Source organism: Luedemannella helvata, from assembly GCF_039528415.1.
Classification (GTDB): Bacteria; Actinomycetota; Actinomycetes; order Mycobacteriales; family Micromonosporaceae; genus Luedemannella; species Luedemannella helvata.
Genome location: NZ_BAAALS010000007.1, coordinates 1 through 56,736, shown reverse-complemented (window position 1 = coordinate 56,736; position 56,736 = coordinate 1). Strand labels below are relative to the sequence as shown.

Genomic DNA, 56,736 nt, shown 5'->3' with positions numbered 1-56,736 from the left:
GCAGTTCAAGCTGTTCGAGAAGGCGCACAAGGACGGCGCGACGCCGGCGGCGAAGAAGAAGATCGTTGACGAGTGCATCCGGCTGCTCACGACGCACGCGCACATCGAGGAGACGATCTTCTATCCCAAGGCGCGCGAAGCGGTGCCGCAGACGGAGGAGCACGTCCTGGAGAGCGTCGAGGAGCACCACGTGGTCGCGTGGATGCTGTCCGAGCTGCAGCACACCGAGCCGGACGACGAGCGTTACGACGCCAAGATGACCGTCCTCATGGAGAACGTGCGCCACCACGTCAAGGAGGAAGAGGAGGAGTGGTTCCCCGAGGTGCGTAAGGCCATGGGCCGCACCGCACTCCAGGCACTCGGCGAGGACATGGCGGCCGCCAAGCCGAACGCGCCCGCGGACCCCCTCTCCCTGTCCAGCGCCGAAGCGTAGGTTTGCCGCCCCGCTCGCGGGGAAGAGCGGGCCGTATGACGACCACGACGTGCGACGCGGTGGTGATCGGCGCGGGGCACAACGGCCTGGTAGCCGCGAACCTGCTCGCTGACGCGGGTTGGGACGTCATCGTGCTGGAGGCGACCGCCGCGCCGGGCGGGGCGGTCGCCTCCGCCGAGATCACCGTGCCGGGTTACCTGAGCGATCTGTGCAGCGCGTTCTATCCGTTCGCGACGCTCCCCGGGCCGCTGGAGGATCTCAACCTCTTCGAGTACGGGCTGGCCTGGCGCCATGCCCCGGACGTGTTGGCGCATCTGCACCCCGACGGGCGCGCCGCCGTGCTGAACCTGGATCCGCAGCGTACGGCCGCCTCGGTGGCGGACTTCGCGGGCGCCGACGCCGACGCCTGGCTGGCCCTCTACCAGGACTGGCTCGCGATCGGCGACCGGTTGATCGAGGCCATCATGCGCCCGTTCCCGCCGGTGCGCGGGGGCTTTGGCCTGCTGCGGCGGGCGCGCGTCGCGGGCGGGCTGCGGCTGGCCCGCCTGGGCGTGCTGCCGGTACGGCGGCTCGGCCAGGAACGCTTCGCCGGCGAAGGCGCGACGCTGCTGCTGGCCGGCAGCGCCATGCACACCGACCTGTCCCCCGACGAGGCCGGCAGCGGCCTGTACGGGTGGCTGCTCGGCATGGTGGGGCAGCAGTACGGCTTTCCGGTGCCGGCCGGGGGCGCGGGCGCCCTGACGGCCGCACTGGTGGACCGGCTGGCCGCGCGGGGTGGGCGGGTGGAGTACCGCGCGCCGGCGGCCCGGGTGGCCGTGGCCGGCGGGCGCGCCCGGGGCGTGGCGACGGCCGGCGGCCAGCGGGTGCTGGCCCGGCGCGCGGTGCTCGCCGACGTGCCCGCGCCCGCGTTGTTCCACGACCTGGTCGACCGGCGGGCGCTGCCGGCCCGGCTCGTCGAGGATGTCGCCAGGTTCCGCTGGGACGGGGCCACCGTGAAGATCGACTGGGCGCTGTCGGGCCCGGTGCCGTGGAAGAACCCGGCGCTCGCCGGCGCGGGCGCGGTGCACCTGGGCGCCGACCTGAACGGGCTGTCCCGGTACGCCGCGACGCTGGCCTGCGGAGACGTGCCCGCCGAGCCGTTCGTCATAGCGGGGCAGATGACGACCGCCGACCCGGCCCGGTCGCCGGCCGGTACGGAGACGTTGTGGGCGTACACGCACCTGCCGCGCCGGTCCCACTGGGCCGAGGAGGAGATCGCCGAGCAGGCCGAGCGCGTCGAGGCGGTGTTCGAGGATGCCGCGCCCGGCTTCAGGCGACTGGTGCGCGCCCGCCACGTCTTCGGCCCCGCCGACCTGGAGGCCAAGAACCCGAGCCTCGTCGGCGGCGCGCTGGGCGGGGGCACGTCCGCGCCGTACCAGCAGCTGTTCTTCCGGCCCGTGCCCGGCCTCGGCCGGGCCGACACCCCCGTGGACCGGCTCTTTCTGGCCAGCGCCTCCGCCCATCCCGGCGGCGGCGTGCATGGCGCGCCGGGGGCGAACGCCGCCCGCGCCGCGCTGGCCCGCGACGGCGCGGCCGCGGGCCGGGTCTACCGGGCGGCCGTGAACGCCGCCCACCGCGCCATCTATCGCCGAGCACAGTAGGGGAGCGGGTCATGGCGGTCACACAACGAGTCATCTCCGCGCCGCCCGAGAAGGTCTTCGGGATCCTCGCGGACGGCTGGACGTACGCCGACTGGGTGGTGGGCACGACGCACATCCGCGACGTGGACCCCGACTTCCCGGGGGTGGGCGCCCGCATCCATCACAAGGTGGGGCCGTGGCCGGTGTCGCTGCACGACGAGACGGTCGTGCTGCGCAGCGAGCCGCCGCGCCGGCTGGTGCTGCGGCCCAAGCTGCGGCCGTTCGGCGAGATGACGGCGACGTTCACGCTCACGCCGGACGGCGCCGGCAGGACCCGGGTGACGCTGCGCGAGGACACGAGTCGCGGGCCGCTGCTCTGGGTGCGCACCAAGATCAATGACCTGTTGTTGCACGGCCGCAACCGCGAGACGTTGCGGCGTCTCGCGGACATCGCGGAAAAGCGAGGGGAGCGACATGAAAGCCCTGGTCTGGCACGCCAAGCGTGACGTCCGCGTCGACACCGTCGACGATCCGAAGATCGAGCAGCCGAACGACGCCATCATCAAGGTGACGTCGAGCGGCATCTGCGGCTCGGACCTGCACCTCTACGAGGTGATGGCGCCCTTCCTCGACAAGGGCGACATCCTCGGCCACGAGCCGATGGGCACCGTGGTCGAGGTCGGCCCGCAGGCGGGCAAGCTGAAGGTCGGCGACCGGGTCGTCGTGCCGTTCAACATCTCCTGCGGTACGTGCTGGATGTGCGGGCAGGGCCTGCAGAGCCAGTGCGAGACCACCCAGGTCCGCGACCAGGGCTACGGCGCCGCGCTGTTCGGCTACACCAAGCTGTACGGGCAGGTGCCCGGCGGTCAGGCCGAGTACCTGCGGGTGCCGCAGGCCCAGTACGGCCCGATCGTGGTGCCCGAGGGCCCGCCCGACGACCGGTACGTGTACCTCTCGGACGTGCTGCCCACGGCGTGGCAGGCGGTCCGGTACGCCGACATCCCGCCCGGGGGCAGCGTGGTGGTGCTGGGCCTCGGCCCGATCGGGGACATGTCGGCCCGGGTGGCGCGCCACCAGGGCGCCGGCACGGTCATCGGCGTCGACCTGGTGCCGGAGCGCCTCGCCCGGGCCAAGGCCCGGGGCATCGACACGATCGACCTGAACGCGGCCGGCGACGACCTGGCCGACGCGGTACGCGAACTCACGGGCGGTCGCGGGCCCGACGCGGTGATCGACGCGGTCGGCATGGAGGCGCACGGGTCGCCCGCCGCGAAGTTCGCCCAGACGATGGCGGGAGTCATGCCCGACGCGGTGTCCCGCTGGCTGATGGAGCGCGCGGGCGTGGACCGGCTGGCCGCCCTGCACACCGCGATCGACCTGGTCCGCCGGGGCGGCACCGTCTCGATCATCGGCGTCTACGGCGGCATGGCCGACCCGATGCCGATGATGACCCTGTTCGACAAGCAGGTCCAGGTGCGCATGGGCCAGGCGAACGTGCGCCGGTGGGTCGACGAGATCCTGCCGCTGCTCACGGACGACGACCCGCTCGGCGTGGACGACTTCGCCACCCACCGGGTGCCCCTCGACAAGGCGCCACAGGCGTACGAGAGCTTCCAGGAGAAGCGGGACGGCGTGGTGAAGGTGCTGCTGAAGCCCTAAGTGTCGCCGGGGTGGTTCGCGGCGTGACGGGCGCGGGCGTAGGCCAGCTGAAGGAAGTCGGACGCGGCGGTGGCGGTAGCCGCCGCCGCGACCCAACGGGTCAGCCGCGGCGCGAACACCAGGCCGGCGGTCAGTCCGGTCACCGTCCACACCGACGCGCAGAACGGGCAGGCGAACAGCTCGCCCGCGGCGTGCTGGGCGCCGTGCCCGCGCGGTTGCTCGTTCACCTCGCCCTCGCCGGCCGATTCCTGGAACCGGGTGAACGGCGCGCGTAGCGGGCTGGTGATCGTGTCCTTCGTGATCAGCCGCGAGATGCGGAACGTCGCAGCGGACAGCAGCGCCACGTCGCCGGCCGACACGCGGTCCGGCAGGCGTCGGCCGGTCAGCCGGGCGACGCCCGCCGCCGCGCCGACGGCCGCGGTGTAGCCGGCCATGACCGCCAGATAACCACCGAGCGGGCGGCGGGCCGTGCCGGCGTAGCGAGCCTTGATATCCCGCGCGACCTGGCGGGGTACGTCGAGGGTCATGCCACCGTGATACCCGCCCCGGCGCGTTTCATACGGCCGGCGGCCGTTTGTCCGCCACCGCGCTGGGTAGCCGGCGGCATGGAGCCGAGCGTCACCTTTATCGGCACGGCGACGAACGGGCTGCGGTTGGGCGGCGAGACCGTACGCCTCATGCCCGTACCCCGGTGATCAGGTGCGCGCCTGCACCGCGCGCAGCTCGTCCGCCATGCCGAGCAACTGGTCGGCGGGCAGCGTGGCGCGGAGCACGGGGAACTCCTCATCCTCTTCGTGCTGCGCGTGTTCGATGACGGACTCGCGGAAGACCGTGAACCGGGCGGGGAAGTCCGGGTCGTCCGTGCCCAGCTCGCGCAGCTCGGCCAGCACCTCGTCGGCCTCCTCCTCCTCGGCAACCCGCTCCTCCGCGATCTCTGCGCCGCCGGGCGTCTCGCGGGTCGTCGGGTGGACCACCCGCTGCTCGCTCCTCTCGTGGGTCTCCAGCAGCGCGATGACGCGGCCGAACGCCTCTGCCCGCGCGAGGCCGGTGGAGGTCTCCACCTCGGTCATGGTCTGCTTGAGTTCCTCGTGCTGGTGCCGCAGCACGTCGACGATGTCGCCCTCGGCCGGAATGCTCATCACTTACCCCTTAGTACGGGTCCAGGGCCGCTAGTGCTACCCCGGCGTCCTCCCGCGAAACGCACCGGGCTGGGCGTTGAGCGGCTCGTGCTCCGGTGCGTTAGATCGTGACCCGATGGGGTATAGCCAGGTGCGGAGGTGTACGGAGGGCACATGAGGCGAATAGTCTTGTGCATTGGCTGTGCCCCCGAAGGGACGTGGTTGCGGTGTCTGGGCAGCTGACCTGCGAGGTTGACGGCAGCAGTGGGGACATCGTCGCGATCCGTCCGGAGGGCCTGCTCGATCTGACCGGTACGGCGACGCTGCGCACCCTGCTTTACAAGGCGCTGGCGGAGGTCCCGCACGGCATCGTCATCGACCTGGCCCGGGTGCGACTCGTGGACGACATGTGTCTCACGCTGTTTCCCGCGGTCGCCAAGCGCGCGGCCACCGAGCCGGGTGTCTCGCTCGTGCTGTGCGGCGCGGACCCGATGATGCGTGGCCGGATGGCAGCTCTCGGGGTGGACCGCGGTGTGACCATCTCCGCCGACTTCAGCGACGCGGTGCGGATCGTGCGCAGCCGGCAGGCGTTCGGCGCGCGGTTCGCCGAGTCGTTCGCCGCCCGGGGCGAGTCGGTGCCCCGTGCGCGACAGTTCGCCGGGTGGGCGTGTGGACGGTGGCAGGTCCCCGAGGCCGTCACCCAGCGGATCGAGGTCATCGTGACCGAGCTGGCCAGCAACGCCGTCCGGCACGCGGGAACCCCCTACCAGCTTGTCCTGCGCCGTTTTGAGAGCTTCATCCACGTGGCGGTCCTCGACGAGGATGATCAACTGGCGAAGCTCGTCGGGCCGGCCACCCCGTTCAGCCCCGGCGGCCGGGGCCTCATGATCGTGGAGGGATTCTCGTCCTCCTGGGGTTCGTACGCCACCACGCGCGGCAAGAGCACCTGGGCCATCGTGCGCTACCGCCCGGTGGCCGCCGCCTAGTCGGTCGCCATGATCGCGGCGCGCAGCGTCGCGAGGGTCTGGTTCAGGATCCGGGACACGTGCATTTGCGACAGGCCGACCTCCGCCGCGATCTGCGCCTGGGAAAGGTCCCGGGTGAAGCGCAGGGCGAGGATCCGCTGCGTCCGTTCCGGCAGCGCCGCGATCACATCGGTGATCGAGTTCCAGTTGTCGACCTGCTCGAAGCCCGGGTCGGGCGCGCCCACCAGGTCGCCAAGCTCGGCGGAACCGTCGCCGACGGGCACGGACAGCGACCGGGGCCGGTAGCTCTGCGCGGCCTCCAGCGCCGCCTCCACCGACTCGGTGGGCAGCCCCAGGGTGTTGGCGAGGTCGGAGGGTTCCGGTGAACGGCCGAGTTCCTGGGTGAGCTGGTCGTTGACCCGCCGCGTCTCCAGCAGGACCTCCTTGAGCCGGCGGGGGACCCGCATGGCCCACCCCCGGTCGCGGAAGTGCCGGCGCAGCTCGCCCAGCACGGTCGGGATGGCGTAGTCGCTGAAGCCGTGTCCCCGCGCCGGGTCCCAACCGTCGATGGCCTTGAGCAGGCCGAGCGCGGCCACCTGCCGCAGGTCGTCCTCGTTCTCGCCCCGGTTGCGGTAGCGGCTCGCCATCTGGTGGGCCGCCGGCAGCGCCAGCTCGATGGCCTGCTCCCGCAGCGGCCCGCGCCGGGCGTCGCCCTCCGGCAGGCTCGCGGCCTCGACCAGCAGCTGACCGATCGTCTCGTTCGACACGGCCAGGGAGTCCAGGCCCGCCTCGATCACGTCGTGCATGACCTCGCGCGGCGAGCGCGCGTGCAGGGTGCAGCAGGCGCGCGACGGGCGCGGTGGTGCCTCGTCGCGCGGCGCGTACGCCTTGAGCCGCTTGGCCAGGCCCACAATCTCGAGCACGTCCAGGACGGTGCCGGTCGCGCCCACCACGCGCACGCTCGTGCCCTGTTCCTCGGCGTTGCCGAGGGCGGCCGCGAGGATGCCGAGCACCGCCGCGTCGATCAGGGTGACGTCGGTCAGGTCGAGAACCACCCCGCAGGGAGCCGAGTGCAGGCTCTCGCGCAGCGCCGTCCGGACCGTCGACGAGGCGGCCAGGTCGAGATCCCCCTCGGCGACCACGAGCATGACGCCGTCGATGAGGTGGGTATGCAGCGCCGGTCTATTCATCCGTCTGCCTCCTCCGCACCCGCACAGCCTCCCCCCGGGGCTGATGCGCTAAACGCCTCTGGCGCGATTACCAGCGGATTCCCGGCCGTCGCCGGTCACTCCGGTGCGTAGGGAGAGATCGGTGATGGGCCGGCCAGGGCCCGCGTGGCGCTCGATCCGCCAGGCCTTCATTTTAGGCCCTCACCGGCATGTTGGGGCTGGTCACGCGAGGTCCCGTCGCCAAACCCGAACCCTCCTCACAACCCCGCGGTCGCCGGCGGCAGACACGGCGAGGTTATGGATTCATTGGCCGGTATAGCGACTCGTTGAATCCATAACCTCGAGCCGTTATGGGGGTCAGGCTTCTTGGGAGCGGGGGACGTTCTCCGCGCCGAGGACGTGGCTTTCCGGGTCCGGGCCCGCGCCGTGGCGGAACGCCTCCTCGCGGTCGCGCTGCTCGCGGGTGCCCACCTGGCCGTAGAGGCCGGCGAGGCCGAGCAGCAGGCCGATCACGAACGACATGATGCAGGTCGACATCGTGAAGCCGAGGAAGTTCAGGTCCGTACGCAGCAGGGTCATCATCGCCATGCCGGCGACCAGGAAGACGACCGCGCCGGCGAGGTGGACGTAGTGCGCCACGTTCCGTCCGATGACCGCCGCGCCGACGAGGACGATGCCGGCCACGATGGACAGCAGCGCGAAGGCGCGGTTGGCCTTCAGGCCGAGGACCCAGGGCAGGCCGTCCTGCGCGAACGTGTCGAGACCGGCCGTCTGCGTGAACGCGATGATCCCGAAGAGCAGCACGTAGAGCCCGCAGAGCGCGGCGAGTAGCCGGTACAGCGGGCGCAGGGGGTGGTTCACCGGTAGGTGTGACATGAGGTGCCTCTACCCAGCTGGCGTGCCGGCCAACCCCGCCGACCGTCCACTGGGGACCCTGGCGACCGGCAGCCCGCGCCGGCGGGCCAGCCCGGCGAGTGCCACGGCGTCGGCGATCGCGGCCGCCTCGTGGTCATTGTTGAAATACACAAAAACATCAGAAACACCCACATCGTACGCTCTGACCAGGCGATCCAGCCACGAGGCGAGCGCCGTCCGGCCGTACCGGGGCGCGGGTGACGCCCGTCCGGCGTGCATCCGCAGGTACCCGAACCCGGCCGTGCGCCACAGCGGCGTGACCGGGCGGCTGCCCCGGTCGGCCCAGCACAGCGCCGCCCCGTGCCCCCGCAGCACCTCCTCGGCCGCCGGACACCACCACGAGACATGCCGGGGTTCGACCGCGACCCGCACGTCACGCGGGCACAGCGCGAGCACCGTCGAGAGATCCTCCAGGGCCGCGACCCGCAGGTTCGGCGGCAGTTGCAGCAGCACCGGCCCCAGTTTCGGCCCGAGCGCGCAGGCCCGGGAGAAGAACCGCTCGACCGGCTCGGCCGGCTCCCGCAGCCGCTTGATGTGGGTCAGGTACCGGCTCATCTTCACCGCCACGACCAGGTCGGCGGGCGTGTGCTCGCGCCACGCCTCGAACACCCGCCGGTCGGGCAGCCGGTAGAACGCGTTGTTGACCTCCACGGTGGAAAACCGCGCCGCGTAGTGGTCCAACCACAGCCGTACGGGCAGGTCGCCCGGGTAGAACCGGCCGCGCCACGACCGGTACTGCCAGCCCGACGTACCGATGTAGATCATCGAGCGGCCGGCGCGCGGGCCGCGAAGGCCGGGGCGGCGACCGGCGGACGCGCGAGCGCGCGCAACTGGGCCTCGACAAGGGGCGCCGGCGGCAGCCGGCGGATCAGCGCGCCCGGCAACCGGCGCGCGAGCGACAACGCGGCCCGCCGGTGCGGCCCGCTGCGCACCGCCAACGCCACAAAGCTCGACGTCTCCGCGAGCGCCACGGCCCACGGCCGCCGCATCCACGACGTCAGCACCTTGTTGCGGGCGGCCAGCGCCGCCCGCGCCGGGTCCGGCGGCCGGCCCGGGTCGTGCAGCGCCACCACCTCGGCGCAGTACGCGAGGCCCCAGCCGCGCCGGGCCAGGTCGTAGGCGACCCGCTCCTCCTCGCCCATGAAGAACACGACCGGATCGAAGCCGCCGGCCTGGAGGAACGCGTCCCGACGGACGACCGTGGCACAGGCGAGAAATCCGAGGACGGACGGCCCCGGCAGGTCCGGGGCGCGGCCCAGCGGCGAGCCCGCCATGACCTGGGACACGTCGTCGAGCCGCCGCTGCGGGCCGACGAGCGTCCGGGCCGCGATGAGCCCCAGGCGGGGGTGCGCCGCCATCAGCGCCGCCGCGCGGGACAACGCGCCCGGCTCCCACGCCGAGTCGTCGTCCGCGAACGCCACGACCGGCGTACGCGCCCGCAGCACGCCGATGTTGCGCGCCACCGCGCCCCGGTTGGCGGGCAGCGCCACCAGTTCCACGGACGGGAAGCGCAGCCGCACCATCGCGGCCGTGTTGTCGGTCGAACCGTTGTCCACCACGACGACCGCCGGCCGCTCCGGCAGCGCGAGCAGCCGGGCCAGGCACTGCCGCAGCCGCGCGCACCGGTCGCGGGTGACCACCACCACGGTGATCTGTTCAGCGTCCACGGCCCACCCCCACGTGCACCGCCTTCGTCGCCGTCATCTCGTCGAGCAGCTCAGGCCCGTACCCGTAGCCCTGGCCGCTGCCGCGGCGCGGGTGCGCGGCACCGCCCGGCGCACCCCCGAACACCGCGTTGATCTTCACGGTCCCGACGGGGAGTTCGCGCCACGCCCGGCGGGCCCGGTCCATGTCCATGGTGAGCACGGTGGCGGCCAGGCCGTACGGCGAACGCGCCGCCCGCGTCAGCGCCTCGTCGAACGAACCGACCGTGACCACGGGCGCGACCGGTCCGAACGTCTCCTCGCGCACGACCGCCATGTCGTCCGTGCAGCCCGCGAGCACGGTCGCCGGGTAGAACGCGCCCGGCCCGTCCGGCACCCGCGCGCCGCACAGCGCCCGCGCGCCGTCGGCCACGGCCGCCGACACCTGCCGGTGCACCTCGTCGCGCAGCCGCCGGTCCACGAGCGCCCCGAGCTGTGTCGACGGGTCGCTCCCCGGCCCCATGCGCAGCGCTTGCGCCCGCTCGACCAGCGCCGACAGGAAGTCGTAGGCCACCTCGCGCACCACGTACACGCGCTCGACCGCCACGCAGATCTGCCCCGCGTTCGCGAACGCGCCCAGCGCCGCCTGCTCCGCCGCCCACGCCGGGTCCACGGTCTCGTCGACCACGAGCGGATCGCTGCCGCCGTTCTCCAGCAGCACCTTCGCGCCCGTGCCGGCGGCGGCGCGCGCGATCGCCCGGCCGGTGGCCGTCGAACCGACATGCGCGATCAGGTCGAGTGGTTGCGCCACGAGCGCGGCGCCGGCGTCCGCGCCGCCGCACACCGTGGTGAGTACGCCCGGCGGCAGCGCGCCCGCGAGGATCTCGCCGAGCAGCGCGCCCGTACCCGGGGTGCGCTCGGACGGCTTGTGCACCACGGTGTTGCCGGTGACCAGCGCGGCGCCGATCAGTCCACACGCGACGGCCACGGGATCGTTCCACGGCGTGATGGCCGCGACGACGCCGCGCGGCTCGTACACCATGAGGTCGGTCGCGTCCGGCCCGCCGGCCAGCGACCGGCCCCGGTGCACCGGCCCCAGCTCCGCGTACTGGCGCAGCGTCCCCACGGCCGCCTCGACACCGCCGCGCGCGTCGCCGAGCGGCTTGCCCATCTCGCGGGTCACGAGCCGGGCCAGGTCCTCGGCCCGCGCGGCGACCAGGTCGGCGGCCTCGCGCACGCGGGCGCCCCGCTCGGCGGCGGCGGTGCCCGCCCACGCGGGGGCGGCGCCACGCGCGGTCGCGACCGCTGACGCGATCTCCGCGTCCGTCGCCGCGGGCCGGTCGGTGACGACCGTCCCGTCGGCCGGGTCGAGCACCACGATGCGGGGTGCCAGCGTCTGCGGGGGTGCCTCGATCGTTGTCATCGCCGTCCTCGCCTCACGTGGTCAGCAGGTCCGCGGCCGCGTGCAGCACGTCCTCGGGGTCGAGGCGCAGCAGGGCGGGATGCGGAGCGTCGGCGGGGGCGTTGTCGTCACCCGGCAGCGGGCACCACAGCACCCGGTGCAGGTCGCCGGGCGGTGGCCCCCAGTGCGCCGGCGACACCGGCCCGAACAGCACCACGGACGGCGTCCGGTACGCCGTGGCCAGGTGCGCGAAGCCCGTGTCGCCGCAGATGACGAGCCGGCTCGCCCGCACGATGTCGGCCAGCTCGCCCAGGTCCAGCCCGCTCAGCACGGCGTCCGGCGGCAGGCCCGCCTGCGCGGCCACGTCGCCGGCCAGGTCCTCCTCGCCCGGCCCGGCCGTGATCCGCACGTCCAGGTCCCGGTCGGCGACCGACCTGGCCACCGCGGCGAACCGGTCCGGCGGCCAGCGCCGGTTCGGCCGGGCCGCGCCCGGGTGCACCAGCACCGGGCCGTCGCGGTGACCGGGCGGGCCGAGAAACAGGTCGTCCGTGCGGGTCTGGCAGCCGTACGCCTCGACCAGGCGCCGCCAGCGGGCCACCTCGTGCTCGTACGGGTCCCACTCGGGGGCGCCCGGCATGCCGTACGCCCACAGCTGCTGCGGGTCCAGGCCGTGCAGCAGCCTGGTCGACTGCGGGCCCTTGCCGTGCAGGTTCACGGCCAGGGTGACGTCCGGGCCGTGCCAGCGCAGCCGCTCCGGCGGCGGGCTCGCGACGGCCGCCGGCACGTCCACGATCCGGTCCACGGCCCCCAGCCGCTCCACCAGGGGCGCCAGGCCGGCCGGCGCGACCAGTGCCAGCTCGGCGTCCGGCCGCGCCCGGCGCAGGCCCCGCAGCGCCGGCGCGGCCGTCAGCAGGTCGCCCAGCCCCAGGGCGCGCAGCGCGACGATCATGGGTACGACGGTTCCGTCGAGGGGCAGATGACCAGCTCCCGCACGGCGCACCCGGGCGGCTGGTCGAGCGCGAACAGCACCGCGTCGGCCACGTTGGCCGGGTCGTTGAGCTGCGCGTCCGCCCCGGGCCGGTACTGCTCGTCGCGCCCGTCGAAGAACGCCGTCCGCATCCCGCCCGGCACCAGCAGGGTCACCCCCACCCGCCCGCCCAGCTCGGCGGCCAGCGCCCGGGTGAAGCCGACCACCCCGAACTTCGCCGCGCAGTACGCCGTGGCGTCCGACAGCGCCCGGAACCCCAGCGTCGACGCGACCGTCACGACGTGGCCCCGCGAGCGCTCGAGGTGCGGCAGGGCCGCCCGGATCACGGCCGCCGTGCCGATCAGGTTGACCTGCACGACCCGCTCCCAGGCCTCGGCCGGCACGGTCGCCAGGGTGCCCGGCGTGTCGATGCCGGCGGCCGTCACCACGGCCGACAGCTCGCCCGTCTCGGCCGCCAGCGTCGCGACCGCCTCCTCGGCGGCGCGCGCGTCGGACAGGTCGACGGCGGCGTACGGGACGTCCGCCTGCGGCGGCTTGAGGTCCAGGACGACCGGCCGGCCGCCGGCCGCCAGGACGCGCTCGACGATGGCGTGGCCGAGCCCGCTCGAACCGCCGGTGACCACGATGGAACCGCTGTGCTTCATGTGGCTGCCTCCATGGCAATGGTGTCCGATCCCGCGATCTCCGGGTGGGCAAAAAGGCTGATCAGGTTGGCCGGACCGTCCGAGGCCACGTACCGCGACGCGGATTCGACCGCCGCGCCGACCGCGTCGCGCACCCGTACGCCCCCGGCCAGCGACAGCGCGGTCGTGGCGGCGAACCGGTCGCCCGCCCCGCACGTGTCGCCGTGGTGGGACACCGGCGCGGGTACGCTCGCCGGCGCCCCGTACGACTCGACGACCAGCGCCCCGCCCGGGCCCAGGGTGACCGCCACGGCGCTGGCCCGCCACGCCCCGCGCAGCAGCCGCGCCTGCGCGGCCACGGCCTCCGGGTCGGGCACGGGCCGGCCGTTCAGGTCCGCGCCGTGCGCGGCCGCGAAGCCCGCCGCCTCGCCGCGGTTGGGACACGCCACCCGTACGCCCGGCACCGGCGTGGCGCCACGCGGGTGCGGATCCCAGACCATGGGCGTCCGCCCGGTCACCTCGGTCAGCAGGCGGCGCAGCCCGGCCAGCCCGGTCACCCCCCGCCCGTAGTCGCTGACCAGTACGGCCGACGCGGCGCGCAGCGCCGCCGACGCCCGGGCCGGCAGGTCGCCGTAGGTCCCCACGGTCACCCCCCGGTCCAGCCGCAGCAGCGGGTGCCGGCCCGACCGCAGGCGGATCTTCTCGGGGGTCGTCCCGTCGTACCCGATGGGCAGCAGTTCGACCCCCGCGGCCGAGAGCAGTCCGCGGACCCGCTGACCCGCCGCGTCGGGGCCGACCGCGCCGATGAGCACGACCTCGGCGCCGTCGTGGGCGAGGAAGCTCGCCGCGAGGCCCGCTCCACCGGCCCGCTCCACACTGGACAGTTCCGTCAGGACGGGTACGGGAGCGTCCGGGCACAGCCGGTCCGCGACGCCGGTGACGTCCCGATCCAGCAGCACGTCCCCGACGACGACGATGGGGCCGCTCACAGCGGCTCCCCGGCCAGATGGAGATGCCGGGCGGGCCGCTTGCCCATGCCGAGGGCCGCCTCCACGTGCCGGCACAGCAGGTGTACGCACATGAGATGCAGCTCCTGCACCGTCTGCGGCTCGGGGCTGGGCACGGCCAGCGCGTCGTCGCAGACCTCCGCGAGCGGGTTCGGCGCGGGCCCGGTGACGGCCCAGGTGCGCACCCCGATGGCCTGCGCCGCGTCCGCGGCGGCCACCAGGTTCGGGCTCGAACCCGAGGTCGAGAACAGCACGAGGATGTCGCCGCGCCGGCCGTGCGCGCGCACCTGCCGGGCGAAGACCTCCTGGAAGCCGTAGTCGTTGGCGATCGCCGTGAGGCTGGACGTCTCCGCGTTGAGGGCGATCGCCGAGAACGGCCGCCGATCCTCGGCCAGCTTGCCGACCAGTTCGGCGGCCAGGTGCTGGGCCTCGGCGGCGCTGCCCCCGTTGCCGGCCGTCAGCAGCCGCCCGCCGCCGGTCAGGACGGCCGCGAGCGCCCGTCCCCAGGCCGCCAGCCGCTGCGCCTCGCCGCCGAAGTCGTCGAGCGCGCGGGCCAGCGACCGCACGTGCCGGTCCGTCAAGTCGTCGATCATGACGCCACCTTTTCCTGGGGGTTGCGGGCGTGCAGCAGGCCGGCGTACACGGTGGCCATGTGGGCCGCGGTCGCTGGCCACGAGTAGTGCGTGCGGGCCCGGTCCAGCGCCGCCCGGCCGTACCGGCGGCGCAGCGGCGCGTCCGTCAGCAGGTCGCGCAGCGCCTGCGTGAGCCCGGCGACGTCCCCCGGCGGCACGTGGCGGCCGGTGACCCCGTCGAGCACGGTGTCCTGAAGACCACCCACGGCGTACGTGACGACCGGTACGCCGCAGGCCATGGCCTCCAGCGGGGTCAGCCCGAACGGCTCGTACCAGGGCGCGCAGGCGACCACGTCCGCCGAGCGGTACCAGGCCGGCATGTCGGCCGGCGCGATCGGCCCGACCAGCCGGACCCGGTCGCTGATGCCGAGCCGCCGCGCGAGGTCGGCCAGGCGCTGCCCCTCCGGGTCGGCCGCCGCGCCCTCGGGCGGCCCGCCCACGATCACCAGCTCCACCTCGCCGAGCCCGTGCACCGCGCGGATCAGGTCGTCGTACCCCTTGCGCGGCACGAGCCGGCCCACGGTCACCACCCGGTGCACGCCCGGCGTGCGCGGCGCGGCCGGCCCGTCGGGCGTGAACCGGTACGTGTTCACCCCGGACGGCACGACCTCCACGCCGTCGAGCGGTACGCCCATGGCGGCGAGCTCGGCGACCTCGTCGCGGCACTGGGCGATGACCCGGTCCACGGCGTTGCCGAGCTGTGTCTCCACCGCGCAACGCAGCGGCGGGCTGGTGTCGTCGGCCCGCTGGTAGCGCCGCTTCACCACGCCCAACGCGTGGTAGGTGAGCACGGTCGGCACCCGGTGCCGGGCCGTCGCCTCGATGGCCGCCATCCCGCTCATCCAGAAGTGCGCGTGGATCAGGTCGGGCGGGCCGGCGTGACCGGACCACCGTCGCGACACCCACCGCCCGAACGGGCGCATGTACCCGAACAGCTCGTCCTTGTGCAGCGCGACGGCCGGACCGGCCGGCACGTGCACGACGTCGTACCCGTCGGCGCGCACGCACTCGGGGGTGCGCGGGTCGTCGCGGCGGGTGTAGACCTCCACCTGGTGCCCGTGGCGGACGAGCGCGGCGGCCAGCTCGGCCACGTGCAGGTTCTGCCCGCCCGCGTCGATGCCGCCGAGGGCGGCGAGGGGGCTGGCGTGCTCGGAAATCATGCCGATTCTCATGACTGGCCTCCTGCGGAGAGGACGGCCGCCACGGGTGGGGTGGCGGTGACGTCGGCGAGGAGCCGGTCCCAGTCCGCGAGGAACCGGGGCAGGCCGTAACGCAGGGCCGCCGCCCGGCGCGCGATCGACCCCGCCCGGCGGGCGGCGTCGTGGTCCTCCAGGTAGTACTGGGCGGCGTCGCGCAGCTCGGCCACGTTCGTGCTGACGACACCGGCCCGCGCGGGCACGGCCATGGCGGCCTCGGTCGTCGCGAGCGCCACGATGGGGCATCCCATGTGCATCGCCTCGATGAGCGACAGGCCCAGCGAGGTCCACCGGGTCAGGTGCAGGTACACCCGGCGGCGGGCCACGAAGCCGTGCATGACGTGCTGGTCCGGGTCCTCGTACGGCCGCACGTTCGGCCCGGCCAGTCCGGTCACGCCGATGCCGAACACGTCCACGGGCGCGATGTCCGTGAACCGTCCGATGAGGTCCGTACCGGTGACCCGGCCCCGGCGGACGGGCTCGTTCGTGACCACGGCGAGGCGCGCCACGTCGCCCGTCCAGTGGGCGTCGGGCTCCGCGACCCCGTGCTCGATGACGGTCGTCCGGGTCGACCCGCAGTCCCAGAACAGGTCGTTGAAGTGCGTGACGTGCACGATCGTCACGTCGTCGCGGTCGGCCAGCGGGTGGCGGGTGTCCGGCACGTCGCCGCGCGGCGTGTTGTGCTCGACATAGATCATCGGCACCGAGCGGCCCAGCCACAGGCGGGCCAGGTCCTCCTCCTCGGGGCGTTGCAGCACGACCACGTCGACGTGCTCGTGACGCAGGTCGTCCGGGCTGACCTCGATGGCGTTGCCGGGCCACAGGTAGGTGCGCGGCCGCCCGCGCCCCAACGGGCCACGATCGGGCAGCGTCGGCACCAGGTACTCATGGCCGCCGGAGACGAACGCCGTGCTCCACGCCGCGTGCACATGCCAGGTCAGAATCCGCACGTCAACTCCTCAATGGCCGAGACAACAGCCGAAGGCTCCACATGGGACAAACAGGGGTGGCCCGGCACCGGGCACACGGTGGCGCGCGAGCCCCGGCACGGCGCCCCCGCGTCGCCGAGCCGCACCACCGGCACGCCGTACGGGCCCCATCGCGCGTACGGCACGGTCGGGGCGAACAGGCTCACCACCGGGGTACCGACCGCGGCCGCGAGATGCGCGGGCCCGGTGTTGCCGACCACGACGGCCCGCGCCCCGGCCAGTACGGCCGCCAGTTCGGGCAGCGGGGTCCGCCCGCCGAGGTCGACGCCGTCGCTGCCCGCCACCTGGGCGGTCAGGACGGTCTCGTCGGGCGCCCCGGTGATGAGCACCCGCCAGCCCGCCCCCCGCAGCGCGGTCACGAACGCCGCGCACAGGTCCGGCGGGCACGCCCGGGCGGGCACGCTCGCGCCGGGGTGCACCACGACGTAGGGCTCCCCGCTCGTCAGCTCCGTCACGTCGGGCAGCGGTCCGCGCAGTCGCAGCCGCCCGTCATCGCCCGGCGGCAGGTCGTAGCCCGCCGCGCGGGCCAGGCCCAGCGCGCGCTCGGTCTCGGGTACGTCCAGGTCGTCGCGCACCCGCACGTCGAGCAGCGACCCGGGGTAGTCCACGCTGATCGCGGACACCCGGCCCACCCCCGCGAGCCGCAGCAGCAGCGCGGCCGGCAACGCCGACTGGTGGTACGACGTGAAGATCAACGCCTCGTCGACGGCCGCCGCGCGCACCTGCTTGACGAGCAGCTCGACGGACTCCTCCGTGACCGGCGGCGGCTGGGGGTCTATCCACGGCGCCGTCCACTCGATCAGCTCGTCCACGCCCGGCAGCAGTTGCGCCGCCGCGCGACCGCGCGGTCCGCACAGGAGAGTCACCCGCGCGGCGCCCGCGGCGACCGCCCGGATGGCCGGCCCGGTCACGAGCACGTCGCCCGCCGAGTCCGACCGCACGACGAGCACATGCCTGCGTGGGACCGGACTGACATTTTGTGGACGCGCGGTGGACCCGCTGTGGACGTTCTGCTGCAACACCGTTTTTGGCGACACCTGCCCCAGAACCCAGTCGGCCGCCTCGACCAGGTCGGCGACGACCGTCGGCGCCGCCGCGACCTCGTCGGCCCGCGTCACCGGTGTCGGCACGAGCACGCTCGCCGCGCCGGCCGCGTGCGCCGCGCCCACGTCCGCGCCGATGTCGCCGACCACGACACAGCGGGCCGGGTCGACGCCCAGTTGCGCGGCCGCCGCCAGCACCAGGCCGGGGCGCGGCTTGCGGCACTCGCAACCGTCCTCCTCGACGTGCCGGCAGAACTGCCACGCCTCGAACGGCCCGAGCAGCTCCTCGATGCGCGCCCGCACGGAATGCATCTGCGCCTCGGTGAACAGCCCGCGCGCCAGGCCCGACTGGTTGGTGACCACGCCGACCCGGTAGCCCGCCGCGCGCAGCCGGTCCAGCGCCGCCCGCGCGCCCGGCCGGGGTCGCACCAGCGCGGGATCCCCGTTGTAGGGCACGTCCTCGACCAGCGTGCCGTCCCGGTCGAACAGCACCGCGTCAAACCGCCGCCCGCTCACCGCGCCGCCCCGAACCGGTCATCCGCACCACGCCGCGCGTCGTCGGCCCGCCCGCGTGGCTCGCCGGTCCGCCGCATCGTGTCGCGGGTTCGCCCTCGCGGGTCGCCGCCGGGCGGCGGCACGCCGCGCAGTCGCGGCACGTCGCGGTGGGCGTACCAGCCGCGCAGCCAGTACGCGGTCGCGGCCGGCGGGATCGCGGCGCTCGTCGCCACCATCGTCGCCACCTCGCGCGGCGTGCGCGGGCCGGGCGCGATGCGGCGGGCCGCGAAGTCCGCCGTCAGCGCCAGCCATGCCGCGCCGGCGAGCACAGCCGGCGTCCGGCGCCGTGCGGCGAACGCGAGCAGCGCCGCCGCCGCGCACACCGTCGTCGCCGCGTGCCAGGGCCGGCGCCCGCGTGGCGCGCCGGCCAACCGCCGCCAGTCCGGGCCGTACCGCCGCCGGAGCAGCGCGTCATCCGCGTTGCCGCGCTGGCGCCTCACGCTCACCCACGGCCCGGCCGGCCCCACCGGATGCTCGGCGCGCCGTTTCCCGCGCGCCAGCTCGTACCCGGCGGCCCGTAGCCGCAGCGCCAGGTCCGTGTCCTCCCGGTAGGCGCGCGGAAACCGCTCGTCAAAACCACCAACCTCATCGAGTACGCCCCGGCGGACAGCCATGTCGGCCGTGATCCAGGGCGCGGTGGCCAGGCCCGCCACCTGCCGCTCCCAGTCGGTGGGCCGATCCGGCAGGGGCACCTCGATGACACCCTGCACCCCGGCGACCTCCGGCGCCGCCTCCGCCAGGTCACGCACGAGGTCGCGCGGCCACGACGGCAGCGGCACCACGTCGTCGTCGACGAACACCACCCAGTCCGCTGACGCGGCCCGCCAGCCGACATTGCGCGCCGCCGCCGGCCCGCGCCCCGGCCCCGCCACCACCCGGGTACGGTCGGCCAGCGCGGGCGGCAGCATCGGCACGAGACGGGTCAACGGCCGGTCGTTGACGACGATGACCTCGTCGGGCAGGGGGCTTTCGGGGGACTCTTCGACCAGTGACCACAGGGTGAGCTCCAACGACGGTCGGCCGACCGTCGGGATGACAACGGCGTGGCTCGTCACGCCAGCTCCGCCCGCGTCACCGTGAACGGCCCGAGCACCAGCAGGTCCACCGGCGCGGAGCCGAACAGTTCCAGCGCGTCCTGCGGCGAGTCGACCATCGGCCGGCCGGCCGTGTTGAGCGACGTGTTCACCACCACGGGCAGGCCCGTGAGCTGCTCGAACCGCGACAGCATGGCGGCCACGAGCGGCTCGCGCCCGCCGTCCACCGTCTGGATGCGGGCAGTCCCGTCGACATGCACGACGGCCGGGATGCGCTCGCGCCACCCGTCGCGTACCCGATGGGTGAACAGCATGTACGGGCTGGGCAGCACCCCGTCGAAGATGTCGCCGGCCCGCTCGGCCAGCACCATCGGCGCGACCGGCCGGAACTGCTCCCGGCCCTTCACGTCGTTGAGCCGCTCCACGTTGCGCAGGTGACCCGGGTGCGCGAGCAGCGACCGGTGTCCCAGCGCGCGCGGCCCGAACTCGCTGCGCCCCTGATACCAGGCCACCACGCCGTCAGCCGCGAGCACCTCGGCAGCCGCGTCGGCCACAGAGGACGGTCGCCGGTACGGCAGCCGCGCGCGGCGCAGCTCCGCCTCCAACTGCTCATCGGAGTACCCCCGGCCCAGGTCCGCGCCCGGCATGGGCGACACGCCGTCCCCCGCCGTGGACGCCACGTGCATCGCGGCCCCCAACGCGGTGCCCGCGTCGCCCGCGGCCGGCTGCACCCACACGTCCTCGAACGGGCCGTGCTCGGCCAGGTACGCGTTGGCCACGCAGTTGAGCGCCACCCCACCGGCCAGCGCGAGGCCGGTCGGGCCGCCCGCCGCGTCATGCAGCCAGCGCGTCAGGTCGAGCAGCACCTCTTCCAACCGCTTCTGCACGCTCGCCGCCAGGTCGGCGTGCTCCGTGGCGAACTCCTCGCTGTCGGGGTCGCGCGCCTTGCACAGGGCGTCCAGCGCGACGGGCTCCACCCGGAACCCGCCGTCCGGGGTGGCGTACACGGCCTCCCGGAACAGGTCCAGGTGGCGCGGCGTGCCGTACGAGGCCAGCGCCATCACCTTGAACTCGTCGCTCGACCGCAGGAAACCCAGGTGCTGGGTGACGTCCTCATAGAGAAGCCCCAGCGAGTGGGGCAGCGTCTGCGTCGCGAGCGGCTCCAACCGCCCGTCGCGGTACACCCCGGACAGATGCGAGGCGGACTCACCCCGCCCGTCCAGGACGAGTACGGCCCGATCGCGTACGCCCGCCCGCGCGGGCGCCGCGAGCGCCGAGGACGCCGCGTGCGCGACATGATGCGGCACGAAGCGCACGATGTCCGGGTCGAGACCGGGCAGCGCCGTCGCGAGGAAGGTCGGCGCGCGCTGCGCGTACTCCTGGCGAAGCCAATCCCAAGGGTCGCGGAGGCCGAGCTGCTCCGCGGGCCGGCACAACGACGGGTCGAAGGAGTACGCCACCGCATCGAGGTCCGCGGGGCGCAGGCCAGCCTGCTTGAGGCACCACGTCGCGGCCAGCTCGGGCAGCTCCCACGCGGCGAACGGCACCGGTCGCTTGCCATGCTTGCGCCGGCTGAACCGCTCCTCCTCGGCGGCCGCGACCGTCACCCCGTCGACGAGCAGCGCCGCCGCCGGGTCGTGAAAGAGCGCATTGATCCCCAGGACTCGCATGTGCCGGCCACTACCCGCTTTGAAATCTCCTATTCGGAGATTCGTCGAGTTTCTTGCCAGGTCCGGCCCGAGTTGCTCATCTGCGCGACAAGAGCGCTGGTAGACCGTCCTGGCACATGCTCCAGGCACCGCACGACCCCACCGAGCGTGGTTACGAGATCCCGCTCGGGAAGGTTGGCTTCGGTATAGTCCCCGCCTTTTACATAGATATCAGGTCGAATGTCGCGGATAAGCCGCTCCGGCGTGAGTTCGTCGAAGATGACGACCTCGTCCACGCAGGAGAGCGCGGATAGTACGGTCGCGCGGTCATCCTGCGGGTTGATCGGGCGGGCCGGTCCCTTCAACGCGCGCACGGAGGCATCCGAGTTCAGGCCCACGATCAGCCAGTCCCCCAGCTCGCGCGCCTGCTGAAGGTAGATCACGTGACCCACGTGCAGGATGTCGAAACACCCGTTGGTCAACACCACGGTTCGCATGGGCCGCCGGATACCCCCACGTCACCGTTGTATGCACACTTCCCGGGCGTGTTCCGTGGCGCGCCGGCCTGGCGGCCGGGTTGCCGCGGCGCGCCGCTCCCGGAGGGCAACTTTCCCGCCGCAGTCCCCGGCCGGCACCCGGTCATGACGTTTGGGGCGTAACTGACTCGGTCAGCGGGCACCCGGCCAGGTACCCTGAGCGGCGCGGGCCGCTAGCTCAATGGCAGAGCTGCGGACTTTTAATCCGTAGGTTCAGGGTTCGAGTCCCTGGCGGCCCACCATTTCAGCAGGTCAAAGGCTTGTCTGCGCCAGGTCGCCGGGTCTTCCGGCGATGATCATCCTCGTGCGGGCCGCGTCTCATGATCGTCTTCCCGGCTGCGAGCACGCGGAGGACGGGCCGGCGACCCGTCGGCCATGAATGTGGCACGCATATTCATCACCGTGAGTCACCGAAGCCCTGCTGATAGCCATCTGAAGATCAGCTGAATGGTCGATGTCTGCATTGATGAACGTGCCACTAGCCTGCGTGGGCCATTTCAAACGAATCGGGGAACCCACGTGATCTGGAACATCGCGAAGAACAAGTTCGGCATGCTCGTTCTCGGCCTCATCCTCGCCGGCGTCGGCGTCTACCTGTTCACTCAGGACAAGGCCACGTGTGGCGGCCAGGTCATGGAGGCCGGCGACGTCTGCGTGCGCAGCAAGGCCGGCATCGAGACCGGCGAGAGCACCACGGAGGAGACGCTGCGTAACCAGAAGTACGGCGGGTACGCCCTCACGGGCGTCGGTGGCGTTCTCGCCATCGCCGGCCTGGTTCGCATCATCGTCGGCGCGCGCGGCAAGGACGAGGACGCGGCCCAGCCGAACGCTCCCGTGGCCAGCGCCTGACGCCACGGTGCCACAACGGTCCACGGGTCGCGGCGACGACCCGTGGACCGTTTGCTGCTGGCCGGCGATGGGCGCCACGGCCGCCGTGCTCCGTGGCGCGGTCCGCCGGCCAGGTCGGCACCGAGGTCACACGGCGATCGTCCTGAGGAGCGGTTCCAGGCAGCGGCGGCGGAGAGTTGGTGTTGTGGCCGCCAGATAGGGTGCCGCGCATGTCCTCTGGCTCGACGGTGTTGGCGAATCGGTACGTCCTGCGTGAGCGCCTCGGCGCCGGGGGCATGGGCGAGGTCTGGGCGGCGACCGACGAGCTGCTCGGCCGTACGGTCGCCGTCAAGCTGATCCTGCCGGCTCTGTTGGACGAACCGGGCTTCGTGCGGCGGTTCCTGGCGGAGGCGCGCGCCATGGCGAGCGTGCGCCACCCCGGCGTCGTGACGATCCACGACTTCCACGGCGACGACCGCAGCGCGTACCTGGTGATGGAGTACGTCGAGGGCGAGCCGCTGTCGCACCTGATCGCCCGCGCGGGGCGATTGTCCCCGCAGTCCACGATGGACCTGATCGCGCAGGCTGCGCGGGCCCTGCAGGCCGTCCACGACCGGGGCATCGTGCACCGCGACGTGAAGCCCGGCAACCTGCTGGTCCGCACGGACGGGTCGATCGCGTTGGCCGACTTCGGCATCGCCCACGGTACGGCCGGCACGGCTCTCACGGCCTCCGGCGCGATTCTCGGCACCCCGGCGTACCTGGCGCCCGAGCAGGTGCTCGGCCAGGCGGCCTCCCCGCGCAGCGACGTGTACGCCCTGGGCATCGTGGCGTACGAGTGCCTGACCGGTACGCGGCCGTTCGTGGGCGACAACCCGTTCGCCGTCGCCATGCAGCGGGTCGGGCAGCCGCCACCGCCGCTGGGCCCGCACGTTCCTCACGACGTGGCCGCGCTGGTCGGCCGGTCCCTGGCGCCTGATCCCGCGCTGCGCTGGGCCTCGGCCGCCGAGCTCGCCACCGCCGCCGATCGGGTCCGTGCCTCCCTCGCGTCGGCGTCCCCGTGGCCGCCGGTCGCGCCACAGGTGTGGCCCACATCCCCACCCGCCGCAATGCCCGCGCCTGCGCAGGCAGGTTGGCCGGCCTCGCCGCCGGCCGGAACGCCGCTGCCCGGTTGGCCGGGGGAGCGCCACACTCCGGCGTCGACGATGCCCGGCAACCACGGGAACCGCAGGCTCGTGCTCGTACTCGCGAGTGTTTTTGTCGTTGTCACCGCGGCGGTGGGCTTTCTCGTCTGGAACTCGCGCCCCGACGGTGGATCGGGCGGAAGTTCGGGCGCCGGCGCCAAGGAGATCCCGCAGGGCTTCGCGGCGTGCGGCGACGCGCTGTGCCCGACGAAGCCCCTGTGCTGGCATGGGCTGACGCAGATCAACGGGGTCGCGCTCAAGCCACGGGCGGCCAAGTGTGCCGTTCCGCACTACTGGGAGACCTTCGCCGCCGTCCGCCTGCCGGCCGACGCCGACGATGACGAGACCCTGGCCGCTCTCATGGATCGCCCCGACATCCAGGCCGCGTGTTCCGCGGCGCGGCTGGCCGAGCGCAGCCGCGACCCCGGCGCGACGAAGGGCTGGAACCGGGCGGCGCAGGCCATCGACGTCGACGCGTACACGATATTGGTTCACTGCCTGGGTGGTTCCCCGAAGGGCGAGACGACCGGCGCCGTGTTCGGGTAACGCCGCTGGCTATGATCCGGGCGTGGTCGTACCCGCTCAGCCAGACGATTTCTGGAACGCCCCGCCGCTGGGCGGCCTGTCGCAGGTTGCCCTGGACGAGCTGCTGCAGGAACTGCTGGCCCGCGTCGGCGAGGTGATGGCGGGCCGGGAGCGGCTGTCCGCGCTGCTGGAGGCCGTGGTCGGCATCGGCACGGACCTCGACCTGCGCAGTACGCTGCACCGCATCGCGATCGCCGCGTGTCGCCTGGTCAACGCGAAGTACGGCGCGCTGGGCGTGATCGGGCCGGACCGCCGGCTGGTGGAGTTCATCACGGACGGCGTGACGGCCGAGGAGCACCAGCGCATCGGCGACCTGCCGACCGGTCGGGGCATCCTCGGGCTCCTGATCACGGAGCCGAAGCCGGTGCGGCTCGCGGACATCAGCCAGCACCCGATGTCGTACGGGTTTCCCCCCAACCATCCGGTGATGCGCAGCTTCCTGGGCGTCCCGGTGCGCATCCGGGACCAGGTGTTCGGCAACCTGTACCTCACGGAGAAGCGCGACGCGGACGAGTTCACCGCGGACGACGAGGAGATCGTCGTGGCGCTCGCGGCGGCGGCCGGCGTGGCGATCGAGAACGCCCGCCTGTACGCGTCGGCCCGCCGGCGGCAACGCTGGCTGGAGGCCACGGCCGAGATCACCAACCTGCTCCTCGGGGACGTCCGGCGAGGGGAGGCGCTGCGCCTGGTGGCCCGGCGGGCGCGGGAGGTTTCCGGGGCCGAACGGGTGCTGATCCTGCTCATCGGGGACGACGACGAGGAGCTGATCGTCGAGGTGGCCGATCCGGCCGACGACGCGCTCGCCGGCGCGGAGCTCACGGTGACCGGCACCGCGCTCGAGGAGGTCCTCGCCGGTCGCCGGCCCGTGGTCGTGCCCGATCTGGCCGCGGCGGCCGACTGGCCGGAGGAGGTCAGCGGCGGCGAGACCCTGCTGGCCCCGCTCGCCGTGGGCGGCAGCGTGCTCGGCGTCCTCGCGGTGACACACGCCCCGGGCGGCGCGGCCGTGGACACGGAGGTCGACCCGACGCTGCTGGTGACGTTCGCCGACCAGGCCGCCCTGGCCCTGGAGCGCGCCCGCGCCCACGAGGAGCGGGAGATGCTCGTGGTGCTGGAGGACCGTGAGCGCATCGCCCGTGACCTGCACGACGTCGTGATCCAGCGGCTGTTCGCGACCGGCCTGCAACTGCAGTCGGCCGCCCGGCTTGCCCGGCCCGAGGTCGGCTCGCGGATCAGTGCGGCCGTCGACGACCTGGACACCACCATCCGCGACATCCGCTCGGCGATCTTCGAGCTGCGCTCGCCGTCCCCGGCCGACCTGCGCGGCGAGGTCCGCGCCCAGGTCGACGCGGCGGCGGCCTCCCTGGGCTTCCGCCCCGAACTGGTGCTCGACGGCCCGATCGACAGCGCTGTCGGCGGCGACATCCGGGGCGACCTGCTCGCCGCCCTCCGCGAAGGGCTGTCCAACGCGGTGAAACACTCCCGCGCGTCGCATCTCAAGATCCATTTAGCGGTACGCGCGGGACTGGTCGTGTTGACCGTTGCCGACAACGGGGTAGGTATCGCCGAGCTGGACGAACGCAGCGGCCTGGCGAACCTGCGGCAGCGTGCCGAGCGTCTCGGCGGCGAGTTCGAGGTGACCTCCACCCCGGGCACCGGAACGACCCTCTGCTGGTCGGCGCCGCTTCGGGACCTCTGACCCTGTCCACCCGGCTCAGTCGTTGCGACGGTAGAAGACCCGCACGAAAGGAGCCGTGAGATGTCCGAAGCCTTCACCGGAGTCGTGGTCGGAGTGGACGGCGGGCCCTCCGGAAACGCCGCGACCGAACTGGCGGCCGACACCGCCGCCCGGTACGGCGAGCCGCTGTGCCTGCTGCACGTCCTGCAGTTGGCGCCCGCGGTCGGCATGGCCGCCCCGTACGCGAACCATTTCGACGAATGGCGGGCCGCGAGCGAGGAACTTCTCACCGCGCTCGCCGACGGTCTGCGCGAAAAGTACCCGGAACTCACGGTCGTGACCCGGGTTGTCGTGGGCAACCCCTCCGGCACTCTCATCGACGCCAGCCAGTCGGCGCGGCTACTCGTCGTAGGCTGCCGGGGCCGCGGTGGGTTCGCGGAGCTGCTGCTCGGGTCCGTGTCGTCCCAGGTGGCCGCGCACGCGAAGTGCCCGGTGATCGTGGTGCGACCGGCGGATGAGCAGGCGCGCCCGCACCCTGGCCTGCCGGTCGTCGTGGGCGTCGACGGTTCCGCGCTCAGCGCGGCGGCCGTGGGCCTCGCGTTCGCCGAGGCGGACACCCGCCGGGTGCCGCTCGTCGTCCAGCACGTGTGGTGGGCGCCGGACTACGCGGCCGGTGACGGCCAGATCGACCCGGTGGCGCTGGAAGCCGAGGCGACCCGCATCGTGGCCGAGTCGGTCGAGGGCTGGTCCGACAAGTACCCGAACGTGGCCGTGGAGACCCGGCTGACCCACAGCGCCGACGCCGAGGCAGAGATGATCGAGACGAGCACGCACGCCTCGCTCGTCGTGGTCGGCTCGCGTGGTCGGGGCGGCTTCCGGGGCCTTCTGCTGGGCTCCGTCAGCCAGGCGTTGGTGCACCACGCGGAGTGCCCGGTCGCCATCGTGCGCACAGTCCCGCCGGAGCGGGTCTAACGGCCCTGAACGGGGTCGGCCCGACGCGGGATCGTGAGGAGATGACCAATCCAGTCGTGGGCCGGGCCGACCTCATCGCCGCTGTCGAGGCCGCGGTACGGGCGCCATCGGTACACAACACCCAGCCGTGGCGCTTCCGGTTGCGTGACCGGACGGTCGACCTCTACGCCGACCCCACCCGGCAGCTGCCGACCAGCGACCCGGACGGCCACGCCCTGCGCCTGTCCTGCGGCGCCGCCCTGCTCAACCTGCGGCTCGGCCTCGCCCACCAGGGCTACGGTGTCGCCTTCCAGCTGCTGCCCGACCGTACGGACCCCGAACTGCTCGCGCGGGTCGAGGTGGTCGGGCGGGCGCGGCCCACGTGGCGGGAAGAGACGTTGTACGCCGCCATCGCGCGCCGGCACAGCAACCGCCAGCCGTTCCTCGCCACGTTCGTGGCGCCCGACCTGCGTGCCCGCCTCGTGCAGGCCGCCCGGGACGAGGGCGCCTGGCTCGACCTCATGATCGGCCCAGTCGCGCTCGACATGGTGGCCGAGCTGCTCCGGGTCGCCGACGGCCTGCTGAACACCTACGAGGGGTACCGCTCGGAACTCGCGCAGTGGACCCGCCGCTCGGACGCCGACCCGGACGGCGTACCCAGCAGCGCGGGCGGCCCCGCCCCCGACCCGGGCGACCTCCTCGTGACCCGCGACTTCGGCGGCCCGCCCCGCCCGGCCGGCCGCACCTTCGAAACGGACCCGCTGGTCGCGGTGCTGGGCGCCCACGGCGACCTGCCCGCCGACGACCTGATCGCCGGCCAGGCGCTGCAACGGGTGCTGCTCACGGCGACGGCCAACGGGCTGAGCACCTCGCTGTTCTCCCAACCGATCGACGTACCGGCCATCCGCGAACAACTCCGCCTCGGCCTGCGCCGCACCGGCTCGCCGCGCATACTCCTGCGCGCGGGGTACGGCGTGCCCGGCACCCCGACCCCCCGCCGCCCGCTCGCCGAGGTCCTGGACGCGGCCCTGATCGACGCCGCCTGACCCGCGCTGTTTCTCGCGCGCTGGCCTACGCGCGCCCGCGCCGTTCCCGTCCCGCGAGATCCGCACGACGTCGAGCGGCGCGCGCTCCGAAGCCCGCCAAGGTGCGCACTACGGCGGCAACACTCCACTCGACGCCCACCGAAGTGCGCAATGTGGCGGCGTGTCCGTGTCGTTCCGAGTCGCCATGCACGGCACCAGGGCCGGCCGGCCACGTACTGTCCAGGAACGCCCAGGTGCGGCACTGTGGCCCCTTGCGCTCGGTGTCGTCCCCGACCCCGCCCAGGTGCGGGCACCGTGACCGGCTGGTGTTGGGCCCCGTCCGTTCTGCCAAGGTGCGCACTTTGGCGGCAACAGTGCCACTTGATGCCCACCAAAGTGCGCACCATGCACGTGACGGGTCGCTGATCGCGAGAAGTGTTGGAGCGTAGGTCTCCCCGCCGGATGGAACACCGTCATGGGCCGGCCCGATCGACTCCGCGTGGTCAGGACGGGAAGGCCTGCCCAGCTGCTCCGCCACGCGACCGCCCCAGGCATGACGCCCACAGCACTGCCGATGCCCCTGCCACCCCACCCACCACCCACCACCCACCCACCCACCCACCACCCACCCACCCACCCACCCGCCCACCCGCCCGCCCGCGTGCCTGCCCGCCCGCCCGCGCGCCCGCGCGCTCCTGCCGACGTTTGGGTGGTTTGGCGTGTAATTACGGGGCGAATTTGGCGCGGAATCGACCAAACGTCGGCGCGCGAGCGGCGGCGCGGCGAGGGGGGCGGCGCGGCGAGGGGGGCGGCGCGGCGAGGGCGGCGCGGCGAGGCGGCGCGGCGAGGGGGGCGGCGCGGCGATCGGCGGCGCGGCGAGGGCGGCGCGGCGAGGGGCGGCGCGGGAAGGGGGTGCGGGGGCGGGGACGGGAAGGGCGCACGGAGAAGGGGCGCGGCTTGTGCCGCGCCCCTTGAGGAGGAAGTGGATCACTTGAGCCAGGGAGCCTGCTTCACCAGGGGCAGCTCTGCCCAGGTCTTGCCGAAGCCCGCGGTGTCGCCCGCCTTGACCAGCGCCAGGGCCGCGAGGACGCCGGCGTAGATCAGGTGGTCGTCCATGAAGGGGTTGTTCGCGGGGGGCAGGACGGCGGTCCACATGAGAACCATGAGGAGCCCACCGGTGACCGCCGCGACGCGCAGGCCGATGCCCGCGATGAGGGCGACACCGATGCCGAGCAGGCCGGCCATGAAGAGCCAGTCGGCCCAGGCTGCGCCGGCGAGGCCCTGGTAGAAGTCCGCGAATGGGCCGGCAGTGCCCTTGCTGAGGAAGCCGGTGGTCGGGCTGCCGCCGTTGATCCAGGCCTTCGCCGCCGCGGTCTCGTGGCCGAGGCCGAACAGCTTGTCGAGGAAGGCCCAGAGGAAGATCCAGCCGAGGGCGACCCGGAGGCCGGCGAAGACGTACCGGGTGGCCTTTTGGGCGACGGTCTCCGCGGCCTCTGTTGGCACCGCGGCCGCGTTGGTTGTCCGGTGGACAACCGCAATGTGGGGGGTTTGCAGCGCGGTCACTGTTGTCACATCCCTTCGTTTTCGTGACACCACTAGTTGACGCCTATCGCTGCCGTACCGGCAGTGCCGTGGGGCCTCACTAAGCCGGGACCTATGGGAGGGACCTTCGGCCCTGACGGGAAGGGCGCACACTGACGCTGACTGGTACGTAGACCGCGACGTACTCCTTGGGCCGGCGCGACGCGGTCGGGGCGGGCGCGGCGCGTCCGCGGCGTAGGAGAGCGTCTCGCGGACCCGCGCCCGCCCAGCACGACAAGACGGCACACCGACGAACCGAAGGGAGCAGCCAGATGGGCACCACGTACCGGATCGTCGCCGGCGTCGACGGCTCCGAGGGCGGCCGTCGGGCGTTGCGCTGGGCGGTCGAGCACGCGGCCCGGCTGGGCGGCACGGTGCAGGCCATCACCGCCTGGAACTGGGGCGCGAACGAGGCCGCGCTGCTGTCCGGTCCGACCATGGAGACCGTACGGGCGGACGCGGAGACGGCACTCGCCGACGCGGTCCGTTCGATCAAGGACTGCCCGAGCGTGCCGCTCGCATTGGAGGCGATCGAGGGCCGTCCGGCGAAGGTACTCGCGAGGATCGCAGCCGACGCGGACATGCTGGTGGTCGGCAGCCATGGCCACAACCGGCTGTTCCGGGCCGTCCTCGGCTCGGTGAGCGAGGAGTGCGTCCGGATGGCCACGTGCCCCGTCGTGGTGGTCCCGGTGCCGCACGCCCCAGGCCCCGACCGGCTGGGCCAGATCATGGTGACGGACTCCGCGAGGACCACCAGCACCTAGGCCCGGGACTTCCGCCCCTACGGTGCCGTCGCGTCCTGATGGACCCTCAAACCAGGAGCTTGAGGGAGGAATCATGGACATTGCGGACGCCTGGCGGGGCTTCACCGGCACGGGTTGGCGCGACGCGATCGACGTGGCCGGCTTCATCCGGGCCAACCACCGGCCCTACACCGGCGACGCGGAGTTCCTGGCGGGTCCCACGGACCGCACCCGCGCGCTGTGGCGCCGGCTGAGCGAGATGTTCGTGGACGAGCGCGCCCGCGGCGTCTACGACGTCGACAAGTACACGCCGTCCACGATCACCTCGCACGCTCCCGGGTACCTGGACCGCGAGCACGAGCTGATCGTGGGTCTGCAGACGGACGCGCCGCTGAAGCGGGCCATCATGCCCGCGGGCGGCCTGCGGATGGTGGAGGCCAGCCTCAAGGCTTACGGGTACGAGCTGGACCCGATCCTGAGCGCGTTCTTCACCCAGCACCGTAAGACCCACAACGCGGGCGTATTCGACGCGTACACCGCGGAGATCATGGCCGCCCGCCGGTCGCACATCATCACGGGCCTGCCCGACGCGTACGGCCGGGGCCGCATCATCGGCGACTACCGCCGGGTGGCGCTCTACGGCGTGGACCGCCTGATCGCCGAGAAGCGCGAGGTGCGCGCCCGCCTCGACGACGTACCCTCCACGGAGGACGTGATCCGCGACCGGGAGGAGCTGGCCGAGCAGATCCGCGCCCTGGTGGACCTGAAGGTGATGGCCCAGTCGTACGGGTTCGACATCTCGGGGCCGGCCACCAACGCCCGCGAGGCGATCCAGTGGTTGTACTTCGCCTACCTGGGCGCCACGAAGGAGCAGAACGGCGCGGCCATGTCGCTGGGCCGGGTGTCCACGTTCCTCGACATCTACCTGGAGCGCGACCTCGAGTGCGGTCTGCTCGACGAGCAGAGCGCGCAGGAGCTCATCGACGACTTCGTCATCAAGCTGCGGATCATCCGCTTCCTGCGCACCCCGGAGTACGACGAACTGTTCTCCGGCGACCCGACCTGGGTGACCGAGTGCCTGGGCGGCACGGGCGCGGACGGCCGCACGCTGGTGAGCCGCACGAGCTTCCGGTTCCTGCAGACCCTCTACAACCTGGGCGCCGCGCCGGAGCCGAACCTGACCGTGCTGTGGTCGCCGGGCCTGCCCGAGGGCTGGAAGCGGTTCTGCGCGCAGGTGTCGCTGGACACGAGCGCGATCCAGTACGAGTCCGACGACCTGATCCGGCCGCGCTTCGACGACGACACCGCGATCGCGTGCTGCGTGTCGGCCATGCGGGTGGGCCGCGACATGCAGTTCTTCGGCGCGCGGGCCAACATCGCGAAGGCTCTGCTGTACGCCATCAACGGCGGCCGCGACGAGCTGACCGGCCTGCAGATCGCGCCCCGCACCCCGCCGGTCGGCGGGGAGTACCTCGACTACGACGAGGTTATCGCGGCCTTCGAGCACACGATGGACTGGCTGGCCCGCACCTATGTGGACGCGCTCAACGTCATCCACTACATGCACGACAAGTACGCGTACGAGCGCCTGGAGATGGCGCTGCACGACTACCCGGTGCACCGCTTCCTGGCGACGGGCCTGGCCGGCCTGTCGGTGGCGGTGGACAGCCTGTCGGCGATCCGGTACGGCCGGGTGAAGGTGCTGCGCGACGAGTCGGGCCTGGCGACGGACTTCGCGGTCGAGGGCGAGTTCCCGACGTTCGGCAACAACGACGACCGGGTGGACCGGATCGCGGTGTGGCTGGTCGAGGCGTTCATGAACCGGGTGCAGCGCCAGCGCACGTACCGGGGGGCGGAGCCCACCCTGTCCGTACTCACCATCACCTCCAACGTGGTCTACGGCCGCCACACGGGCAACACGCCCGACGGACGTCGCGCGGGGGAGCCGTTCGCGCCCGGCGCGAACCCGATGAACGGCCGTGACCACCACGGCCTGGTGGCGGCGGCCCTGTCGGTGGCGAAGCTGCCCTACGACAGCGCCCGCGACGGCATCTCGCTGACCGCCACGGTGACGCCGGACGGCCTGGGCCACACCCGCGACGATCGGGTCCGCAACCTGGTCGGCGTGCTCGACGGGTACGCGCGGGCCGGCGGTTTCCACCTGAACGTCAACGTGCTGGACCGCGCGACGCTGGAGAACGCGATGGCCCACCCCGAGGACTACCCCCAGCTGACGATCCGGGTCTCGGGGTACGCGGTGACGTTCGTCCGGCTCACCCCCGAGCAGCAGCGCGACGTGATCTCGCGGACCTTCCATGGCGCTCTCTGAGGTCACCGGGTCCGTCCACTCCTGGGACGTGTCCATAGGAGTGGACGGGCCGGGGGTCCGGTTCGCGGCGTTCCTCGCGGGCTGCCCGCTGCGGTGCGCGTACTGCCACAGCCCGGACACGTGGACCATGCGGTCGGGCACCCGGCGCACCGTCGGCGACCTGATGATGGAGATCGAGAAGTACGAGGACTTCATCGCGACCTCCGGCGGCGGGGTGACGGTGACCGGCGGGGAGCCGCTGCTCCAGCCGCGGTTCACGAGCGCACTGCTGAGTATGTGTAAGCAGGACGGTCTGCACACCGCGCTGGACACCTCGGGTTACCTCGGCGCCCGTGCCGACGACGCCCTGCTCGACGCGACCGACCTCGTGCTGCTGGACATCAAGTCGTGGGGCGAGGCGCGCTACCGCCAGCTGACCACCCGCCCGCTGGCCCCGACGCTGCGCTTCGCACGGCGCCTCGCGGCGCGCGGCATGCCGATGTGGATCCGCTTCGTCCTGGTGCCGGGCCTGACGGACGCGCCGGAGGTCGTCGAGGGGGTGGCCGACTTCGTGGCGGGCCTGCCGACCGTGGAGCGCGTCGAGGTGCTGCCGTTCCACCGGCTCGGCGCCGCCAAGTACGCCGGCCTGGGCCTGGACTACCCGCTCGCGGACACCGAGCCGCCGACCGAGGAGCTGATCACCGGTACGCGCGACCGCTTCGCCGCCCGCGGCCTCCTGGTCGCCTAGCTCCCAACTCTAAGACTATCGCCGCCGATAGTATCAGCGGTGATAGTCTTCTGCCGTGGATGGATTCGTCGGCCGGCAACAGGAGATCGCCGCGCTGGACGCCATGCTCGCCCGGGTGCGCGGCGGCGGCCGGGCTGGCCGGCCCGGCCGGGCGATCCTCATGCGCGGGCGCCGGAGGGTCGGCAAGTCGCGCCTGGTGGAGGAGTTCATCGAGCGGGCCGGCGTGCCCTCGTTGTTCTTCACGGCCTCCGCGCAGCCGACCGCCCAGGCGGAGCTGCGCTTGTTCGCGCAGGCGGCGCAGTCCTGCGACCTGCCGGCCGCGGCGACCTTCGCCGGCCAGGCGCCGCAGACCTGGGACGCGGCCCTGACCCTGCTCGCCGCCGCGCTGCCGACGGACCGGCCCAGCGTCGTCGTGCTGGATGAGATGCCGTACCTGATGGCCACGGACGCGGGCTTCGAGGGCACCCTCCAGAAGATCTTCGACCGGGAACTGTCCCGCCGGCCCGTCCTGTTGATCTGTGTCGGCTCCGACCTGGCCATGATGGAGGCCCTCAACGAGTACGGGCGACCATTCCACCAGCGGGCCACCGAGATGGTCGTCCCGGCCCTCGACCCGGCCGACATCGCGGAAATGCTGGACCTGCCGGCCGAGGACGCGTTCGACGCGTACCTCGTCTCGGGCGGTCTGCCGCTGGTGCTCGACGAGTGGCCGGCCGGGCGTCCCGCGCTCGACTACCTCGCCGGCGCCGTCCCCGACCCGACGTCCGCGCTGCTGGTCAGCGGCGAGCGGGCCCTGGCGGCGGAGTTCCCGCCGGACTCGCACGCCCGTGTGGTCCTCGGGGCGATCGGTGCGGGCGAGCGCAGCTTCTCGCTCATCGCCCGGGCGGCCGGCGGGCTCGCGCCGGCGTCGCTGAGCCGGGCGCTGCAACTGCTGACCGCCAAGCGTGTCGTCGACGCGCTCACGCCGCTGTCCACCCAGCCCTCGCGGGAGACCCGGTACGTGGTCGCCGACCCGCACCTGCGGTTCTGGCTCGCGCTGCTCGGGCCGTACCTGCCCCAGATCGAGCGCGGGCGCGGCGACCTCGTGCTCGACCGGATCCGCACGCAGTGGTCGTCGTGGCGCGGCCGGGCCATCGAGCCGGTCGTCCGGGAGGCCCTGCGCCGGCTGCCGGACGGTCGGCTGCCGGCCGACACCGCCGTGGTCGGCGGGTACTGGACCCGGACGAACGATCCGGAGATCGACCTGGTCGGCGCGGACCGGGAGCCCGTGGCGCGCCGCGTCACCCTCGTCGGGTCCATCAAGTGGCTCGAACGGCGCCCGTTCGACGGACATGACCTCGGCCGGCTGCTGGCGCACCGCGACCGGCTGCCGGGCGCGGACGGCACTACACCGCTGCTCGCCGTGGCGCGGGCCGGCGTCGCGGCCGGCCTCGACGTGCCGTGTGTCGGCCCGGAGGATCTCCTCGCGGCCTATCGACGACCGGCGACGTGAGGCGCGCAACAGTGCAGGTAACCAGCGTGTAAAGCGTTTTGAGGGCGTGTCGGGCAGAAGCTAGCATCGCCGGGTCTTCTGTCTTCCCTCACCTGAGGAGCACCCTCGCATGACCGCAACCGCGGCCACGGGCTCATCGTCCGACAAGCTAGACAGCGGCGTTCTCAAAGTCGCAGGTGTGGTCGTGATCGGTGCGATCATGGCGATCCTCGACGTGACCGTCGTCAGCGTCGCGCTGCCCACCTTCCAGCGCGAGTTCCACACGACGCCGGCCACCGCCGCCTGGACGATGACCGCCTACACGCTGGCCCTCGCCACTGTGATCCCGGTCACCGGCTGGGCCGCCGACCGGTTCGGCACGAAGCGGCTCTACCTGACGTCGATCGCGCTGTTCGTCGCGGGCTCGGTGCTGTGCTCCCTCGCCTGGGACATCGGCCCGCTGATCGCGTTCCGCGCGCTGCAGGGCCTCGGCGGCGGCATGCTCATGCCGCTCGGCATGACGATCATGACGCGGGCCGCCGGCCCCGATCGGATCGGTCGGGTCATGGCGGTCCTCGGCGTGCCGATGCTGCTGGGCCCCATCGGCGGCCCGATCCTGGGCGGCTGGCTGGTCGACGTGGCCAGCTGGCAGTGGATCTTCCTGATCAACCTGCCGATCGGCATGATCGCCTTCTTCGCCGCCTTCCGCGTGCTTCCGAAGGACCAGCCGCACCCGAGCGAGTCGTTCGACTTCGTCGGCATGCTGCTGCTGTCGCCGGGTCTCGCGCTGTTCCTCTACGGCGTGTCCTCGATCCCGGAGGAGCGCACGGTCGCCCACGCCAAGGTGCTCGTACCCGCGATCGTCGGCTTCGTCCTGATCGTTGCCTTCGTGCTGCACGCCCTGCGCAAGACGCACGCGCTCATCGACCTGACCCTGTTCAAGAACCGGAACCTGACCATCGCGGTCATCACGATGACCCTGTTCACGGTCGCGTTCATGGGCAGCATGCTGCTGTTCCCGAGCTACTTCCTGCAGGTGCGCGGCGAGAACACCCTGCACACCGGCCTGCTGCTCGCGCCGCAGGGCCTCGGCGCCATGCTCACCATGCCGATCGGCGGTCGGCTGACCGACAAGATGGGCCCGGGCAAGCTGGTGCTCACCGGCATCGTCATCATCGCCGCCGGCATGGCCGTGTTCACGCAGGTGGCCGCGGACTCGTCGTACGGGCTGCTGCTCGGCGCGCTGTTCGTCATGGGCATGGGCATGGGCCTCACCATGATGCCGACCATGTCGGCGGCCATGGCGAGCCTGACCCAGCAGCAGGTCGCCCGCGGCTCGACGATGATGAACATCGTCCAGCAGACCGCCGGGTCCATCGGTACGGCCACCATGTCCGTGATCTTCACGAACGCGGTGCTGTCCAGCGAGCCCGCGAAGCTCTACGGCGGCGTGCTGCAGGGCGTCGTGCCAGCCGACCAGCTGCCGCCAGGTGCCGTGGAGGCCGGCAAGTCGGCGTTCGCGGACGCGTTCGGGCACACGTACCTGATCGCGCTCGTGCTCATCGCGGCGTGTCTCATCCCGGCGTTCTTCCTGCCGCGCAAGAAGACCACGCCGAACCTGGAGCAGGTGGCCGACGGGGAGGCGCCCGCCCCGATGCTGGTCCACTAGTCACGTACAGACAACGGGGCTCCCGGTCGCCCAGCGCGACCGGGAGCCCCGTTTCGTCCGAGTTCAGGCGCCCAGGTGCCGGCGGGCCTCGGTCCGGGTCCTGCGCTCCTCGTCGGGCAGGATGAACAGCGACAGCTGCTCGCCCTCGCCGGACTCCATCCGCAGGCACGTCTGCTCCCACGGCGTGCGCACCACCTCGCCGGACCGTACGCCACCCGCGGCCTCGACCTGGGACGCCAGCGCGTCCAGGTGCTCCGGGTCGCGGGCCTCGATGCGCAGGGCGTGGTCGCGGCCCAGTGTCCGGCCCACCTCGGCGTTGTCGACGAGGTCCCACTGGGCGTCGTCGAAGATCTCGATGGCGGCCGGGACGACGCCGAAGAGCACGCCGCGCTGCCCGTCCGGGTGCTCCCACTCGTCGACGATGTTCATGCCCAGGCCGTCGCGGTAGAACCGGACGGCCTCGTCGAGGTTGCTGACCCGCAGGCAGACGCGCAGCTCGTCGAACGCCCGGGTGGTGGGCCGGGCGGCGCGGCTGACCAGGACGTACACGTAGCCGTCCGGGGCGCGGAAGTGCGACCACGCGGTCGCCCAGGACGTCTCGATGCCGTCGTGCACCTCGCCGATGAACTCGACGCCGTGCGCCTCCATGTGGGCGCGGACCTCCCGGACGTCGTCGACGAGCAGGCCGGCGACCGGGTGTTCGAAGAACGAGTGCTCCGTGTCGCTGGCCTTGAAGACCTCCACGGCGCTGCCGTCGGGCAGGTCGAAGACGCGCGCGTCGGGTTGTTCCAGGCCGACCGGCAGGCCGAGGACCTCACCGAAGAGCCGGCTCATCTCGTCGAGGTGAGCCGAGCTGGAGCCGAGCCAGCGCAGGCCGAGGACCTTCATACGAACCTCCAAAATTGCATGCAGTTCTGTATGCATACGCTACGACAGGTCTTGACGGCAGGTCAGAGGGCGTGTGACTCTCCCCGCATCCAATAGTGCATGCAATCTTGTATGCACCCCACCACCCAAGGACGAGTTGATGGCCCAAACGATTCCGTTGCCCACGCTCGACACCGCCGATCACGACGACCCCAAGGTCGTCGCCGAGCAGCGGGCGGACGACTACAGCACCCACGTTGTCCCGTTCAGCGCCCGTGTCGGGCGGTGGCAGCTCACCATGTCCTTCTGGTCCCTGCTCAGTGCCATGGTCTGGCTCTTCTATGGCGCCCTGGTGGCCAGCCTCTACGGCACGACGAACGCCCTCATCGCGATTGTTCTGTCCGTTATCGTCTATTCGATCGTCAACGCCCTTTTCGCCAGCTGGGGCCTGCGCTCCGGCCTGAACAGCACCCTGCTGTCACGGCGCATGTTCGGCGTGGTCGGCGCGTCACTGACGGCCCTGCTCATCGCCGCCAACACCACCTACTACGCGGTGTTCGAGAGCAGTACGCTCGCCGTGGCGTTCCAGACGTACTTCGAGGCCGGCGACATCAAGATCTGGTACCTGGTCGTCGTCGTGGCCATGCTGCCGCTGATGCTCGGCAGCGTGCAGACCTGGATGGCGAAGCTCAACGCGATCCTGCTGCCGCTCTACGCCGTCGGCATCGTCGCCGCGGTGATCGTCGCGGCCGTCAAGTACGACAACAACGACTGGTGGTCGTTCCCCGGCATCGTGCCCGATGTCGCCCGCAGCTACCCCGGCTGGGTGCTCGGGTTCGTGCTGTATATGGGCATCTGGCTGCTCATGCCGTCGACGGTCGACTTCGCGCGGTTCGCGAAGAAGCAGGACGAGACCTTCCACAACGTGGTCACGTTCGGTCCCGTCTTCTACACGTGGCTGTTCCTGGCCAACGGCCTCGCGGGCATCTTCCTCGTGCGCGCCGTGCTGCCCAACGAGCCGGCCGCCGAGATCGGGGTCGTGCGGGCGGTCCTCGCCACGCTCGGCTTCGTCGGCCTGGTGATCATCGTGGCCTCGCAGGCCCGCATCAACAGCGTCAACTACTACCTGGCCTCAGCGAACTGGGAGCGCCTCGTCACCGGCCTCACCGGCCTGCGCATCCCGCGACTGGTCTGGGTCGTGATCGTCTCGGCCGCCGTCTACCTGCTCATGCTCACCGACGTCTTCAGCTACCTGCAGACGGCGCTGAACTGGCAGGGCGTCCTGCTCGTCGGCTGGGTCGCGGTCGTGCTCACGCACTTCGTCATCGTGCCGGAGGACCGGCGCAAGGGCGCCGAGTTCCGGGCGCGGCGGCTGCCGAAGGTCACCTGGGGCCTGCTGGCCTGGCTGATCGCCTCGGGCATCGGCATCTACCTCATCGAGGTCGACTCCGCCCCGGCGAAGCTCGCGGGCATCTCCCAGATCGTGGTGTTCGTGGTGGCCGCCGGCCTGTACGCGGCCTGCACGAAGCTGCTGCCCTCGCCGCTGCGCGACCGCGGGCCGGACGTGCGCAACGAGGTCGACGACCCGTGGGGCAAGCGGGTGCGCTGCCACGCGTGCCGCCACTCCTACGTCGCCCAGGAGATGGACCGCGACGCGCGCGCCGGCAACGCGCCCATCTGCGACGCCTGCGCGACCTGAGCGGGCTCCCGCCCGGCACGTGATGAACCGCCGGGCCGGCGATCCCCCGTCGCCGGCCCGGCCCACCACAGGTGAAGGAGGTCCCCGTGGCCCACGAGATCCTTTTCGTACCCGGCCGCATCGGCTTCGCTGAGCTGGCGGATGCCGGGGTCGAGGTGCGCGTGACCGGGTCGGCGCCGCGGCCCGGTCGGGTGCTCGATGCGATCATTCCGCGTTCTATGTGGCCAGACTTCTGTAAACGTAGCCCTTGCGAGCTGCCATTTCCCGTGTAAGGATCCCTGTGTATTCAAAACTGTATGCAAAATCCGCGGTGATGGAGAACGAGATGAGACCGCTGTCGACCGGTTCGCCGGAGCACGTCGAGGTCGTGGACTTCCTGCACCTGGAGGCTGAGCTCCTGGACGATCTGCGCGAGCGCGAATGGCTCAGCGAGATGGTCAGCAAGGACGTCGTCTACCAGCTGCCCGTCCGCGAGACCGTCGAGCGGGCACGGGGCCGCGGGTTCATCCCGGACACCTACCACCTCAACGAGGACTACGGCTCCCTCAACGCCAAGGTCGCGCGCAACGAGACGAGCTTCGCCTGGGCGGAGGACCCGCCGTCGCGGATCCGCCACTTCGTCACCAACGTCCGGGTCCGCCGCGACGAGACCGACGCCGACCTGCTGCACGTACGCAGCAACGTGCTGGTCTACCGCACCCGGCAGGACCAGACGAACCCGCAGATCCTCTCCGGCGAGCGGGCCGACACGCTGCGCCGCGAGGACGGCCGGCTGCGTCTGCTGCGCCGCGTGGTGCTGCTCGACCTCACCGTCATCGGCACCCACAACCTCGCCCTCTTCTTCTGACCCGTGCCGCCCAGGGAGTGACCATGACCGCCCCGACTTTGACGCCCCGCGTCGAGCAGTTGATGAACCAGATCGAGACCGGCCTCGACCGCGGTCTCATCCCCGCCTCCATCTACGGCGACCCGCAGGTCTACCAGACGGAGCTGCGCAACATCTTCGGCCGCTGCTGGGTGTTCCTGGCCCACGAGTCCGAGATCGCGGCCAACGGTGACTACGTGGTCCGCCGCATCGGCGAGGACAACTTCATCGTCGTACGCGACGAGCAGGGCTCGATCAACGTCCTGTTCGACGCGTGCCGCCACCGCGGCGTGCAGGTGTGTCGGGCCGACTCGGGCAACACGTCGCACTTCCGCTGCCCGTACCACGGGTGGACCTACAACACGACCGGCGAGCTGGTCGGCGCCCCGCTGTGGCGCAACGCCTTCGGCGGCATGTCCAAGGAGGAGAACGGCCTGGTCAAGGCGGCCAAGGTCGACTCGCACCACGGCCTCATCTTCGCCACCCTCGACCCGAGCGCCCCGTCGCTGCGCGACTACCTGGGCGGCATGGGCTGGTACCTGGATCTGGTCTTCGGCCTCGACGAGGGCGGCGTCGAGGTGATCGGCGCGCCGCAGCGGTTCGTGGTGGACGCCAACTGGAAGTCCGGCGCCGACAACTTCTGCGGCGACGACTACCACCTGGGCACGCTGCACCGCTCCGTGTGGGAGATCGGCGCGTTCCCGGTGCCGTTCCGCGAGAACATGATGGGCTACCACATCCAGGCCTCGCCGGGGCACTCGCTGTCGTTCTCGATGGCGCCGGACGCCGACGAGCCCGGCCCGAAGTTCTTCGGCTTCCCCGAGGATGTCGCGGAACGGTTCACCAGCGGCAACCGGATCAGCCCCGAGCAGCTGGAGATCGCCCGGCGGTCGCGGGTGTTCGTCGGCAACGTGTTCCCGAACTTCTCGATCCTCGCCCTGCCGATGACCGAGGACGGCGCCAAGCACGCGCCGACCGGCGTGCTGACCGTACGCACCTGGCAGCCCAAGGGCCCGGGCCAGATCGAGATCTTCAACTGGTTCCTGGCGTACAAGAGCATGTCGCCCGAGCAGAAGGACCGGGCGTACAGGGCCGGGCTCGGCACGTTCTCCGTCGGCGGCTCGTTCGAGATGGACGACACCGAGCCGTGGATCACCGTGGGCCGCACCGGCCGCTCGGTGGCCGCCGAGCTGCTCGACTTCGAACTCAACTACCAGATGGGCATGCCCGGCATCGGCATCGCCAAGCCGGTCGACGACTGGCCCGGCCCCGGCATCACGTACTGGACCCGTTACGAGGAGGGCGTCCAGCGCAACATGTACCGGTTCTACGCCCAGATGATGCGCGCCCCCAAGGGCGAGTGGCCGAAGCTCACCTTCTCAGGACAGTGATGGAATCGTTGCGGGGACAGGTCTGCGTCGTGCTCGGTGCCGGCGGCGGCATCGGGTCCGCCGTCGTGCGCCGGTTCGTCGCCGACGGCGCCACGGTCGTCGCGGTCGACGTGGACGCGGCGCGCCTCGACGCTCTCGCGGGCCCGGCGCGCACGCTCGTCGCCGACCCCGGCGTCTGGGCGGACGCGTCGCGCGTCGTCGACGAGACCGTGGCCGCGTACGGCGGCATCGACGTCGTCGTGTCGTGCGCGGGCCTGTTCGACCAGGCCGTCCCGCTCGTGGACGTGCCCGGCGAGGCGATCGAGCAGGCGCTCACGGAGTGCCTGCGGGCCAACGTGACCTCGGCCCTGCTGACCGTGCGGGCCGCGCTGCCGACGCTCGCCGCCCGACGCGGCCGGGTCGTCCTCACCTCCTCGTACGCCGCCAACCTGCCCTCGGGCGGTGGCGTGTTCTACACGGCGGCCAAGCACGCGCTGGCCGGCGTCGTGAAGCAGCTCGCGTACGAGCTGGCCCCGCACGTACGGGTCAACGCGGTGGCGCCCGGCGTGGCGCAGACGGTGATGACCGGGCTGTCCATCCTCGACCAGGGCAAGAAGGACGCCGTGCTCGACGGCACCGAGAAGGCGCTGCCGCTGGGCGTCATGCCGGCCACGGACGACTACGCCTCCGTGTACGCCCTGCTCGCCTCGCCCACCGAGTCCGCCGCCATGACGGGCTCCACGGTCGTGGTCGACTCCGGCCTGGCCATCCGCGGACTCGCGGCCCCGTCCGGCGGCACGCTGAGGGAGCTGGCATGACGAGCGCGTGGATCGACGACGTGCGGGCGCGCTACGCGGCCGGCGGCCTCGCGGGTCGGCTGACGCCGGGCAACCGTCCCGCGGTTGTCGTCGTCGACCTGCAGTACGGCTTCACCGACCCCACGTGCGGGCCCGGCTTCGACCTGACCCCGGTGGTGGAGGCGACGCGGGGCCTGCTGGACGCGGCCCGCGCGGCGCGCGTCCCGGTCTTCTTCACCACGATCTCCTTTCCGGGTACGGGCGGCGTGCGCACCTGGCTGACCAAGATGCCGGCCATGCGCGACCTGCGGCCGGGCACGCCGTGGGTCGACATCGATCACCGGCTGGACCGGCGCCCGTCCGAACCGGTCATCGCCAAGCAGGCCGCGTCGGCGTTCGCGCACACCCGGCTGCTGATGTCGCTGCGTGAGCTGGACGTCGACACGCTCCTGCTGTGCGGGGCGACGACCTCCGGCTGCGTGCGGGCGAGTGCGGTCGACGCGTGCGCCAACGACCTGCCCACCTTCGTGGTGCGCGAGTGCGTCGGCGACCGCGAGGCCGGCCCGCACGACGCGGCCCTGCTCGACCTCGACGCCAAGTACGCCGACGTCATCTCCCTCGCCGAGGCCCTCGCGGTGATCAAGGGCGGGACGTCATGACCGTCATGACCGCGTCGCGCCTGATCCGGGCCCCCGAGCGGCTCGCCCCGGCGCGGGCCCTCGGGACGCCCCGCCTCGTGTTGCCCGGCGTACAGCCCGGCGTCTGGGGCCTGCGCGCGGAGCTGGATCAAGGGCTGTTCGCGCGCCGCGACGTCACCGGGCTGATCGACCAGCTCGCCGAGGCCGGCCTGCGCGGGCGGGGCGGCGCGGGCTTCCCCGCCCACGTGAAGTGGCGCTCGGTCGCCGACGCGGCGGGCGACAAGGTCGTGGTGGCGAACGGTCATGAGGGCGAACCCGCCTCGGCGAAGGACCGCTGGCTGCTCGTCCACCGGCCGCACCTCGTGCTGGACGGGGCCCTGCTGGCCGCACAGGCGACGGGCGCCGGCCGGCTCGTGTTCTACGTGTCGCGCGCCGACACGGCCGCCGCGGTCGCGGGCGCGATCGCCGACGCGCGCGCCGCCGGCCTCGTCCCGGCCGGGCTGCGTGTGGACATCCATCGCGCCGAGCACACCTATGTCGCCGGCGAGGAGACCGCCGCCATCCGCTCGATCAACGGCGGGCCGGCCCTGCCGCTGGCCAAGCCGCCCAGGCCGTTCGAGCGCGGCGTTGACGACCTGCCGACGCTGGTCAGCAACGTGGAGACCCTGGCGCACGCGGCGTGGATCGCCGCCTTCGGCGCGGCGGCGTTCCGGTCGGCGGGTACGGCCGCGTCGCCCGGCACGGCCCTGTTCACCCTCAACGGCTGCGCGGAGCCCGGCGTCTACGAGGCGCCGCTGGGCACGAGCACCGGCGACCTGTTCGGGGCGGCCGGCGGCGTCGCCGGTGGGTACGGCGGACTGCTCATGGGTGGCTGGTTCGGTGGCCTGCTCAGCGGCGACCTGGCGGAGCTTTCCTGCTGCTACGACGCGGTACGCGCGGCCGGCAGCGGGTTGGGCTGCGGCTCGCTCACCGCGTTCGGCCCGGACGTCGACCTGGTCGCGGTCGCCGCCGAGCTGGGTCGCTGGTTCGAGGCCGAGTCGGCCCGCCAGTGCGGCGTCTGCCTCAACGGCACGAAGGCGATCGCCAGGACGCTCACCCAGGTGGCGGGCGGCGACGAGGACCCCAAGCACGTCGAGAACCTGGTCCGGTGGGGCACCACCCTGACCGGCCGGGGCGCCTGCGCGTTCCTCGACGGCGCGACCGCCCTGGCGCGCAGCGCGGCGACAACCCTGCACCACACGAGAGGAAATGACCGATGCGAGTAGCTGTCGACGCCACCAAGTGCGCCGCCTACGGCACGTGTGTGGAGCACGCGCCGGCCGTGTTCCAGCTCGACGAATGGGGCTACGCCTCGCTGATCGGCGACGGCACGGTCGCGCCTGAGCAGGAGGAGGCGGTCCGCAAGGCCACCGCCGGGTGCCCCGAGCGCGCCATCACGATCACCGACTGACCGGAGAAGAACAGTGGATCTCGGACTAGCGGGCAAGGTCGCCCTGGTCACCGCCGCCTCGCGCGGCATCGGCCGGGCCGTCGCGCAGCGCCTGGCCGCCGAGGGCGCGACCGTCGTCGCCGCCGCGCGGTCGGCCGGGGAGCCGGAGACGGTCGGCGCCGGCCGGATCGTGCCGCTCGCGCACGACCTGGGCGACGCGGACGCGACCGCCGCGCTGGTCGACCGCGTGCTGGCCGAGCACCAGCGACTCGACATCCTGGTCCTGAACACCCCGGGCCCCCGCATCATCCCGGCCCTGGAGACGACCTGGGCCGACTGGGCATCCGCCCACGACCTGCTGCTGCGCCCGGTGGTCCAGCTCGCGACGAGCGGCGCCAGGCGCATGAAGGAGCAGGGCAGCGGCGTGATCCTGCTGCTCTCGTCGACCTGGGTACGCCAGCCCGCCGCCGGCGGGGTGCTCTCGGCGTCCTACCGGTCAGCCGCGTCCGCGCTGATCAAGTCGCTGGCCGGCGAGCTGGCCCCGCACGGCGTGCGGGTCGCTCAGGTCATGCCCGGCGCGACCGGCACCGACCGGATGCAGGCCATCGTCGAGGCGAAGGCGAACCGCAACAACACGACCGTCGAGGACGAGATCGCGGCCGTGGTCAAGGACATCCCCCTGGGCCGGTGGGCCGAGGCAGAAGAGATCGCCGATGTCGTGGCGTTCCTCGCCTCCGACCGCGCCTCGTTCGTCACCGGAGCCTCGCTCGCCGTCGACGGCGGCGCCGTCCGCGCCACGTACTAGTAAAGGAGTAACCCCCATGCCCCGCACCCTTACCGAGAACTTCGTGGAGCAGTTCCGGCTCTGCAAGGTGACCGAGGACGAGACCGTCGGCATCATCGCCGAGCTGGGCCAGAAGGACGAGTACGTGGAGGCGGCTGTCGCCGCGGCCCGCCAGCTCGGCGCGAGCGTGCTCGTGCTGCACGCGTCCAGCCTGTCCAACCCCATGCTGCCCCCGTACGTGGGCGACGGCCGCGAGGTGCCGGCCCTGCTGGCCGCGGCCGGCGAGTGCGACATCGTCATCGACGTCACCGTCGGCGGCCTGATCCACTCCGACGTGCGGACCCGCATCACCGGCAACGGCAAGCGGATGCTCTTCGTCGCCGAGCCGAACGACGTGCTCGAGCGCCTCATGAGCGGCAAGCTGCTGCGCGCCAACGTGGAGGCCGGCGGCCGCGTGCTGAAGGCCGGCTCCACGCTGCATGTGACCAGCGCGGCCGGCACGGACCTGACCGCCGACATCTCCGGCGAGGACCTGCCGATCACGCACCAGTGGGGCTACGTCGACGAGCCGGGCCGGTGGGACCACTGGCCGAGCGGGTTCGTGGCCTGCTTCCCGCGCGACCGTACGGCGGAGGGCCAGATCGTGCTCCAGCCCGGTGACGCGCTGATCCCGTGGCAGCGCTACGTGCGCGACCAGGTGACGGTCAAGGTGGAGAAGGGCTTCATCACCGAGATCAGCGGCGGCGGCGACGCGCACCTCCTCAACGACTACTTCGAGTCGTGGAAGGACGACGAGGTCTGGGCCCTGTCGCACATGGGCTGGGGCCTGCTGCCGGCGGCCCGCTGGTCGGCCTTTGACGTGTACGACCCCCGCACCCTGTACGGCCAGGAGCTGCGCTCGACGGCCGGCAACTTCATGTGGTCGACCGGCTCGAACCGGTTCGCCGACCGGGAGACCCCGGCGCACCTCGACGTGCCGATGCGCGGCTGCACCGTGGAGATCGACGGCGTCGCGGTGGTCCGCGACGGCAAGCTCGTGGAGGGCTGAGCACAGTGGACAGAGCCACGCTGGAGAACGCCATCCTCGCGATGGCGCGGGACGCGGACCTGCTGGCCCGCGTGAAGGCCGACCCGTCCGTGGCCCAGCGCGAGCTGGGCCTGGACGAGTCGTGGACGAACACGATCGTCTCGGGCGACCGCGACCGGCTGCGCTCGGCCGGCGTGATCGACGGGATCACGATCCTGGTGGGCCGGTGGTTCGGCGACGACCTGGGGGACTCGAAGAGCAAGGGCCGGTTCGTGGCCGACCTGTCGGCCCCGCTGCCGCCGGCGGACGTCCCGGCCGGGCTGGTGTTCGCGGGCGGCTGCTCGCACGTGCCGGACCTGCTGGCCCGCCCGGAGATCGACCCGGATGACGCCGTGGCCCGACTGCTCAGCGGCTACGAGAAGCTGGCGCAGCGGCTCAAGGAGGCCCAACCGGACGTCCTGCTCGTCACCGCCGACTGCCACTTCCAGAGCTTCGACACCGGCCACTTCGTGATCGGCGCGGGCGAGACCCACACGGGCAGCATGGAGTTCTTCAAGCGTCCCGACCTCGACCTGCGCCTCACGGGCGCGCCGGACTTCGCGAAGTCGCTGGTCAACGCGGTGCACGAGGCCGGCCTTGAGGTCGAGGTGGCCCCGCGGGTCGACCTCGACCACGGGCTCGTCGTGCCGCTGCGGCTGCTGCTGCCCCGGCCCGACCTGCCGGTCATCCCGATCATCACCCAGCCGGCCCGGTCGTTCTCGCCGTACAACGCGCGCGAGTTCGGCACGGCGCTGCGCGCGGCGATCAGCTCGTCCGGCCTGCGGGTCGCCATGCTGGCCACAGGCGGCCTGTCGCACTGGCTCGACCCGGGCAAGTTCGGCCACGTGGACGTGGAGTTCGACACGTACATCCTGGACCTGTTGCGCGGCGGGCGGGGCCTCGACCTGGCCAACACCGAGCCGTACCCGCTGCTCGACCACGGCCAGTACGAGTTCCTGAACTGGCTGATCATGCTGGGCATCGTGGGGCCCGGCGTGCGCGGCGACGTGTACGCGTACGAGCCGATGGTCGCCTCGGGTGGCGGCTGGACGGTCGTCCACATGGATCTGGCGGGGGCCTGAGATGTCCGGTCAGCGGCGGTTGCGTATTGCGATCACTCAATGGCAGGTCAACGGTGACCTGTCAGCGAACGTGGAGGTCGCCCGCGAACTGATCGACCGTGCCGCCGCTGACCGGCCGGACCTCGTCCTGCTGCCGGAGAACGGCCTGTTCCTCGGCACGAACGCCACGATGCGCGAGAACGCGCTTTCCGAGGACGCGCCGCAGATCGACGCCCTGCGCGAGGCCGCCGCCCGCAACAACGTGACCGTGATCCTGGGCGGCATGAAGAACCGCACCCCCGACGGGGTGTTCAACTCGGCCCTGGTCATCGACCCGCGCGGCGCCATCGCCGGCCGGTACGACAAGGTCCATCTTTTCGACGCCCGCATCGGCGGTGTCTCCTTCGAGGCGTCGACGGTCGAACGCGGCGGCACCGAACCGGTGCTCGTCGAGATCAACGGCGTCCAGGTGGGCCTGACCATCTGCTATGACGTGCGGTTCCCCGAGCTGTACCGGGCCCTCGCGCTCGCCGGCGCCGAGGTCATCCTCGTGCCGTCGGCGTTCACCCGGATCACCGGCGACGCGCACTGGCACACGCTGCTGCGGGCACGGGCCATCGAGAACGGCTGCTTCGTCGTCGCGTCGGCGACCGTCGGGGAGGGCGCTTTCCCCACGTACGGTCATGCGCTGGCCGTCGCCCCCTGGGGTGAGGTGATCGCGGACCTCGGCGAGGAGGACCGCGCCGTACGCGTCCTCGAACTGGACCTCGCCGCGGTGGCCGAGGCCCGCGGCAGACTCCCGGTCCTTGCCGGGACGAAACCACAGGTGTACGCATCGGCAGTGCGCCGCGTCGCCGTGAACACCACCGAGGAGGCAACACTGTGAGCACCTTCGAAGGGCTGGAACCCCACGCCGCGGGTGACGACGGCATCGTGCGTGAGAGCGACTGGGTGGGCATCGGCAACGAGTTCACCGGCGTACTCCTGCGCAAGGTGTGGACCCGCAACGGGGAGCGGCTGGAGATCAGCGTGCCGAGCAAGGCCTACCGCATCCTGCTCGACGCGATGCAGCTGGAAATCATCGCGGCTCAGGAGCCGGAGCAGTTCACTAGGCTGTTCGAGCGCAAGCTCGGCTCCGACGATCCCACGAATGGAACTGGCTGACATGGCTGGTCGCCCCGGTACCGCCGTCAACGACATCTACCTCGCCATCCGCGACCGGATCATCGGCGGGGACTACCCGCCCGGCCTGCGCCTGTCGCAGCAGCAGTTGGCCGAGGAGCTGCGCGTCTCGCGCACCCCGCTGCGCGAGGCGCTGCAGAAGCTTGAGGTGGAGGGCCTGGTCATCGGCCAGGCCAACCGGGGCATGGAGGTGGCGCCGGTCGCGCTGTCGGACGTGGAGAACTCGTACGCCCTGCGCCTGATGGTCGAGCCGGTGACGGTCGCGGCCATCGTGGCGCGGGTGACCGAGTCCGATGTCGCCGCGATGGCGGACGCGCTCGCGGAGATGGAGCGCCCGTCGATCTCGATCCACGAGTTCCAGGAGGCGCACTGGCGCTTCCACCGGGCCCTGCTCGACCGGTACCCGGAGGCGTTCACCGACCTGATCCGCACGCTGCACACCCGGATCTACCGCCACCAGCGGCTGTACTTCTCCCGGCCGGTGGCGTTGGCGGACTTCACCCGGCTCGACCAGGTATTCCTGGACGCGCTGCGCGACCACGACGGCGCGCGGGCCAAGCAGGTGCTGGAGTTCCACCTGCTCGACGCCGCGCTGGGCCTGGTGCGCGACGTCGACCCCACATACGCGTTCGACGCCCTGCCCGTGACGCTCGACGGCCTCGAGATCGAGGTCGACGGCCTGGCCCGCCCCGATCACGGCGGCCCGGTCGACATCCGGTGGCGGCGCGCCAACGCGGCGTCGCTGCCCGCGCTGGAGACAGCGAACCTGCGCTACCGCGCATAGCTCTGCGAAAGGAACCATCCCTTATGTCCGCGTACCGCGTGGGCCTCATCGTGCCCAGTTCCAACACGACCATGGAGACCGAGATCCCGGCGATGCTGCGTGCCCGCGCGGAGATCCGGCCGGAGACGTTCACCTTCCACTCCTCGCGCATGCGCATGAAGCACGTGACGCCGGAAGAACTCACCGCCATGGACAACGACTCGCTGCGCTGCGCGGTCGAGCTGGCCGACGCCCGCGTCGACGTCATGGCGTACGCCTGCCTGGTCGCGATCATGGCGCAGGGCCTGGGCTACCACCGCGACTCGGAGAAGCGCCTGGCGGAAGCCGCCCTTGCCGAGACGGGCGCGACCGCCCCGGTCGTGTCGTCGGCCGGCGCGCTCGTCGAGGCGTTGCAGCACCTCGGCGCCCAGCGGATCGCGGTGCTCGCGCCGTACATGAAGCCGCTGACCGCCACGGTGTGCGAGTACATCGAGGCGGAGGGCGTCAAGGTCGTCGACTCGATCAGCCTTGAGGTGCCGGACAACCTCGCCGTGGGCCGGCTGGACCCGGCGCAGCTCATCGAGCTGTCCCAGCGGGTCGACACATCCAACGCGGACGCCCTGGTGCTCAGCGCCTGCGTGCAGATGCCGTCCCTGCCGGTCCTCGACGCCGTGCAGCAGCTCTTCGACATCCCGGTCGTGTCGTCGGCGAGCGCCACGGTGTGGCAGATCCTGCGCCGCCTCGGCCTCGACCCGGTCGTCCCCCGCGCGGGCGTTCTGCTCGCCGGCTAGCGCCCGAGTCCGATCACCGTCAGTCACCGCTCGGAAACGTATTGATACCGCATGATGTAGCGATCCATCGTTCTACATCGATGTGGAGGCATCATGCGTTTCCGTCCCGTGCTGGCCACGCTCGCGTTGAGCCTGGTCAGTACCGCTGTCGTCGCCCTGCCGGCGTCGCCGGCCGCGGCCGCCCCCGTGAGTCAGTGGGGCTTCGCGTACTTCGACAACGCCACCCCGCCGGCCGGCTGGTTCACGCTCGACACCAGCCGGCAGTGGGGCACCTGGAAGACCGCTTTCCCGGCCGCCGTCGCGACCGGTACCCGCATCGCGACCGGCCGGTACTACGTCCGGTTCCCCTACCTGGCCGCGAGCGGGGCGGGCATCGTCCACGTGACCGCCGTCAACCGGACCGGCCAGTACTGCGAGACCGTGTTCACGCGGGACGCCGGCGCTGACCTGATCGTGGCCGTCGCCTGCTTCAGGCCCGGCGGCGCGCCGGACGACTCCCGCTTCACGGTGCTGTTCACCACCGGGTCCGGCGGCGGGATCGCGCTTTCCCCGGGCGGGTACGCGTTCGTCCGGTACGGCACCGCCGGCATCGTGGCGCAGGACAACTCGACCGGCGCCGGCAACGGCGCCGGCCCGATCGGCGTCGGCGCGTACGAGGTGAAGTTCCCCGGCGTGGCCGGGCGCGGGCTCTCCGGCAACCTGCAGGCCACGGCCATCGGGCCGAACGCCCAGCCGCGACGCTGCAAGATCGCCAAGTGGGGCGTGTCGGGTGCCGACGTCATCGCGTACGTGTTCTGCTTCGACGCGGCCGGCGTGCGCACGAACACCGAGTTCGCCGTGTCCTACCACCGGGAGCGGTCGGTCGTCGGCCCCTACCCGCCGAAGTACTTCGGCTACCTGTGGACGCCCGACCTGGCCGGGCCCAGCAACTACAACAACCTGTACGGCTTCGGGGCCAACACCGGCGCGCCCGTGATCGGCCTGCCGGGCCACTCCGCGTACCGGTTCCCGGGCGTCGGCGAGAAGGAGACGCACGCCCAGGTCACCGCGTACGGCGATGACCCGAACTACTGCACCATCTCGGGCTGGTCCGGCAGCCCGGACCTGACCCTCGGCACGGTCTGCTTCACCAACGCCGGCACGACCGCCCTCACCCCCTTCTTCGCCACCGCCACCTCCCGCCTCTAACCCCACCCGCCCCGCCTCTGCCCTGCCCGCGCCCCGGCTTGCCGCCGACGTTTGGGTGGTTTCGCGCCAAACCCGCACCCCGTAATACGCGCGGAACCACCCAAACGTCCGGTGGGAGCCGGGGCCGTCCCTTGTGGAGGGTGGGTTGTCACGGGCTCGTTGCGGAATTGTTACCGGGCGCAACATTTTTCGAAGTGCCGATGTCTTGTGTTGGCGTCACGGGCGGTAATACGTTGCCGGGCACAACAATTCGGCGGCACCTGGCAGAAAGGACCGGCGATGAGAAAAGGAATGGCTGCTCTCGCGGCCTTCGCCCTCATCACCACTGGCGGACTCACCGCATGCTCAGATGAGGGCAACGGCGGCTCGGGCGGCGGCACCGAGAAGAAGGCGAAGATCGGCGTCATCCTCCCGGACAGCGCCTCCTCGGCGCGGTGGGAGACCGCCGACCGGAAGTACCTTGAGGCGGCCTTCAAGGCGGCCGGCGTCGACTTCGAGATCAAGAACGCGCAGGGCGACAAGGCGCAGTTCCAGACGATCGCCGACCAGATGATCACCGGCGGCATCACCGTCCTGATGATCGTCAACCTTGACTCCGGCACCGGCAAGGCCGTGCTGGACAAGGCCAAGGCGCAGGGCATCGGCACGATCGACTACGACCGGCTGACCCTCAACGGCGGGGCTGACTACTACGTCAGCTTCGACAACGTGAAGGTCGGCACGCTGCAGGGTGAGGGCCTGGTCAAGTGCCTCACCGACGGCGGCGCGAAGAACCCGGTCATCGCCGAGCTCAACGGCTCGCCGACGGACAACAACGCGACCCTGTTCAAGCAGGGTTACGACGGCGTCCTCCAGCCCAAGTACGACTCCAAGGAGTACGTGAAGGGTCCGGACGAGTTCGTTCCCGACTGGAACAACACCCAGGCGGGCACGATCTTCGAGAACATGATGACCAAGACGTCGAACAAGATCGATGGCGTCCTGGCCGCGAACGACGGTCTCGGCAACGCCGCGATCGCCGTGCTCAAGCGCAACAAGCTCAACGGCAAGGTGCCGGTGACCGGGCAGGACGCCACGGTCCAGGGCCTGCAGAACATCCTCGTGGGTGACCAGTGCATGACCGTCTACAAGGCGATCAAGAAGGAGGCCGACGGCGCTGCCGAACTGGCCGTCGCGCTGGCCAACGGGCAGACCCCGACCGGGCTGACCACCGTGAAGGACACCGAGTCCGGCAAGGACGTGCAGTCCAAGCTGCTGGAGCCGGTGGCGATCTACAAGGACAACGTGAAGGACGTCGTCGCCGACGGCTACGTCACGAAGGAGGAGCTCTGCGCTGGCTCCTTCGCCGACCTGTGCACCAAGGCCGGCATCTCCTGAAGCAAGTAAGGTCCGCGCCGCACCGGGTCATGGCCCGGTGCGGCGCGGTGCCACGAGACGTGAGGGGGAGGCGAACGTGACATCCGAGGACACGCCGCTGCTCGAACTGCGGGGCCTGCATAAGAGCTTCGGCCCGGTGCAGGTGCTCCGGGACGTGGACTTCGCCATCAACGCCGGCGCGGTGACCGCACTCGTCGGCGACAACGGCGCCGGAAAGTCCACTCTGGTCAAGTGCATCAGCGGCATCTACGGGCACGACTCCGGCGAGTTCCTGTTCGACGGCCGACCGGTGAACATCCACGGGCCGCGCGACGCCGCCGCCCTCGGCATCGAGATCGTCTATCAGGACCTCGCGCTCTGCGACAACCTCGACATCGTGCAGAACATGTTTCTCGGTCGCGAGCGCCGGGTCGGTCTCGTCCTCGACGACGACACCATGGAGCAGCTCGCCGCCAAGACGCTGTCCGACCTGGCCGTGCGGACCGTGAAGAGCGTGCGCCAGCGGGTGTCGAGCCTGTCCGGCGGCCAGCGGCAGACCGTGGCCATCGCCAAGGCCGTGCTCTGGAACAGCCGGGTGGTCATCCTCGACGAGCCGACCGCCGCGCTGGGCGTCGCGCAGACCGCTCAGGTGCTGGAGCTGGTGCGCCGGCTCGCCGACAGCGGCCTGGCGGTCGTGCTCATCTCGCACAACATGAACGACGTCTTCGCGGTCGCCGACCGCATCGCCGCGCTCTACCTGGGCCGCATGGTGGCGCAGGTGAAGGCCAGCGAAGTCACGCACGCGCAGGTCGTCGAGCTGATCACGGCCGGCCGCAGCGGCAACCTGGGCCTGCCGCCCGAGAACGGGTCCTCCTCGAACGCGGATAACGGAGTCGAGTCATGACCAACGCGGGCACCACGCAGCCGGTGGCATCGCTGACCGCGCACGTCGCGGCGTACTGGCGCCGGGTGCGGGGCGGCGACATGGGCGCGCTGCCGGCCGTACTCGGGATTCTGGTCCTGGTTGTGGGGTTCTCCCTCGCGCGGCCGGTCTTCTTCTCCGCGACCAACTTCGCCAACCTGCTGTTCCAGGGCGCGGCCGTCACCGTGATCGCCATGGGCCTGATCTTCGTGCTGCTGCTCGGCGAGATCGACCTGTCGGCCGGCTACACGAGCGGCGTGTGCGCGTCGCTCGCCGCGATCCTCATGCTCGAACAGCACATGCCGTGGTACTTCGCCATCGCGATCGCGCTGCTCACCGGCGTCGTCACCGGCCTCGTGCTGGGCATGCTCGTGTCGAAGGTCGGCATCCCGTCCTTCGTCGTCACGCTGGCGGCGTTCCTGTCCTTCCAGGGCGTCCTGCTGCTCATCGTCAAGCAGGGCCAGATCATCTCGATCCAGGACTCGACCATCCTGAAGATCGGCAACAACAACCTGCCCATCTGGGCGGGCTGGGTGTTCTACGGCGTGTCCATCGCCGGCTACGCGGGCGTGCAGCTCTACCGCACGCTGCGGCGCTCCGCCAAGGGCCTGACCCGCGATCCGATGAGCCTGGTCGCGTTGCGCATCGGCGCGCTGGCCGTGGCCGGCGGCGTGGCCGTCTACATCCTCAACCTGGAGCGCTCGTTCAACCCGGCGCGCACCTCCCTGCGCGGCGTGCCGATCGTGGTGCCGATCGTGGTCATCCTCCTGGTCGCGCTGACGTTCGTGCTGAGCCGCACCACGTACGGCCTGCACCTGTACGCGGTCGGCGGCAACGTGGAGGCGGCCCGCCGCGCCGGCATCGCCACCGACCGGCTGCGCATCAGCGCCTTCGTGATCTGCTCGACGCTGGCCGCGATCGGCGGCATCATCGCCGCGTCGCGCGACAACTCCGTGAGCCCCACCTCGGGCGGCAGCAACGTGCTGCTCTACGCCGTGGGCGCGGCCGTCATCGGCGGCACCAGCCTCTTCGGTGGCAAGGGCCGGGTGCTCGACGCCGTGCTCGGCGGTGCGGTCGTGGCGATCATCGACAACGGCATGAACCTGCTCACCGAGTCGTCGTGGATCAAGTACGTGGTCACGGGCCTGGTCCTGCTGGCGGCCGCCGGCGTGGACGCGCTGTCCCGGCGGCGCGCGGCGGCCCGCGGCCTGAGCTAGAGCGGGCACATGCGGGCCGGTCCCACCCAGGAGGAAATCCGCCGTCACAACCTAGGCACGCTGCTGCGCTACGTGCACGTACGCGGACCGACGTCCCGGGCGGAGCTGACCGCCTCGCTCGGGCTCAACCGCAGCACGATCGGCGCGCTCACCGCCGACCTGGCGGCGGCGGGCCTGGTCACCGAGGAACTGCCCCGCGACCACGGGCGGACGGGGCGACCTTCGCTGGTCGTACGGCCGGAGCACGAGCGGGTCTACGCGTACGCCTTCACCGTCGAGGTCGACCGCCTCACGGCCGCCCGGGTGGGGCTGGGTGGCAAGGTGCTGGATCGCCGGGAGGTCCCGCGTCCCGCTGACGTGGTCGCGCCGCTCGTGGAGTTCATCCGTGAGACGGAGGCGTCCGTCCCGGCCGGCACCACGTGCGTGGGCAGCGGGGTGGCCGTCTGCGCGATGGCCCGCCATGACGACGGCCGGGTCTACCTGGGCGACGCCGCCGTCCTGGAGGAGGCGCTCGCCGCCGGGCTCGGCGGGGCGCTGTCCGAGTCGCGCACGTCGGCGCCGCCCGTGACGGTGCGCAACGTGGCCGACCTGGCCGCGCTCGCGGAGCACACGCGGGGCGTCGCCACCGGCTGCGACAACGTCATCTACCTGCACGGCGACGCGGGCATCGGCGGCGGGATCATCGCCGCCGGGCGCGCGATGACCGGGCACCGCGGCCACGGCGGCGAGGTCGGCCACATGGTCGTCAATCCGCAGGGCCGCGCCTGCGGTTGCGGCTCGCAGGGCTGCTGGGAGACGGAAATCGGGGAGTACGCGCTGCTGCGCGCCGCCGACCGCGACGGAAAGGGCCGGCAGGCCGTGACCGACGTGGTGGATGCCGCCCGGCGCGGCGATGTGGTGGCCCAGGCGGCCGTGCGTCAGGTGGGCCGGTGGCTCGGCTTCGGGGTGGCCAACCTGGTGAACATCATCAACCCCGAAATGGTCATCTTCGGTGGCTCGCTGCGCGAGGTGTACCTCGCCTCGGCCGCGCAGGTGCGCGAGCGGCTGACCCGCATGGCCCTGCCCGCCTGCCGCCAGCATGTCCGGTTGCGCACCCCTGACCTCGGCGATGACGCACCCTTGTTCGGCGCGGCTGAGCTGGCGTTCGAACGGTTGCTCGCCGACCCGCTCGACGCCGCGACGTCATGATGCGTTTGCTGCAAATATAGATGACTTTCGTAACCTCCACGCTATATCGCCTCGCTACCGTACGTGCTTGACGCGTCACTGAGGACGCGTCGATGCGCGAAAGGACCAAGGCGATGTTGACTGAGCAGGCCACCGCGAACACGGCGGACCGCGAGGCGCTGGAGAGCCTGATCGGCCCGGAGCGGGCGGCGCGGCTGCGGGAGGCGGCCGACAGCATCAAGGAGCGGCTCGGCGCCGGCGGCACCCTGTGGCATGTGAACTCCACGGGGGCCGGCGGCGGGGTGGCCGAGATGCTGCACACCGTGATCCCCCTGTATCGCAGTCTCGGGGTTCCGGCGAGGTGGGCGGTCATCGGCGGCGATGACCGCTTTTTTTCGATCACCAAGCGGCTGTACGGCGCCCTGTACGGCAGTATCGGCGACGGCGGTCCCCTCGGTGACGCCGAGCGCACCGACTACCTGGCCAACCTCACCACCGTGGCCGACGCGTTCCGCGAGCTGCTCGGCCCCGACGACATCGTGATCCTGCACGACTTCCAGACCACCGGCCTGATCGACCTGCTCGGCAAGGACGTCGCCGCGATGTACTGGCGCTGTCACGTCGGGGTCGACGAGCAGACCGAGGCCTCGACGCTCGGCTGGGACTTCCTCACCCCGCTCCTCGACCACGCCGACGGGCTGATCTTCTCGGTCGACTGGCACGTGCCGCCGCGCCTGCGCGAGCGCCCCGTGACCATCCTGCCGCCGTTCGTCGCGCCGTTCATCCCCAAGAACCGTGACCTCGCACCGGACGTCATCGCCACCGCCCTGGCCCGCAGCGGCCTCTCGACCGGACCCGCCCCCACCGAACCGACCACTGTGGACCTGGGTGGCAGACCGGTCCACCTGAACCACGCCGCCACGGTCGTGTCGGTCGGCCCACCCGAGCCCGGCCAGCCGATCGCCGCCCAGATCTCCCGCTGGGACCGGCTCAAGGACATGCACGGCGTGCTGGCCGCCTTCACCACCTTCGTGCCCGAGGGCTACCTGGCCCTCGTCGGACCCGACCCGGCCAGCATCCCGGACGACATCGAGCAGGGCGTCTGGTTCCAGCGCTGCGTCACCGACTGGCAGGCCCTGCCGCCCGACCTGCGCGCGCGCGTCGCCCTGATCTGCCTGCCCATGGCCGACCTCAGCGAGAACGCCGTACTGGTCAACGCCATCCAGCGGGCCGCCACCACGGTCACCCAGAAGAGCCTCGTGGAGGGCTTCGGCCTCACCGTCGCCGAGGCCATGCTCAAGTCGCGCGTCGTCGTCGCCAGCGCCGTCGGCGGCATCCGCGCCCAGATCACCCACGGCGACACCGGCCTGCTCGTCACCGACCCCACGGACCTGGCGACGTTCGGCTCCCTGGTGACAACGGCGCTCGCCGACACCCCCGAAAACCACACCATGGGCGTACGCGCGCGACGGCACATCCTGGACAACTTCCTCCCCGACCGAGAGGTGGTCACAACGGCCCAGATGATCACCACCTAACACCCCCCACCGCCCCGCGCGTTCCTCCCGCCCCCGCCCGCGCCGCGCGCTCCGCCCGCGCACCGCGCGCCGCCCGCGCACCGCGCGCCGCCC

55 protein-coding genes and 1 tRNA gene (1 of these 56 only partly in view) are annotated in these 56,736 nt (G+C 72.1%); 37 read left to right on the top strand and 19 right to left on the bottom strand.

Going from position 1 to position 56,736, the window contains the following annotated elements:
• The 4 genes in view from ABD191_RS09145 to ABD191_RS09130 are tightly spaced (at most 35 nt apart) and all read left to right on the top strand, a layout consistent with a single transcriptional unit that may run on beyond the window.
• Positions 1–433: the 3' portion of a hemerythrin domain-containing protein gene (locus tag ABD191_RS09145; protein ID WP_344078920.1), read on the top strand. The gene continues 35 nt to the left of window position 1, outside the view; 433 of the gene's 468 nt are visible here — the last part of the coding sequence; its start codon lies off the left edge, out of view; its stop codon occupies positions 431–433.
• 35 nt (positions 434–468) lie between these two features.
• On the top strand, positions 469–2,073 hold the full coding sequence (locus ABD191_RS09140; protein WP_344078918.1) for a phytoene desaturase family protein: 1,605 nt from the start codon (positions 469–471) through the stop codon (positions 2,071–2,073).
• An 11-nt stretch (positions 2,074–2,084) separates the two neighbouring features.
• Positions 2,085–2,558, top strand: a complete 474-nt coding sequence (locus ABD191_RS09135; protein WP_344078916.1) for an SRPBCC family protein — start codon at positions 2,085–2,087, stop codon at positions 2,556–2,558.
• Positions 2,527–3,711 carry a zinc-dependent alcohol dehydrogenase gene (locus ABD191_RS09130; RefSeq protein WP_344078914.1) on the top strand — a complete coding sequence of 395 codons (1,185 nt, stop codon included), beginning with the start codon at positions 2,527–2,529 and terminating at the stop codon, positions 3,709–3,711. Before ABD191_RS09135 ends, ABD191_RS09130 begins: the two co-directional genes overlap by 32 nt.
• On the opposite strand, the gene ABD191_RS09125 is transcribed toward ABD191_RS09130, so the two are convergent.
• Complete coding sequence (locus tag ABD191_RS09125) at positions 3,708–4,238, bottom strand: DUF1360 domain-containing protein (protein WP_344078912.1); 531 nt, start codon at positions 4,236–4,238, stop codon at positions 3,708–3,710. The two genes, ABD191_RS09130 and ABD191_RS09125, sit on opposite strands and share 4 nt — an antisense overlap.
• Before the next feature lie 168 nt (positions 4,239–4,406).
• Positions 4,407–4,850 carry a hemerythrin domain-containing protein gene (locus tag ABD191_RS09120; protein WP_344078910.1) on the bottom strand — a complete coding sequence of 148 codons (444 nt, stop codon included), beginning with the start codon at positions 4,848–4,850 and terminating at the stop codon, positions 4,407–4,409.
• Between the two features lie 206 nt (positions 4,851–5,056).
• Between ABD191_RS09120 and ABD191_RS09115 the strand changes: the two genes are divergently transcribed.
• Positions 5,057–5,815: an ATP-binding protein gene (locus ABD191_RS09115; protein ID WP_344078908.1), complete on the top strand. Its 759-nt coding sequence runs from the start codon at positions 5,057–5,059 to the stop codon at positions 5,813–5,815.
• Here the strand turns inward: ABD191_RS09115 and ABD191_RS09110 are convergent.
• The 15 genes from ABD191_RS09110 to rfaE2 form a co-directional block, all read right to left on the bottom strand.
• Positions 5,812–6,984 (bottom strand): SigB/SigF/SigG family RNA polymerase sigma factor, encoded by a 1,173-nt coding sequence (locus ABD191_RS09110; RefSeq protein ID WP_344078907.1) that lies wholly within the window; start codon positions 6,982–6,984, stop codon positions 5,812–5,814. The two genes, ABD191_RS09115 and ABD191_RS09110, sit on opposite strands and share 4 nt — an antisense overlap.
• A gap of 336 nt (positions 6,985–7,320) precedes the next feature.
• Positions 7,321–7,839, bottom strand: coding sequence for an MFS transporter (locus ABD191_RS09105; protein ID WP_344078905.1), 519 nt, complete (start codon positions 7,837–7,839; stop codon positions 7,321–7,323).
• A gap of 9 nt (positions 7,840–7,848) precedes the next feature.
• Positions 7,849–8,643, bottom strand: coding sequence for a DUF72 domain-containing protein (locus ABD191_RS09100; RefSeq protein ID WP_344078903.1), 795 nt, complete (start codon positions 8,641–8,643; stop codon positions 7,849–7,851).
• Positions 8,640–9,545, bottom strand: a complete 906-nt coding sequence (locus tag ABD191_RS09095; RefSeq protein WP_344078901.1) for a glycosyltransferase family 2 protein — start codon at positions 9,543–9,545, stop codon at positions 8,640–8,642. Before ABD191_RS09095 ends, ABD191_RS09100 begins: the two co-directional genes overlap by 4 nt.
• The gene (locus ABD191_RS09090; protein ID WP_344078899.1) at positions 9,535–10,944 is read right to left on the bottom strand and encodes an aldehyde dehydrogenase family protein; all 1,410 of its coding nucleotides are present in this window, start codon (positions 10,942–10,944) and stop codon (positions 9,535–9,537) included. The genes ABD191_RS09095 and ABD191_RS09090 overlap by 11 nt, the downstream gene beginning before the upstream one ends.
• Before the next feature lie 13 nt (positions 10,945–10,957).
• Positions 10,958–11,872, bottom strand: coding sequence for a glycosyltransferase family 9 protein (locus ABD191_RS09085; protein ID WP_344078897.1), 915 nt, complete (start codon positions 11,870–11,872; stop codon positions 10,958–10,960).
• Entirely contained in the window at positions 11,869–12,555 is a 687-nt protein-coding gene (locus tag ABD191_RS09080) for an SDR family oxidoreductase (RefSeq protein ID WP_344078895.1), read from the bottom strand. The genes ABD191_RS09085 and ABD191_RS09080 overlap by 4 nt, the downstream gene beginning before the upstream one ends.
• Complete coding sequence (locus ABD191_RS09075) at positions 12,552–13,523, bottom strand: bifunctional heptose 7-phosphate kinase/heptose 1-phosphate adenyltransferase (protein ID WP_344078893.1); 972 nt, start codon at positions 13,521–13,523, stop codon at positions 12,552–12,554. The genes ABD191_RS09080 and ABD191_RS09075 overlap by 4 nt, the downstream gene beginning before the upstream one ends.
• Positions 13,520–14,134 carry a D-sedoheptulose-7-phosphate isomerase gene (locus ABD191_RS09070; RefSeq protein ID WP_344078891.1) on the bottom strand — a complete coding sequence of 205 codons (615 nt, stop codon included), beginning with the start codon at positions 14,132–14,134 and terminating at the stop codon, positions 13,520–13,522. Before ABD191_RS09070 ends, ABD191_RS09075 begins: the two co-directional genes overlap by 4 nt.
• Positions 14,131–15,345, bottom strand: a complete 1,215-nt coding sequence (locus ABD191_RS09065; protein WP_344078890.1) for a glycosyltransferase — start codon at positions 15,343–15,345, stop codon at positions 14,131–14,133. The genes ABD191_RS09070 and ABD191_RS09065 overlap by 4 nt, the downstream gene beginning before the upstream one ends.
• Entirely contained in the window at positions 15,342–16,319 is a 978-nt protein-coding gene (locus ABD191_RS09060) for a glycosyltransferase (protein ID WP_344078888.1), read from the bottom strand. Before ABD191_RS09060 ends, ABD191_RS09065 begins: the two co-directional genes overlap by 4 nt.
• Positions 16,307–17,917: an HAD-IIIA family hydrolase gene (locus ABD191_RS09055; protein ID WP_344078886.1), complete on the bottom strand. Its 1,611-nt coding sequence runs from the start codon at positions 17,915–17,917 to the stop codon at positions 16,307–16,309. The genes ABD191_RS09060 and ABD191_RS09055 overlap by 13 nt, the downstream gene beginning before the upstream one ends.
• Positions 17,914–19,011 (bottom strand): glycosyltransferase family 2 protein, encoded by a 1,098-nt coding sequence (locus ABD191_RS09050; protein ID WP_344078884.1) that lies wholly within the window; start codon positions 19,009–19,011, stop codon positions 17,914–17,916. Before ABD191_RS09050 ends, ABD191_RS09055 begins: the two co-directional genes overlap by 4 nt.
• Positions 19,008–20,660 carry a carbamoyltransferase family protein gene (locus ABD191_RS09045; protein WP_344078882.1) on the bottom strand — a complete coding sequence of 551 codons (1,653 nt, stop codon included), beginning with the start codon at positions 20,658–20,660 and terminating at the stop codon, positions 19,008–19,010. Before ABD191_RS09045 ends, ABD191_RS09050 begins: the two co-directional genes overlap by 4 nt.
• Before the next feature lie 29 nt (positions 20,661–20,689).
• A complete protein-coding gene (gene rfaE2 / locus ABD191_RS09040; protein WP_425560688.1) occupies positions 20,690–21,136 on the bottom strand; it encodes a D-glycero-beta-D-manno-heptose 1-phosphate adenylyltransferase in 447 nt (148 codons plus the stop codon).
• A 206-nt stretch (positions 21,137–21,342) separates the two neighbouring features.
• Between rfaE2 and ABD191_RS09035 the strand changes: the two genes are divergently transcribed.
• The 6 genes from ABD191_RS09035 (at position 21,343) to ABD191_RS09010 (ending at position 27,444) form a co-directional block, all read left to right on the top strand.
• Positions 21,343–21,417 (top strand) — tRNA-Lys (locus tag ABD191_RS09035).
• A 277-nt stretch (positions 21,418–21,694) separates the two neighbouring features.
• Positions 21,695–22,024, top strand: coding sequence for a hypothetical protein (locus tag ABD191_RS09030; protein WP_344078880.1), 330 nt, complete (start codon positions 21,695–21,697; stop codon positions 22,022–22,024).
• 209 nt (positions 22,025–22,233) lie between these two features.
• Entirely contained in the window at positions 22,234–23,733 is a 1,500-nt protein-coding gene (locus ABD191_RS09025) for a serine/threonine-protein kinase (protein WP_344078878.1), read from the top strand.
• A 136-nt stretch (positions 23,734–23,869) separates the two neighbouring features.
• On the top strand, positions 23,870–25,468 hold the full coding sequence (locus ABD191_RS09020) for a sensor histidine kinase (protein WP_344079195.1): 1,599 nt from the start codon (positions 23,870–23,872) through the stop codon (positions 25,466–25,468).
• Between the two features lie 60 nt (positions 25,469–25,528).
• On the top strand, positions 25,529–26,419 hold the full coding sequence (locus ABD191_RS09015; protein ID WP_344078876.1) for a universal stress protein: 891 nt from the start codon (positions 25,529–25,531) through the stop codon (positions 26,417–26,419).
• A 41-nt stretch (positions 26,420–26,460) separates the two neighbouring features.
• Positions 26,461–27,444, top strand: a complete 984-nt coding sequence (locus tag ABD191_RS09010) for an Acg family FMN-binding oxidoreductase (protein WP_344078874.1) — start codon at positions 26,461–26,463, stop codon at positions 27,442–27,444.
• Positions 27,445–28,410: 966 nt separating this feature from the next.
• On the opposite strand, the gene ABD191_RS09005 is transcribed toward ABD191_RS09010, so the two are convergent.
• The gene (locus ABD191_RS09005; RefSeq protein ID WP_425560695.1) at positions 28,411–28,962 is read right to left on the bottom strand and encodes a hypothetical protein; all 552 of its coding nucleotides are present in this window, start codon (positions 28,960–28,962) and stop codon (positions 28,411–28,413) included.
• Positions 28,963–29,276: 314 nt separating this feature from the next.
• Here ABD191_RS09005 and ABD191_RS09000 point away from each other — a divergent pair, with 314 nt between their 5' ends.
• The 5 genes from ABD191_RS09000 (at position 29,277) to ABD191_RS08980 (ending at position 35,943) form a co-directional block, all read left to right on the top strand.
• On the top strand, positions 29,277–29,768 hold the full coding sequence (locus tag ABD191_RS09000; RefSeq protein ID WP_344078870.1) for a universal stress protein: 492 nt from the start codon (positions 29,277–29,279) through the stop codon (positions 29,766–29,768).
• 73 nt (positions 29,769–29,841) lie between these two features.
• A complete protein-coding gene (gene pflB / locus ABD191_RS08995) occupies positions 29,842–32,076 on the top strand; it encodes a formate C-acetyltransferase (protein WP_344078868.1) in 2,235 nt (744 codons plus the stop codon).
• Positions 32,063–32,803, top strand: coding sequence for a pyruvate formate-lyase-activating protein (gene pflA / locus ABD191_RS08990; protein ID WP_344078866.1), 741 nt, complete (start codon positions 32,063–32,065; stop codon positions 32,801–32,803). The genes pflB and pflA overlap by 14 nt, the downstream gene beginning before the upstream one ends.
• A 55-nt stretch (positions 32,804–32,858) precedes the next feature.
• A complete protein-coding gene (locus tag ABD191_RS08985) occupies positions 32,859–34,295 on the top strand; it encodes an ATP-binding protein (RefSeq protein WP_344078865.1) in 1,437 nt (478 codons plus the stop codon).
• A 109-nt stretch (positions 34,296–34,404) separates the two neighbouring features.
• Positions 34,405–35,943 carry a DHA2 family efflux MFS transporter permease subunit gene (locus ABD191_RS08980; RefSeq protein ID WP_344078863.1) on the top strand — a complete coding sequence of 513 codons (1,539 nt, stop codon included), beginning with the start codon at positions 34,405–34,407 and terminating at the stop codon, positions 35,941–35,943.
• Positions 35,944–36,006: 63 nt separating this feature from the next.
• Here ABD191_RS08980 and ABD191_RS08975 read toward each other — a convergent pair whose 3' ends face one another.
• On the bottom strand, positions 36,007–36,831 hold the full coding sequence (locus ABD191_RS08975) for a VOC family protein (protein ID WP_344078861.1): 825 nt from the start codon (positions 36,829–36,831) through the stop codon (positions 36,007–36,009).
• Between the two features lie 139 nt (positions 36,832–36,970).
• On the opposite strand from ABD191_RS08975, the gene ABD191_RS08970 reads away from it, so the two are divergent.
• The 21 genes from ABD191_RS08970 to ABD191_RS08870 all read left to right on the top strand — a co-directional run bounded on the left by ABD191_RS08970 (position 36,971) and on the right by ABD191_RS08870 (position 56,643).
• The gene (locus ABD191_RS08970) at positions 36,971–38,509 is read left to right on the top strand and encodes a purine-cytosine permease family protein (RefSeq protein WP_344078859.1); all 1,539 of its coding nucleotides are present in this window, start codon (positions 36,971–36,973) and stop codon (positions 38,507–38,509) included.
• 86 nt (positions 38,510–38,595) lie between these two features.
• Positions 38,596–38,781, top strand: a complete 186-nt coding sequence (locus ABD191_RS08965; protein ID WP_344078857.1) for a hypothetical protein — start codon at positions 38,596–38,598, stop codon at positions 38,779–38,781.
• A 53-nt stretch (positions 38,782–38,834) separates the two neighbouring features.
• The gene (locus tag ABD191_RS08960; protein WP_344078855.1) at positions 38,835–39,356 is read left to right on the top strand and encodes an aromatic-ring-hydroxylating dioxygenase subunit beta; all 522 of its coding nucleotides are present in this window, start codon (positions 38,835–38,837) and stop codon (positions 39,354–39,356) included.
• Positions 39,357–39,379: 23 nt separating this feature from the next.
• Positions 39,380–40,765 carry an aromatic ring-hydroxylating oxygenase subunit alpha gene (locus ABD191_RS08955; protein WP_344078853.1) on the top strand — a complete coding sequence of 462 codons (1,386 nt, stop codon included), beginning with the start codon at positions 39,380–39,382 and terminating at the stop codon, positions 40,763–40,765.
• Positions 40,765–41,562 (top strand): SDR family oxidoreductase, encoded by a 798-nt coding sequence (locus ABD191_RS08950; protein WP_344078852.1) that lies wholly within the window; start codon positions 40,765–40,767, stop codon positions 41,560–41,562. Before ABD191_RS08955 ends, ABD191_RS08950 begins: the two co-directional genes overlap by 1 nt.
• Entirely contained in the window at positions 41,559–42,200 is a 642-nt protein-coding gene (locus ABD191_RS08945; protein ID WP_344078850.1) for an isochorismatase family protein, read from the top strand. The genes ABD191_RS08950 and ABD191_RS08945 overlap by 4 nt, the downstream gene beginning before the upstream one ends.
• On the top strand, positions 42,197–43,444 hold the full coding sequence (locus ABD191_RS08940; RefSeq protein WP_344078848.1) for an NADH-ubiquinone oxidoreductase-F iron-sulfur binding region domain-containing protein: 1,248 nt from the start codon (positions 42,197–42,199) through the stop codon (positions 43,442–43,444). The genes ABD191_RS08945 and ABD191_RS08940 overlap by 4 nt, the downstream gene beginning before the upstream one ends.
• Positions 43,435–43,629 carry a ferredoxin gene (locus ABD191_RS08935; RefSeq protein WP_344078847.1) on the top strand — a complete coding sequence of 65 codons (195 nt, stop codon included), beginning with the start codon at positions 43,435–43,437 and terminating at the stop codon, positions 43,627–43,629. The genes ABD191_RS08940 and ABD191_RS08935 overlap by 10 nt, the downstream gene beginning before the upstream one ends.
• A 13-nt stretch (positions 43,630–43,642) precedes the next feature.
• Positions 43,643–44,413 carry an SDR family oxidoreductase gene (locus ABD191_RS08930; RefSeq protein ID WP_344078846.1) on the top strand — a complete coding sequence of 257 codons (771 nt, stop codon included), beginning with the start codon at positions 43,643–43,645 and terminating at the stop codon, positions 44,411–44,413.
• A 16-nt stretch (positions 44,414–44,429) separates the two neighbouring features.
• Complete coding sequence (locus tag ABD191_RS08925) at positions 44,430–45,440, top strand: 2,5-dihydroxypyridine 5,6-dioxygenase NicX family protein (protein ID WP_344078845.1); 1,011 nt, start codon at positions 44,430–44,432, stop codon at positions 45,438–45,440.
• 5 nt (positions 45,441–45,445) lie between these two features.
• Positions 45,446–46,540 carry a DODA-type extradiol aromatic ring-opening family dioxygenase gene (locus ABD191_RS08920; RefSeq protein WP_344078844.1) on the top strand — a complete coding sequence of 365 codons (1,095 nt, stop codon included), beginning with the start codon at positions 45,446–45,448 and terminating at the stop codon, positions 46,538–46,540.
• A gap of 1 nt (position 46,541) precedes the next feature.
• Complete coding sequence (locus ABD191_RS08915) at positions 46,542–47,405, top strand: carbon-nitrogen hydrolase family protein (protein ID WP_344078843.1); 864 nt, start codon at positions 46,542–46,544, stop codon at positions 47,403–47,405.
• Positions 47,402–47,683, top strand: coding sequence for a hypothetical protein (locus ABD191_RS08910; protein WP_344078841.1), 282 nt, complete (start codon positions 47,402–47,404; stop codon positions 47,681–47,683). The genes ABD191_RS08915 and ABD191_RS08910 overlap by 4 nt, the downstream gene beginning before the upstream one ends.
• Complete coding sequence (locus tag ABD191_RS08905; protein WP_344078839.1) at positions 47,670–48,485, top strand: GntR family transcriptional regulator; 816 nt, start codon at positions 47,670–47,672, stop codon at positions 48,483–48,485. Before ABD191_RS08910 ends, ABD191_RS08905 begins: the two co-directional genes overlap by 14 nt.
• 23 nt (positions 48,486–48,508) lie before the next feature.
• On the top strand, positions 48,509–49,255 hold the full coding sequence (locus ABD191_RS08900; RefSeq protein ID WP_344078837.1) for a maleate cis-trans isomerase family protein: 747 nt from the start codon (positions 48,509–48,511) through the stop codon (positions 49,253–49,255).
• A gap of 93 nt (positions 49,256–49,348) precedes the next feature.
• A complete protein-coding gene (locus ABD191_RS08895) occupies positions 49,349–50,443 on the top strand; it encodes a hypothetical protein (RefSeq protein ID WP_344078835.1) in 1,095 nt (364 codons plus the stop codon).
• A 279-nt stretch (positions 50,444–50,722) separates the two neighbouring features.
• Positions 50,723–51,820, top strand: coding sequence for a sugar ABC transporter substrate-binding protein (locus ABD191_RS08890; protein ID WP_344078833.1), 1,098 nt, complete (start codon positions 50,723–50,725; stop codon positions 51,818–51,820).
• Positions 51,821–51,896: 76 nt separating this feature from the next.
• Entirely contained in the window at positions 51,897–52,703 is an 807-nt protein-coding gene (locus tag ABD191_RS08885; protein WP_344078831.1) for an ATP-binding cassette domain-containing protein, read from the top strand.
• Complete coding sequence (locus ABD191_RS08880) at positions 52,700–53,938, top strand: sugar ABC transporter permease (protein WP_344078829.1); 1,239 nt, start codon at positions 52,700–52,702, stop codon at positions 53,936–53,938. The genes ABD191_RS08885 and ABD191_RS08880 overlap by 4 nt, the downstream gene beginning before the upstream one ends.
• Before the next feature lie 9 nt (positions 53,939–53,947).
• A complete protein-coding gene (locus tag ABD191_RS08875; RefSeq protein WP_344078827.1) occupies positions 53,948–55,126 on the top strand; it encodes an ROK family transcriptional regulator in 1,179 nt (392 codons plus the stop codon).
• 113 nt (positions 55,127–55,239) lie between these two features.
• A complete protein-coding gene (locus ABD191_RS08870) occupies positions 55,240–56,643 on the top strand; it encodes a glycosyltransferase (protein ID WP_344078825.1) in 1,404 nt (467 codons plus the stop codon).
• The last annotated feature ends 93 nt before the right edge of the window (positions 56,644–56,736 follow it).

Coding starts and splice junctions, on each gene's coding strand:
- ABD191_RS08880 (WP_344078829.1), top strand. CDS start 52,700: ATGACCAACGCGGGCACCACGCAGCCGGTGGCATCGCTGACCGCGCAC.
- ABD191_RS08970 (WP_344078859.1), top strand. CDS start 36,971: ATGGCCCAAACGATTCCGTTGCCCACGCTCGACACCGCCGATCACGAC.
- ABD191_RS09105 (WP_344078905.1), bottom strand. CDS start 7,839: ATGTCACACCTACCGGTGAACCACCCCCTGCGCCCGCTGTACCGGCTA.
- ABD191_RS08975 (WP_344078861.1), bottom strand. CDS start 36,831: ATGAAGGTCCTCGGCCTGCGCTGGCTCGGCTCCAGCTCGGCTCACCTC.
- ABD191_RS08925 (WP_344078845.1), top strand. CDS start 44,430: ATGCCCCGCACCCTTACCGAGAACTTCGTGGAGCAGTTCCGGCTCTGC.
- ABD191_RS08950 (WP_344078852.1), top strand. CDS start 40,765: ATGGAATCGTTGCGGGGACAGGTCTGCGTCGTGCTCGGTGCCGGCGGC.
- ABD191_RS09090 (WP_344078899.1), bottom strand. CDS start 10,944: ATGACAACGATCGAGGCACCCCCGCAGACGCTGGCACCCCGCATCGTG.
- ABD191_RS08915 (WP_344078843.1), top strand. CDS start 46,542: ATGTCCGGTCAGCGGCGGTTGCGTATTGCGATCACTCAATGGCAGGTC.
- ABD191_RS09080 (WP_344078895.1), bottom strand. CDS start 12,555: ATGAAGCACAGCGGTTCCATCGTGGTCACCGGCGGTTCGAGCGGGCTC.
- ABD191_RS08900 (WP_344078837.1), top strand. CDS start 48,509: ATGTCCGCGTACCGCGTGGGCCTCATCGTGCCCAGTTCCAACACGACC.
- ABD191_RS09120 (WP_344078910.1), bottom strand. CDS start 4,850: ATGAGCATTCCGGCCGAGGGCGACATCGTCGACGTGCTGCGGCACCAG.
- ABD191_RS09070 (WP_344078891.1), bottom strand. CDS start 14,134: ATGATCGACGACTTGACGGACCGGCACGTGCGGTCGCTGGCCCGCGCG.
- ABD191_RS09015 (WP_344078876.1), top strand. CDS start 25,529: ATGTCCGAAGCCTTCACCGGAGTCGTGGTCGGAGTGGACGGCGGGCCC.
- ABD191_RS09025 (WP_344078878.1), top strand. CDS start 22,234: ATGTCCTCTGGCTCGACGGTGTTGGCGAATCGGTACGTCCTGCGTGAG.
- ABD191_RS08960 (WP_344078855.1), top strand. CDS start 38,835: ATGAGACCGCTGTCGACCGGTTCGCCGGAGCACGTCGAGGTCGTGGAC.
- rfaE2 (WP_425560688.1), bottom strand. CDS start 21,136: ATGCGAACCGTGGTGTTGACCAACGGGTGTTTCGACATCCTGCACGTG.
- ABD191_RS09010 (WP_344078874.1), top strand. CDS start 26,461: ATGACCAATCCAGTCGTGGGCCGGGCCGACCTCATCGCCGCTGTCGAG.
- ABD191_RS08955 (WP_344078853.1), top strand. CDS start 39,380: ATGACCGCCCCGACTTTGACGCCCCGCGTCGAGCAGTTGATGAACCAG.
- ABD191_RS09085 (WP_344078897.1), bottom strand. CDS start 11,872: ATGATCGTCGCGCTGCGCGCCCTGGGGCTGGGCGACCTGCTGACGGCC.
- ABD191_RS09100 (WP_344078903.1), bottom strand. CDS start 8,643: ATGATCTACATCGGTACGTCGGGCTGGCAGTACCGGTCGTGGCGCGGC.
- ABD191_RS08895 (WP_344078835.1), top strand. CDS start 49,349: ATGCGTTTCCGTCCCGTGCTGGCCACGCTCGCGTTGAGCCTGGTCAGT.
- ABD191_RS08945 (WP_344078850.1), top strand. CDS start 41,559: ATGACGAGCGCGTGGATCGACGACGTGCGGGCGCGCTACGCGGCCGGC.
- ABD191_RS08875 (WP_344078827.1), top strand. CDS start 53,948: ATGCGGGCCGGTCCCACCCAGGAGGAAATCCGCCGTCACAACCTAGGC.
- ABD191_RS09125 (WP_344078912.1), bottom strand. CDS start 4,238: ATGACCCTCGACGTACCCCGCCAGGTCGCGCGGGATATCAAGGCTCGC.
- ABD191_RS09020 (WP_344079195.1), top strand. CDS start 23,870: ATGGCGGGCCGGGAGCGGCTGTCCGCGCTGCTGGAGGCCGTGGTCGGC.
- pflB (WP_344078868.1), top strand. CDS start 29,842: ATGGACATTGCGGACGCCTGGCGGGGCTTCACCGGCACGGGTTGGCGC.
- pflA (WP_344078866.1), top strand. CDS start 32,063: ATGGCGCTCTCTGAGGTCACCGGGTCCGTCCACTCCTGGGACGTGTCC.
- ABD191_RS09045 (WP_344078882.1), bottom strand. CDS start 20,660: ATGCGAGTCCTGGGGATCAATGCGCTCTTTCACGACCCGGCGGCGGCG.
- ABD191_RS09130 (WP_344078914.1), top strand. CDS start 2,527: ATGAAAGCCCTGGTCTGGCACGCCAAGCGTGACGTCCGCGTCGACACC.
- ABD191_RS09000 (WP_344078870.1), top strand. CDS start 29,277: ATGGGCACCACGTACCGGATCGTCGCCGGCGTCGACGGCTCCGAGGGC.
- ABD191_RS09135 (WP_344078916.1), top strand. CDS start 2,085: ATGGCGGTCACACAACGAGTCATCTCCGCGCCGCCCGAGAAGGTCTTC.
- ABD191_RS09065 (WP_344078890.1), bottom strand. CDS start 15,345: ATGAGAATCGGCATGATTTCCGAGCACGCCAGCCCCCTCGCCGCCCTC.
- ABD191_RS08905 (WP_344078839.1), top strand. CDS start 47,670: ATGGAACTGGCTGACATGGCTGGTCGCCCCGGTACCGCCGTCAACGAC.
- ABD191_RS08870 (WP_344078825.1), top strand. CDS start 55,240: ATGTTGACTGAGCAGGCCACCGCGAACACGGCGGACCGCGAGGCGCTG.
- ABD191_RS08980 (WP_344078863.1), top strand. CDS start 34,405: ATGACCGCAACCGCGGCCACGGGCTCATCGTCCGACAAGCTAGACAGC.
- ABD191_RS08940 (WP_344078848.1), top strand. CDS start 42,197: ATGACCGTCATGACCGCGTCGCGCCTGATCCGGGCCCCCGAGCGGCTC.
- ABD191_RS09110 (WP_344078907.1), bottom strand. CDS start 6,984: ATGAATAGACCGGCGCTGCATACCCACCTCATCGACGGCGTCATGCTC.
- ABD191_RS09140 (WP_344078918.1), top strand. CDS start 469: ATGACGACCACGACGTGCGACGCGGTGGTGATCGGCGCGGGGCACAAC.
- ABD191_RS08935 (WP_344078847.1), top strand. CDS start 43,435: ATGCGAGTAGCTGTCGACGCCACCAAGTGCGCCGCCTACGGCACGTGT.
- ABD191_RS08890 (WP_344078833.1), top strand. CDS start 50,723: ATGAGAAAAGGAATGGCTGCTCTCGCGGCCTTCGCCCTCATCACCACT.